We start from the raw sequence: 57,671 nt of genomic DNA, 5'->3' as shown, positions 1-57,671 counted from the left end.
ACTGGCCCAATCTACAACCCTATACAAACCTCAGGAATGTGCTTCATTATTACGGGTCTATCGCCGGGGTCCGGGCTGTCTTATGGCACCAGGGGGAGGTTGAAGGGGATATTGCGGTGTCAACTATTCCAAATTATGCGAATCTGCTGCGGGCTGTCATTGCTAAATCGCGACAGGATTTTGGCGGTCGAAATGTTCCCTGGATGGTAGCCCGTGCGTCGTTCAATGGCCGAACCTCCGCGCCCGATGTGGTGGCCCAACAGGAGGCCGTCATTGCCACGTCCGGTTTAAGTGTATTTCAGGGGCCGTTGAATGATACGATCCTGAACCGGGGGGCGGGTGTTGTCGATGTTCACTTTCGAAACATCTCCCGTTTGGCCACCCATCCGCAATATTATCTGGGCAACAAACCCATTCCGGCCGACATGGGACTATCGCGGTTTGCCCGGAATTGGAACAATAGTATGAATGCGGCCTTTTTTCAGAATGCCCGGCCGGTTACACCAACGCAGTTCGCCGTAACCGGCAATCTGGCGGCCAACGTATCCCCCGGTGCCAGCTTATCCGTCACCTTCAGCACTTTGGGGACTTTCGGTGCTGATAACCAATGGCAGGTGCAGCTGCTGGATTCCCTCGGCCAGTTTATCACAACATTGGGAAGTGGCACTGCCAGCCCCATACTGGTAGCGCTGCCGGTTTCGCTGCAAAAGGGAAGCTTTCAAGTTCGGGTGATGGCGACCTCGCCAGCCATGCCCGCCGTTCCATCGAATCTGTTTCGGATAAACCGTCAGGCCGATGTAAGTCTGGCTATGAGCATCAATCAGCGGGTGCCTGCCGTAAACAGCCCCGTTACGGTTAGCCTCCTCGTTTATAACAGCGGGCCGGGCGTGGCCAGAGACGTCGTTGTTCGGAATCGGCTGCCCGCCAATCTGGCGTTTATGGCATCGGCTGACCTGTCTGTTTCCGGAACGGTATTGACCAGTAGCGCCTTCGACGTTCTTGCGGGGAGCACCCGTACACTTACCTATCAGGCACAGCCAACAGCAGCGGGCACCTATCAGAACGCGGCTGAGATTGCGCAGCTAACCACCATTGACCCCGATAGCCAGCCCAACTCGGGTACCGGCGATGGGCAGGACGACGCAGCCCAACTGGATTTTCGGACGTTTCCGACGAGTGCATCGGTGTTCACATCGCCCAATCCCAACCAGGTGCCTTTGCCTGCCGTTAGTAGCAATCAACCAACTCCCGACCCGACAAAGGCCGATGTGAGTCTGACAATGCGGACGAATACGCGTACACCGGCCGTTGGTGATATACTGTCGTACACGGTAACATTGACCAACAAAGGAGGCTTACCTGTAACGGGGTTGAGTACTGCGGTCTATTTGCCTGCTGGACAAACGTTTGTGCCGGGCGACGATTTTGCCTCATTGGGCGGAACGCTGATTGGCACTATAAACAGCCTGGCGGCTGGGAGCAGCTTTTCATTGCGGTTTCGTAGCCGGGCAACGGCTAGCGGACGAGGCATCTGCTACGCACAGGTAATAGCCGCTACCGAGCCCGATCCTGATTCAACGCCCAACAACGGCACGACAAACGGCGAAGATGATACCGCCCAAGCCGATGTACGTGTTCGCTAATTAGTGTTGCAGTTATCCATTCATAATGAATCGGTTAAAGCGTATCTTCGTTAAAAAATCAGCAACCTGAAAATAGTATAGTGACAAAATTCAAGGTTGTTGCTTTTAGTGGCAGGTAATGTCTTTGTGTCTGTGTTTTATGAAAATCAGGTGGATTCTGCTTAGTTCGGTGGGCATTGCGGTGGCTTTGGTGCTATCGTCGTTTCTCGGGTTTTTCGAGAAACGGGTGGATTATAATACCCAGATCAAACCGCTGCTCAACAAGAATTGCATTGTTTGTCATGGCGGGGTTAAAAAAGCGGCCAACTTCTCATTGCTTTTCAAACACGAAGCGCTGGCCCCGGCCAAGTCCGGCAAACTCGCTATCATTCCCGGCGATGCCGATGGCAGTGAGATGATTCGTCGCCTGACCCTCTCAGACCCCGACGAGCGCATGCCGTTGGACCACCCGGCCCTGAAACCCGACGAGATTGACCTGCTTCGAAAATGGATCGACCAGGGCGCTGAGTGGGGCGACCATTGGGCGTATTTGCCCGTTGAGAAACCCGATGTACCCCAGATTGGAACGTTCCTGAGCCGACTGGGCATTGCCGAAAATGACGAAACGAACTGGGCCAAAAATGAGATCGACCATTTTATTCTGGATAAACTCAAACAGGACGGCCTCAAACCCTCTCCCGAAGCCGATCGGGCCACGCTTATCCGGCGCGTATCCCTCGACCTGACGGGCTTGCCCCCAACGGAAAAAGAAGCCGCTGATTTTGTGGCGGATAAATCAGAAAATGCCTACGAAAAAGTCGTGGACCGGCTGCTGAAATCACCCGCCTATGGCGAGCGCTGGACGGGTATGTGGCTCGATCTGGCCCGCTATGCCGATACCAAAGGCTACGAACGCGACCCCGGCCGTAAAATATGGCGTTACCGCGACTGGCTGATCAAGGCATTTAACGAAGATAAACCCTTCGATCAGTTTACGGTGGAGCAACTGGCGGGTGATCTGCTGCCGAACCCTACCGACGATCAGCTCATCGCCACGGGTTTCCACCGCAACACCATGACCAACGACGAGGGCGGTACGCAGGACGAAGAGTTCCGGACGGCCGCCGTGATCGACCGGGTCAACACCACCTGGGATGTGTTTCAGGGAACGACCTTCGCCTGTATCCAATGCCATAGCCATCCCTACGACCCCTTCACGCACGACGAATATTACAAGTACCTCGCCTTCTTCAACAACACCCGCGATGAAGACGTAACGAGCGATACGCCAACGCTCCGGTTCTACAAACCTGCCGATTCGCTTAAGCTTGTCGATTTACAACGATACATCGCATCGGCTGTTCCCTCGCCCAAACAGGCACAGGCCACCGCGGCACAGGTTACGCATTTGCTGCGAACCGTCGAGCCCAAAATCAACTCGCACGATTTCGACCAGTATGTCAACGCGTCGCTGCTGGATGCCAAATATTTTGGTTTTCAGGACAAGGGAGCCTGCCGGATCAAGAACGTAACCCTCACCGGTCGCCCCCGTTTGTTGATCAGGTGGGGCACCAAAGCGACGAACGCCACGGTTACGCTGCGTCAGGACAAGCCGGACGGCCCGATTCTGGCCCAGATTCCGACACCTAAGCCGGGTAAAGATACCGTGCAGATGATTGCGCTGCCCGCCGTTCAGGGACGACATAATCTGTACTTATCGCTGAACAGCCCTGAAAAGCCTAAAGACTGGGTGCAGATAAAATGGGTGGCTTTTACGCCCGTTCTGCCCGGCCAACCGCAGAATGCCATCGGCGAAAAAGACAAACTGTTGCTGGAGTTGCTCAACGCCGATGCTGAACAAACGCCCATCATGCTCGACGGTTCGGGAGATTTAGTGCGTGAGACACACGTTTTCGAGCGGGGCAACTGGATGGTGAAAGGCAAGCGTGTTTTGCCGGATGTGCCGAAGTCATTTCCGGCTATGGACCCCAAACTACCCAAAAACCGGCTGGGCCTCGCCCGCTGGATGGTCAGTCGGGAGCATCCGCTAACGGCCCGGGTAGCAGTAAATCGCTTCTGGGAACAGTTGTTCGGTACGGGCATTGTCGAAACGGTAGAGGACATGGGTACGCAGGGTATTCAGCCAACGCACCGGGAATTGCTGGATTATCTGGCGGTTGACTTTATGGAATCCGACCAGTGGAGTGTTAAAAAACTTCTGAAGAAAATGGTGATGTCGGCTACCTATCGGCAGCAGTCCAGCGCGACGCCCGAGATGCTGGCGAAAGATCCGTTCAACAAACTTATGGCGCGCGGCCCACGCGTTCGGCTATCGGCCGAGGCTGTGCACGATCAGGCGCTGGCGGTAAGCAAGCTGCTGAGCCAGAAAATGTACGGCCCCAGCGTGATGCCCGTTCAGCCCGAGGGTATCTGGCAGTCGCCCTACGATGGCGAATCCTGGAAGCAAAGTACGGGTGAAGACCTGCACCGGCGTGCGCTGTACACCTACTGGAAACGAACCGCCCCCTATCCATCAATGGTTACTTTCGACAGTCCGAGCCGGGAGTTCTGCCAGCTCCGGCGATTGCGTACCAACACGCCCCTGCAGGCGCTGGTAACGCTCAACGACCCGGTGTATGTAGAGGCCGCCGAACACTTGGCCAGTTACATGCGTTCGCAGGGCCAAACGCCGGAGAAACAGATACAAGCCGGTTTTCGGCAGGTTATGTTGCGCGATTTGCCGTCTAAAAAGCTGGCCGTACTGGTGCGGCTGTACCAAACCGCCGAACAGTATTACCGGCAGAAGCCCGGCGAAGTGGACAAACTGCTGGACCGCCCCGGCGCTGATTGTTCCGCCGTTTCGCCCCAACTGGCCGCGTTGACCGTAACGGCCAACACGATGCTGAATCTGGATGAGGTGATCACGAAGGAGTAAAATTTTACCCCACGGCAGTGGCCGACCCCACCCCAACCCCTCCCGGAATGCCGGACCACCTTGAAAAAAGGGGAGGGGCTTTGCAGAGTGAGAAGGGTACCTTTTTCAGTTATACAGGCTTAAGAAAGCCATTGTAAGGAGAAGTTCTTTATGGGTCAGATTACACACAATCGTAAGGGGATGGAGGAGTACCGGCGGGAGCTGAGAAAGACGCCTACACCTGCAGAGGTATTGCTATGGGAACGGTTGCGGAGTAGTCAGTTGGACGGTCGGAAATTTCGGCGACAGCATAGTATCGGCGTGTATATTCTTGACTTCTATTGCCCAACTGAACGCCTTTGTGTTAAAGTGGATGGAAGCGTCCATAAAACAGCGGGGGCAACGGTCCATGACGAGATACGCGACGCTACCTTGGCGCAGTTGGATATAAAAACGCTGCGCATCAGTAACCGTGAGGTTGAGGAAGATATTGTAGCGGTGCTTCAAAGGATCAGAAACTGTTTTCAACGTTAACACAGTATTCAATAATGCTATTGTGAGTAAAGGTTGTAATGATTGATGACATAAGAGTCATCAATTGAAAAAACAGCAAAGCTCGTTTTAATAACCAAAACCCGCACATTCCCCCCTCCCCTTAAAAAAAGGGGAGGGGCCGGGGGTGGGGTAGCAACACAACATGAACAAACTCATTCAGGAACTCCGGCACGCTGCCGCTGAGCGCGAAACCCGGCGTCACTTTCTGCATACCTGCTCAACGGGGCTGGGTGCCATGGCCCTCAGTTCGGTGTTGGGGAGCTGCGGCTTTTTTGGGAAAGAGGACCCGCAGGCGAATGCCGTTGGGGCTGCGTCGCTGTCCGGTGAGCCGACGGCCCCGCACCCGTCGCAGTTTGTTCCCAAAGCCAAACGGATCATCTACATTCACATGGCGGGTTCGCCGAGCCAGCTGGAGTTGTTCGACTACAAGCCCGAACTGGCCAAATACAACGGAAAAGACTGTCCGCAGGCCTTGCTCGAAGGGAAGAAATTCGCCTTTATCCGGGGCACTCCCAAGATGCTGGGGCCGCAGGGGAAATTTGCCCAGCGAGGTCAATCGGGGGCGTGGGTGTCGGACTACCTACCCCATTTGCAGGGCGTAGTCGATGATATTTCGTTCCTGAAAGCCATGCATACCGACCAGTTCAACCACGCTCCGGCGCAGTTGCTCATGCATACCGGCAGCGCCCGATTGGGACGGCCCAGCCTGGGCTCGTGGGTAACCTACGGACTGGGAACGGAGAACGACAACTTACCCGGCTATATCGTGCTGGCATCGGGCGGTAAGCAGCCCGATGCGGGGAAATCGGTCTGGGGAAGTGGATTCCTGCCAACAGTTTATCAGGGCGTTCAGTGCCGCACCGATGGTGACCCGGTGCTGTATGCGTCCGACCCGTCGGGCATTAGCCGCGACATTCGGAAGCAGACTATCGACGCTATCAGTCAGATCAATCAGCAACAGTACGACGAGGTCAAAGACCCCGAAATTCTCACGCGCATTGCCCAGTATGAACTGGCTTTCCGTATGCAGATGTCGGTGCCCGATGCCATGGACATCAAGAGTGAGCCGCAGTATATGCTGGATAGTTACGGTGTCGACCCCAACAAGGGGTCTTTTGCCCGAAACTGCCTGCTGGCTCGGCGGCTGGTGGAACGTGGGGTTCGGTTTGTGCAACTCTTCGACTGGGGCTGGGATACCCACGGAACCAGCGCCGACGGTTCTGTCGATATTGGCCTGAAAGCCAAATGTAAAGAGTCAGATCAGGCCGTAGCCGCCTTGCTGAACGATTTAAAGCAGCGCGGTTTGCTGGACGATACGCTGGTGGTTTGGGGTGGGGAGTTTGGTCGGACGCCCATGCAGGAAAACCGCGACGGGCAAACGCTGCCGTTCATGGGCCGCGATCACCACCTCGAAGCATTCACGGTCTGGATGGCCGGGGGCGGGGTGAAAAAAGGATTCTCATTCGGCGAAACCGACGATATTGGGTATTATGGTGTGAAAGACAAAGTACATATTCACGACCTGCAGGCTACCATTTTGCATCTGCTCGGCTTCGACCATACCAAGCTGACCTATCAGTTTCAGGGTCGGCCATTCCGACTGACCGATGTGGCCGGAAAGGTTGTTAAACCGATTCTGGCGTAGCCGCTTAGACGTCTAATCGCTGGCGTAAACCGACTCGTAACAATTTCTTAATCATCTTGTTACAGGGAAAGGTTGCATTGGCGGGCGAAGACCCGCTTCCTTTGCGGCTGTAATCGCTGGGCCATATGAAAGGAACAATACTGTCCTGGGTGTATCTAACGGGTGCGGCCGCCTGCCAGATGGCATGGCTGTACGCGCTTAAATACATACAGTGGGATGGATTGAAAACCCTTCGCTGGACGACGTTCTACAAACCCGACGCCGGGCTTCCTATTTTGATTCCCTGGCTGGCATACATCGTCTTTGGCATCGTCAATACCGTCCTGCTGGCTATTTCCATGCGTACCATTCCTACCACGACAGCTTTTGCCGTCTGGATGGCGCTATCTCTGGTGTTTTTGAAAACGACGGATGTGCTCTGGCTAAAGACGAACTGGTCGTGGGCCGAACTTTTCTTCATTCTGCTTATTACCGTCGGCGTCATCGGCCTGAAAGTTGTCGGGCCGGTAGATTAATATTGGGTGGAGTGGTGGGGTTTTTGTGGTGTCGGGTCCTCAGACCCGACACCAATTGCTGACGCGAGCGTATCGGGTCTGAGGACCCGACACCACGATACAAACCGCGCCATAATTACCACTACTCCAACACTTTTGGCACTTCGAAGAATTGCTCGTCGTGTTGAGGAGCGTTGGACAGTGCCTTTTCGCGGGGGAGGTGATTGCCTGCTATATCCTCCCGCAACACGTTGGTTTCTGTCGACATATGTGTTAACGGCTCAATACCCGTGGTGTCAACTTCATTGAGCTGCTCCATCCAGGTCAGCACGCCGTTGAGGCTGTTCAGTAAAGCCGCTTCTTCGTCGGGTTGTACCTCCAGCCGGGCCAGGTGGGCAATTTTATGTAAAGTTTCGTGGTCTACTTTCATGAGCGAACGAGTAAAAGGGTGAATGAGCGAAAGCGTGAATGCCCTAAGCGGGTACTCTGGTCTTGCTCATCAACTCCGCATTTATGATTCGATAGGTTTCTTCTTTCAGCTGCTTCACATCGGCCTGCGTCATGCCGGTCGTTTCGATGGGGGAGTGAACAACGGCCCGCAGCGGATGCCAGTGAAAACGAACGGGGCTCCGATCCGGCAATATCAGATAGTTATCCAGCAGCGTCACCGGCACAATCGGTACCTGCTGTTGAATCGCCATCGTGAACGCGCCATCCTTAAATGGTACCATCAGGGGTGGTTCCTGCGCCCGAATACCGCCCTCGGGGAAGATCATAATGCTACGGCCCGATGCCAGCGTCCGGATGGACTTCGCCAGTGAATACGCCCGGCTATTGGGCTGGTCCCGGTCGACCTGCACGTGCAGCTTCGCGAACATATAGCCCAACAGGGGGATGTTTTTTACGTCGCTTTTGCCGACAAAGGCGTAATAGTTGTTCAGAATGACGCCCATGACGGCTATGTCCAGATACGAAAAGTGATTGGCACAAAACACATACGTCTGGCTGGGATCGGGGTGAAAGCGACGGTCCACGCGAACCGGCATCCCGATGCCCCAAAAAAACAGCCTGCCCCAGATCGCGTTGATCTTGTGGGCCAGCGGTTTCCAGCTCTCGCGTTGCAGAAACACAAACTGGATCGGAAACAGCACCAGGTATAACGTAACAAGATACGTAGCGCACCAGATTGTGTAGAGCATATCTGAACTCGGATTTATGTGATTTTTCTGACTGACTGTGATTCAAATCTGCCACTTTTAGTGAAAGTTTAAAAAATCATAGTCGGTCAAATAAATCACATAAATCCCGGTTAAGGTTAGTGTTTAAAATGCCTCACCCCCGTCGTTACCATGGCCAGACCGTGCTGGTTGCAGTAGTCGATAGAATCCTGGTCGCGGATGGAGCCGCCGGGCTGAACGACCGCCGTAATGCCCGCATTGCCGGCGATTTCAACGCAGTCGGGGAAGGGGAAAAACGCGTCAGACGCCATTACCGACCCGTTCAGATCAAAGCCGAACGAATGGGCTTTCTCAATGGCCTGCCGAAGCGCATCCACGCGCGACGTTTGCCCCACGCCACTGGCCAGTAACTGGCCTTCTTTAGCCAGAACAATGGTGTTTGACTTCGTGTGCTTACACACCTTCAGGGCAAACTCCAGGGCCCGGACTTCACTATCGGTCGGCGCTTTGTCGGTAACTGTTTTGAACTGGCTGGCGGTTTCCGTCTGGTTGTCTTTATCCTGTTCCAGAACGCCGTTCAGGATGGTCTTGAACATGACCGAAGGCAGTTCTACCGCGTTGCGCTTCAATAAAATCCGGTTCTTCTTTGACTTCAGCAGCGTCAGGGCTTCCGGCGTATAGTCGGGTGCGATCAGGATTTCCATGAACAGCTTGTTCAGCTCTTCGGCGGTTTCCAGATCGACGGTGGCCGTTGTGATGACGACCCCGCCAAACGCCGAGACCGGATCGCAGGCGAGGGCGTTCAGGTACGCTTCTTTAGCGGTCGGGGCGGTGGCAATACCGCAGGCGTTGGTGTGCTTGATGATGGCAAACGCTTTCTCCTCCGTATCCGTAAACTCATCAATCAGGCTCACGCAGGCATCTACATCGACCAGGTTGTTGTACGACAGTTCTTTCCCATGCAGCTTATCGAACATGGCTTCCAGATCACCGTAGAACGTTGCCTGCTGGTGCGGGTTTTCGCCATACCGAAGGTGACTGGCGGGCATTGTTCTAAAATCATAAACCGTACCGGTGGCATCGGCTTTAGGCGCTTGTTCCCCGGCAAAATAGGCCTGAATAGCCGTATCGTATTGCGAGGTGACGGCGAAGGCTTTACCGGCATACTGACGGCGGTCGGCCAGATCGGTCGTGCCGTTTTTCTCGGTCAGCAGCTTCACCACATCGCCATATTGGCTCCGCGAGGAAACGATCAGCACGTCGTTGTAATTTTTGGCAGCTGCCCGAATGAGCGAAATGCCGCCGATGTCGATTTTCTCGATGATGTCTTCATCCGACGCACCCGACGCCACCGTTTCTTCAAAGGGATACAGATCAACCACCACCAGATCGATGGGTGGGATGCGATGCCGCTCCGCCTGCGCCAAATCTTCGGGCATTTCCCGACGGTACAGAATACCGCCCATCACGGCCGGGTGCAGCGTTTTAACCCGTCCGCCAAAAATGGATGGATAACCCGTGAGGTCTTCAACGGCCGTAACCGGAATACCCAGTTGTTCGATAAATGCCTGAGTGCCGCCCGTCGAATATAGCTTGACGTTCTGTTCGTGTAAGCGTCGGACCAGGGGTTCGAGACCGTCTTTATAAAAAACGGAAATCAGCGCGGAGGAGATTTTAAGAGACATGGACATGGCCGGAAGCAACCCCGGCTGTTTCATTGGATAAGTAGCAATTTTCGCGAAACCGCCGGAAGCCTGTTTCGACCTAAGGTGCAAAGATAACCAAAGGTCTTAACTTTGTCAGCCCGGTGGCCTGAAAGCCGAAACCAGAAGGTGGGTATTTCTACATGAGTACGTTCAAAAAATTAGCGAGTGATACCGCACTGTATGGTGTCAGTACAATTCTGGGTCGTTTACTCAACTACGCCCTGCTCCCCATCCAGACCTACGCCTTCGTCAAACCGGCCGCTATGGCATCCAACGTCGAGTTTTACAGCTGGATTGGCGTTCTGCTGGTTGTTTATACCCTCGGGCTCGAAACGGCATTTTTTCGGTTTATGGCCCGCTCCAAAGACCAGCCTGCTGCCGAAAAGAGCCGGATTTTTAATCAGTCGCTCAGCATTGTCGTTACCATTAGTGTTCTCTCAACGATTTTACTGTTCAGTCTGGCCACTGAGATAACCCAGTGGCTCAATTACCCCGGTCAGGAGCGGTTTGTGCAGTGGTCTGCATTGCTGGTCGCAATCGACTCCATCGTGGCGATTCCGTTTGCGCGGCTTCGGGTCGAAAACCGGGCGAAAGAGTTTGTCTGGGCTAAAATTTCGAATATTCTGATCGTCGTTGCCCTGAACGTCTTTTTCATCGTACTGGCCAAAGACATTTACGAAGGCAAGTATCTGGCCGCCCTGCAACCCATCGCCAACTTTATTTACAAACCATCCATCGGACCGGGCTACATCTTTCTGTCGAACCTGATCGGCAACGCGCTGTATTTTATCATCATCCGAAAAGCCTTTGCCGGGTTCCGGTTTCAGTGGGACAGTACGCAGAGCCGGGCGCTTATCGTGTATGCCTTCCCCATCATGCTCACCAACCTGGCGAGTGTGCTGAATACCCTCACAGACCGGCTGTTTCTCCGCCATTTCCTGCCGCCCGATTTTTACCCGGGTCTTTCACCCGAAGCGGTGCTGGGTATTTACGGCAGCTGTCTGAAGCTATCGGTGTTTATGGCGCTGGCGATTCAGTCGTTCAAATTTGCCGCCGATCCTTTCTTTTTCTCCCAGGCTGAAGATAAAAATGCCCCCGGTTTACTGGCAACGGTTACAAAGTGGTTTATTATCGTCTGCGTGGTGATTTGGGTCGGCGTCAGCCTGAATCTGGATGTACTGGGCCAGTTGTTTCTGCGGTCGAAAGCCTATCGGGTGGGGCTCGACATTGTGCCGCTGCTGTTGCTGGGAAACTTATTTTTAGGTGTTTACTACAACATTTCGTTCTGGTTCAAACTGAGCGACAAAACCTATTATGGTACGCTGATCACGGTGGTCGGCGTGGTCGTTACCATTGTCCTGAACCTGGTGCTGATTCCGATGATCGGCTATATGGGTTGCGCCGTTGCTTTCCTCCTGTCAAGTTTTGTGATGATGGCGATGTGCTACCTGCTGGGCGAGAAATACTATCCCGTTCCTTATCATGTCGGATCGGCAATGGGGTATATTGTAGGGGCCGGGCTGCTCATCTGGGCATGCTGGCAGTTTCCCATTGCCAATCTGTGGGTGGCTGTACCCGTTCATATGGCGTTGTTTGTCTTATTTGTCGCCGTCATGTTGTTCGCCGAGCGGAATACCCTTCAGCCAATGGTGGCCCGATTTCGAAAACGGAAATAGGCGGGGTATTTCTGTGATGTCAGGTTCTTAAGCCTGACACGTTAGGTTTCTTAAAACCTAGTGATTGTTGTTACCGAGGTTTTGAGAATCGCAGCCGGTACGCCGGGGCGGGCGCACCGTCCTCACTCGTCAGGTTTGAGAATCTGACGTCACAGCAAATACTAAAGCCACAGAAATTAGCCTCCCCCTTCATTAAAAACGCTCCTTTTGTAATTTTGGGGATTATTTATAGGTAAATTTGGGGATAAACTGGATAGTCTGCCACCGTAAAACGGCACATTAGTATTCATGAAATCATCTCTTCGAAACAGCGGTTGGATAGTGCCCGTCGCGTTTCTGTTTTTACTGACTGGCTGCCGCGAGAAGCCTCTTTTTGAGCGGCTCAATTCCTCAGATACCGGAATCACCTTCGCCAATAACATCACCGACAGCGATACGCTTAATATTCTGAATTACCAGTACATCTACAACGGTGGGGGTGTGGGCGTTGGGGATTTTAACGGCGATCAGAAACCGGACGTCTTTTTCGCGGGAAATCAGGTATCGAACCGGTTGTATATCAATGAGACCGACACGGGCGAGAGCCTTCATTTTAAAGATGTTACCCAGGCTGCTGGCGTTGGCGGCAATGGCCGCTGGTGTTCGGGTGTGTCGGTTGTGGATATAAATGCCGACGGAAAACTGGACGTGTACATCTCGACGACGCTCCACAAAAAAGCGGCTAACCGAACGAACCTGCTGTATGTCAACCAGGGAAATGACAGCGATGGGGCACCGAAATTCCGGGAAATGGCGGCTGATTATGGCGTTGCCGATACGACCTATACGACTCATTCTGCCTTTTTTGACTACGACAACGACGGCGACCTGGACCTGTTTGTGCTGGTCGATCAGATTGACGACCCCAGGAACCCGACTAACCTGCGGACGCGGGTCAACGACGGAACATCGCCCAACATCGACCACCTGTACCGGAACGATTTCGATTCCACCCGTGGGCATGCCTACTTCACCGATGTGACCCTAAAAGCGGGTATACTGGCCGAAGGCTACGGCCTGGGCGTGAACATCTGCGACATTAACCGCGATGGCTGGAAGGACATTTACGTCACCAACGACTTCGCCAGTAGTGATGTGCTGTATGTGAACAACCACGATGGAACGTTTACGAACCGGGCGCGCGAGTCATTCAAGCACACCAGCTCGTCGGCGATGGGGAACGATGTGGCGGATATCAATGGCGATGGGCTGGCCGATATTATTGTGATGGATATGCTGCCCGAAGACAACCTCCGTAAAAAAAGCCTGATGGGCCCCAGCAACTATTTCTCCTATCAGGAATGGGATCGGATGGGGTACGAACACCAGTACGCCCGCAATACCCTGCAGCTGAATCAGGGAGTACGGCCCGTAGACACATCGAAAGTCGGCATGCCGGTTTTCAGCGAGGTAAGTATGCTGTCGGGTGTGGCCGAAACGGAATGGAGCTGGTCGCCGTTGCTGGCCGATTTCGATCAGGATGGCTACCGGGATTTGCTGGTGACCAACGGTTTCCCCCGCGACATTACCGACCGCGACTTCACAAACTACTATAGTTCGGTGAACACTTACCTGACCGACGCACTTCGGAAAGAGCTGACAGAGAAGATGCCGAGGGTGAAAGTAAGTGATTACGCTTACCGTAACCGGGGCGACGCTACCTTCGAGAACGTCACCGACCTCTGGGGCATGGGTGAGCCGAATTTTGCCAATGGTGCCGCCTATGCTGATTTCGACGGCGATGGCGACCTCGATTATGTCGTCAACAACATCGACGATGAAGCGTTCGTGTACCGGAATACGCTGGTCGATAAAAATTCTGAAAAGCACTATCTGCGGATTCAGTTTCAGGGCGATGGCGCCAACCCCATGGGCCTTGGCGCAACCGTCGAGTACGACTTGCCCGATGGCCGTAAAGAGTTTTACGAACATACGCTGTACCGTGGTTTCCTGTCGAGTGTTGACCCCGTGGCGCACTTTGGGTTAGGGAAGAACAAGACCATCAAAAACCTGAAAGTGAACTGGCCCGGCGGTCGGGTGCAGATCCTGCCCAACGTCAACGCCGACCAGACGCTCACGCTCAAAGCGACCGAGGCAAAACCCGGCGAAGCCAACGAAATAGTTGCTGCTCCTGCCCGGCTGCTGAAAGATATTACCGCCGATCTGGGCCTGACCTACAAGCACGAGGAGAATGACATTATTGATTTCAACGCCCAGAAAACGCTGCTGCATAAACTCACCGAATATGGTCCGGCGCTGGCCGTGGGTGATGTAAATGGCGATGGGCTGGCCGATATGGTAGTGGGCGGTAGCTCTAAATACGCAACGGAATTGCTGCTGCAACAACCCTCGGGCCGCTTCGTGCTGAAACCGATGCCCACCAAACTCTCGGAAGATGCCGGGTTGCTGCTGTTCGATGCTGATGCCGATGGCGACCTCGATTTGTATGCCGCCAGCGGAAGCCCGGAATTTGCGCCTGAGCAGATGAAAGAGACCATGCGCCACCGGCTTTACGTGAACGATGGGAAAGGCAACTTTACCCTCGCGCCCAATGCGTTGCCCGACTTCCGGGTAAACGGCTCCTGCGTAAAAGCCGGCGATTTCGACAAAGACGGCGACCTCGATCTGTTCGTTGGTGGGCGGGTTGAACCGTATAAATATCCGAAGGGCGTGCCGAGTTATATCCTGCGGAATGATCGGTCTGCCGTCGCGGGTCAGAAGGGAGGTCCGAAATTTACGGATGTCACAGCGCAGGTAGCGCCAACGCTGACGAAAGAAGGTTTGACCTGCGATGCGCTCTGGACCGACTACGATAACGATGGCTATGTTGACCTGATGCTGGCCAGCGAGTGGGCACCCGTGACCATGCTTCACAACGTGAAAGGCACCTTGCAGCCCCTCGAAAAAAGTGGTCTGAACGATAAACTTGGCTTTTGGAACTCGATAACCCCCGGCGATTTCGACAACGATGGCGACATTGATTATCTGGCCGGCAACATGGGTATGAACACCTTGCTACGCGCCACGACCGAACGCCCGGTGCGCATCTATGCCGGGGACTTCGATAACAACGGCTTCTATGATGCCTTTCCAACGGTCTATTTCAAAAATGCCAAAGGGCAGTTTGAAGAGTACCCGTATTTCGGATGGGACGATATGGTGAAGCAGATGATTGGCATCAAAAAACGGTATGTAAAGTACGCGCCCTTTGGCGAAGCCACCATTAGCCAGATTCTGACCGACGAGGAACGCGCTCAGGCCCTGAAGCTTACGGCTAACTACATGATGAGCAGTTACATCGAAAACAAAGGCAATGGGAAGTTTGCCGTGCGGCCCCTTCCGGTCATGGCCCAAACGGCCCCACTTTTCGGTATGCTGGCGCAGGATGTTGACGGCGATGGGAATCTGGATGCCGTGCTGGTCGGTAATGAACACGGCAGTGATCTGGTCGCCGGGCGCATGGATGCTTTCAACGGCCTTGTGCTCAAAGGCGATGGGAAAGGGAATTTCAAGCCACTTCCCCTTGCCCAGTCCGGGTTCTTCGCGCCGGGCAACGCCAAAGCTCTGGTTAGCCTGCCCGATGCAAACGGTCATCCGCTTCTGGCCGTCACCGAAAATCGGGGACCGCTGCGTCTGTTCGCCGTGCAGCAACCGCAGACGTTCACGCCGGTCGATGCCGCCACAACAATGGTTATGGTACGGTTGAAAAACGGTCAGACCCGTCGGCAGGAGGTGCCGTTCGGTACGTCGTTCTACGGGCAGTCAGCACGGGGCGTGTGGTTGCTGCCGGGTGAGCAGATTGTGAAGAAATAAGCTTTTTTATCCGGGCCAAGCTCCAGCCTGGCCCGGGTTCTTCATTCTGGTATATAAGGCCAGGCTGGAGCTTGGCCCGGACAGGTATGAGATCATTCTTACCCCTTATTCTTTTCCTGACAATCATTGGTTGTTCACCCGCCCGGCGTATCAGTCGTGAACTGCGGACCCGTCCCACCTATACCGACCATTTTACGGGTGTAGCCCTGTATGACCCCGGTCAAAAGCGGACGTTGATTCAGCATAATGCCGATCAACCGTTTACGCCCGCGTCGAATACCAAACTGTTCAGCTTTTATGCGGGTCTGCTTTCCCTTCGCGACTCGCTGCCCGCTCTGCGCTACATCGTTCGAAATGATTCGCTGATTTTCTGGGGAACGGGTAACCCATTGCTCCTGCACCCGGATCTACCCGATACGACGGCGCTGGCTTTCCTGCGGAATCGGCCGGAGCGGTTGTTTTTCTCTCCTGCCAACTATACCGGTCCCCGTTTTGGTCCGGGTTGGGCCTGGGATGACTACAATGACGACTACTCGCCCGAACTGGCCCCGCTGCCCATTTACGGCAACGTCGCGCGCTTTTCGGCTGGTAAAGTAAGCCCCGCCCGCTTTGCCGACAGTACACGCACCCTGGCTGATGGGCCGAGTGGTGTGCATCGAAGTGAATTTGGAAACCAGTTTGTTCAATTGAAAAATGACAAAGCCAAACGACAGGATGTACCCTTTCGATGGTCGGGTGAGTTGGCCGCTCAGTTGCTGGCTGATACGCTTCATCGGCCGGTTGGCGTTGTGAACATACCCCCTGCTGCAAACGCCCGGCTGTTGCGGGGCTCGCCGACCGATTCGCTTTACAAACGGATGCTCTACGTGAGCGATAATCAGTTTGCCGAGCAAGTCCTGTTCATGGCCTCCGCCGAACACATTGCCGGGCCGCTTACGCCACTGACCGAACTTCGCCGAACGGCCGATAGCCTTCTGCATACAACTACGTTCGCAGGTTCAGCCCGTTGGGTCGATGGGTCGGGGTTGTCGCGCTATAACCTGTTTACGCCCAATGTGCTGATTGATTTACTTGGCCGGATTTATGCCAAAGTGCCTCAGCAACGGTTATTCGCCCTGCTGCCAGCCGCCGGGCAGTCGGGTACGCTAAAGAGCCTGGATATGAACGGGAAGCCGTACGTATTCGCTAAGTCCGGCTCCATGACCGGCGTGTATAACCTGAGCGGCTATGTGCTCACGAAACGGAACAAGCTGATGTACTTCAGTATCATGCACAACAATTTTACACAATCCGTGAGCGAAATGCGCCGACGAACCGCTGAGTTGCTGAAGGAAATTCATGAGCGATTTTGACTTATAACTGTTGGATGCGCTGATTAGCTGGTTTAATCTCCGCAAAATATGCGGAGATTAAGATTGATTCTACTGTATATTCTTTATATTCACCGCATAATATGCGGTGAATAGGTATGTATATTTATAAACGAAAAGGCTGGCCTGCGTTCAAATGGGATCAGGACAGACTGATCAATCTGTTGGCAAGGGTTCGTCATAAGCAGGGAAAACTGATTGGTCGGATGATCGGGCTGGGTTTTTCCTTACAGGAAGAAGCCAGCTTTCAAAACTTAACGCTCGACGTACTAAAAACCAGCGAAATTGAAGGGGAGATATTGAATCCGGACCAGGTCCGCTCATCCATTGCCCGCCGATTGGGGATTGATATCGTTGGCCTTATTCCTGTCGACCGTGAGGTCGAAGGCATCGTAGACATGCTTCTCGATGCCACTCAAAATTATGTAGCTCCATTAACGAAAGACCGTTTATTCAACTGGCACGCGGCTTTATTTCCAACAGGTCGCAGCGGTATGCACCCGATTACTGTAGCGAATTGGCGTACGCCATCGGCAGGCCCAATGCAGGTCGTATCTGGAGCGATGGGCCGGGAGCAGATTCATTTTCAGGCACCTGATGCGGATGAACTTGAGCGCGAAATGAGCCTCTTCCTGGACTGGTTCAATCGTGAAGTCGTTATCGACCCAGTAATGAAAGCGGCCATAGCTCATCTGTGGTTCGTTACAATTCACCCATTTGACGATGGAAATGGCCGGATAGCCCGTACTATCGCTGATATGCAATTGACCCGGGCTGATGGAAGCCCGCAGCGATTCTACAGTATGTCGGCGCAAATCCGTAAAGAGCGAAACGCTTACTACTCCATACTTGAACGAACCCAAAAAGGCGATCTGGACATTACCGACTGGCTGGAGTGGTTTCTCAACTGTCTGGATCGAGCGTTGTCGGAAACAGAAAACATATTGGTTGGCGTTCTGAGAAAAACGCGCTATTGGGAGTGGTTTGCCACGAAAACCATCAATGAACGCCAACGGCTTCTGCTCAATAAATTGCTGGATGGATTTGATGGGAAACTGACCTCTTCCAAGTGGGCAAAAATTGCAAAATGCTCACAGGATACGGCTCTGCGCGATATTCAGCAGCTAATAGACCAGTCTATACTGATCAAAGAAGAATCTGGCGGACGGAGTACCAGTTATGTACTGACTGAGGTTTAAGTACAGTGGTTTACAAGGAAATAAAATACGTCAATGAACCTCTGTGCGCTTGGCTGTAATACCGGGTCTTCATGGTTAAAATTTCCGGTTGTTCGCAAAGTCGACAGCGTTGTACAGATCTGATCTTACTCACGGCTCAGCTATTATCAAGTTATACATAGCTAAATGCGGTGATTAGCGTAGTTATTCTCCGCAAAATATGCGGAGAATAAGGCCTAATTCGTCTCTTTCTTCTTTTCCAGTTCCATCGAATACGACTTTTGATCGCACGGCATCACCGCGCCCGTTGCCACGTCGATACCCCAGCTCAGAATGTCAAACAGGTTGAGTACACTGACGGCGTTAAACCCTTTAGTCAAATCGAAGGGGCTCAGTTGGTATCCGTCGAATTACTTTTTTATGAACAAGTACACCGGGTAACTAACGGCAATAAAGCCCAGCGCATACATGCTGCTCGAGAAATCGCCGATGACTACGCCAAACAGAAAGGCCAGCGAGGCAATAAGCAGTGTCCAGGTTGAAAAAGGGTAGCCCCAGGCGTGGACGGGACGGGCAAGTTCTGGCTCAGTCTGGCGCAGGCGAATCAGAGCCGCAAAAGCCGACGCGTAACAGAGCACGAAAAAGAAGGTGGCAATGTCGGAGAGTTTGCTGTAGGTGTTGGTCAGAATCATTACGATAGAGGCACCCGCCGTCAGCAGCGTTGCGTTTAGCGGGGTACCGCCCGAATTGACCTGGGTGACAAAACGAAAGAAGAGTCCGTCGCGGCCCATCGCAAAAATAACGCGTGGGTTAAACATGATCTGGGCATTGATAATGCCCATGATGGAAATCATCAGCAGGAAGGTAACGACCTGTGCACTGCCCGGCCCGAACAGCACCTGTACGGCATCGGCTGCCGGAAGCTTTGTTCCCGCCAGTGCCGATACGGGTAGCACGTAAAGCAGGGCCAGATTGACAAGTACGTAAATGCCGATGATCAGCAGCACCCCGCTAATCATGGAGCGGGGGAGGTTCCGGCTTGGGTCAACGTCCTCTTCGGTAAAATAAGCGGCTGTGTGCCAGCCATCGTAGGTATAAAAAACGGCTTGCAACGCTGCCAGCACACCCAGCCAAACGCCCCCTTCGGCCAGCGGTCGTATGGTTTCGGCAGTGGCGGCAACCGGCTGGTCGGGTTTGACGACGAAGCAAACAACGACGAACACCAGTAAACCAACGCCCTTCAGCACACTCATAACTTCCTGCGCCCGGCTCGCCAGTCGTACGCCAATCGAGTGAAACGCCACAAAAGCGGCCAGAATACTAATGGCGATACTCTTTTGATAATCGACCATCGAAGGCGCCATGAGGCTGATGTATTCGCTCATAACAGCGGCCCCGAACGCCATAGCCGACACGCTGCCAAGCCAGCTGCTGATGCCGATGATGAAACCCGCATAATTACCGAACGCCCGCCGGGCATATACATACCAGCCTCCCGCCTTGGGCAGCATCGTGCCCAGTTCCATGACCGAGAGCGACCCCGCCAGCGCATACACACCCACAATCAACCAGACGACAATGATCAGAACCGGGTTGCCGATGTCCTGCGCAATGGGGCCGGGCTTTCGCAAAATGCCGGTACCGATGGTGCCGCCAATCGTAACGGCCACGCCGAAACCGACGCCTAATAATTTTTTGAGTTGATTTTGGGCCATAGTCGGGCGGTGGGAGCAGGGTTTCTGACTGGGGTATTTTACAATGATAGCGAAAAAAACGGCCCATCTGTGATTCTAATGGCCGTTCCGCCGTTCGGCATTGCCGTTTTTCGTAAGTTTGGTTTTTGGTCCTTAATGCCGGCCGTCCCGGTCGGGCGGCTACTTGTCTACTTTAATCGTTTGCCTGTTGGGTCCGGGCCAGGCGCTGGCTTGGCCGTCGAATGGAGAAGTCAAGGGCAAAGCCAGCGCCTGGCCCGAACAAAATCCTGAATTTTTGCTCAGGTTTTAATTTGGAAGAGTACTAGTTGCCAATTGCTTTACACCCGACCGTCCCGGTCGGTACTACATGAGATCTTTGCTAATGCATCCGTACGTACTGGTTTTTGTGGGCGGTGGGGCCGGGAGCCTGCTTCGGTACGCTACCGGCAAGCTCATTCCGGCCACGCTGCTGGGGGCGTCTTTCCCAACGGCTATTCTGGCCGTTAATGTAATCGCCAGTTTTGTGCTGGGTGCGGTGATGGGCTGGGTCCTGAGCCGGGCCACGGGCGAAGATATGCGGCTGCTGATTGGCGTTGGCTTTTGCGGAGGGCTCAGCACCTTTTCCAGTTTTAGTAATGATACCGTTGTGCTCCTGCAAAGTAACCGGCCGGGAGCCGCTCTTATGAATATCGGTCTTAATGTAACCCTGTGTTTACTGGCTTCGGCTGGCGGGCTCTGGCTTGGACAAAAAACAGCATGAAGCTACCCGTCTTTCTCCCTTTATTTCTAATGATCTCAACTCACTTGCTCGCTCAGGAAGATGCCCGCCGGCTGCACGACGCTCACGATACGTACAAGGAAAAAGCCTTTACCCACCGGCGATTCAAACATGCCGAGATGGTCCCCGTCATACAGGCCGTTGGGCAACCCCTGTCGGTGAGCCAGGTGGGCGAGTCGCTGGAGAAACGGGCTATTTACCAGGTCAAAGCCGGAACGGGCGTAACGAAGGTGTTGCTCTGGAGCCAGATGCACGGCGACGAAGCCACGGCGACAATGGCGTTGTTCGATATTTTCAATTTCTTTCAGGCAAAAGACGATGGGTTCGACGCCTTTCGTCAGACCATTCTGGAGAAAACAACTCTCTATTTTGTTCCGATGCTCAATCCCGACGGGGCTGAGCGTTTTCAGCGCCGGACAGCCACGGATATCGACATGAACCGGGATGCGCTGCGGCTGCAAACGCCCGAAGGCGTCCTGCTGAAACAGATGCAGCAGACGCTCAAGCCACTTGTCGGGTTTAACCTCCACGACCAGAATCCGCGCTATGGGGTGGGCAAAACCGGTAAACAGGCGGTGGTGTCATTTCTGGCCACAGCCTACGACCAGGACCGCAACATCAACGATGTACGCCAGCGATCCATGCAGCTCATTACGGGCATGAACCGCGTGTTGCAGCAGTTTATACCGGGCCAGGTGGCGCGTTACGACGACGAGTTTGAACCCAGAGCGTTCGGTGATAACATCCAGAAATGGGGCACCACGCTGATTCTGATCGAATCGGGCGGGTTTAAGGGTGATTCGGAGAAGATGACGATACGGCGGTTGAATTTCGTCGCGATTCTGTCGGCGTTGAAATCCATTGCCGACGGGTCGTACCGGCAGGAGGGTGTTGCCGAATATCAGGCCATTCCCGAAAATGGTCGGGCCCTGTTCGATGTGCTTGTTCGCAACGCGACCATTGTGCGTAAAGGCCGACCGGTGATGGTCGATGTGGGTATTAATTACAGCGAGGTGAGTGATAAGGACGCCAGAGTATTTCAGTACAAAAGCAGCATCGAAGACATTGGCGATTTGTCTACCTTTCATGGGCTGGACGAAATTGACGCCACCGGCCTGACCCTCGTTCCGGCGAAAACCTATGCGGATGTACTCGACTCAGCAGCCGATCTGGATAAACTTGATTTGCCCGCCCTCCGGCGCGACGGCATTGTGCTGTTCCGGGTCAGACAGAAAAACGGGGATCGTTTTCCCGACCAGCCGGTTCATTTGCTCCGTGAGGGCGACGCTCCGGCGCAGCCGCTCAAACTGGAACAGATTCCAACCTTTCTCTTGATGAAGGGCAAGCAGATAAAGTACACGTTTGTCAATGGATTCTGGCAGGAGAAGCGCGAAGGCATCAACAGCCCACAAAATGGGGTGGTCGACTAAACTTGTTGGCTGCTGTAAACGCAGGGTTTTCTTTTCGAAAAGAAGGGGATCGCGGATGATGCCGATTGGACGGATTTCTACCGATAAAAAGGTCGAGCACATGTTTTGTCCGTGAAAATCCGTTCCATCTGTGTCATCCGCGATCCCCTTTCAGTCATCATTGAATGAATCCCTTTTTATAAAGAGCCCGGCTGCTGGATACCAGATATAACGTTAGCGTAATCATGACATAATATTGATATAATACGGAGCGGCTACCTTTACAAGGTATTTGATCGCCTGCAAGCGGCAAGTAAAGTTCTTATATTGGTGTCGCCGGAAAGGCCAGTGCATTGCGCTGGCTTTTTTCTTTTCCAGGCAAGCTACTCATCGGCTTATCTTAAAATGTTCTGGTTGAACATGTGTCGATTCTTGTTCTATATTGCTTCAAATAACGGTTCCGTTGAATGGTAAGCCTGTTGTGAACGTTAAAACGGGTGATTGCGGGCTACTAAACCGTTTGATTATATAATCAGAGCCATAACGTTATGTCATTAAAATCTGAAGAGGATTTGATAGGAATGCAGCAGATCAGCCAAATTGTTGGCTTGACTCTAAAGCGCATGCAGCAATATGCCCGGCCGGGGATGTCGACGTTTGAACTGGATCAATACGGTCGACAACTGCTGGAAGAGCAGGGCGCCCGTTCGGCACCGAAGTTAACGTATGGCTTTCCGGGCTGGACCTGTATCAGTTTGAATGAGGAAGTCTGCCACGGCATACCGTCGGCAAACCGGCTTCTGCAGGAAGGAGATTTGGTCAATATTGATGTGTCGGCCGAACTGAATGGCTACTGGTCAGACAATGGAGGCTCCTTCGTACTGGGGCAGGATATTCATCAGCATGGTGCTTTAGTGGACGCTTCGAAGCGAATTCTGGCCAAAGCGATCAGTCATATCCGAGGGGGTGTGCAACTGGCTGAAATTGGCCGCTTGATCGAAACGGAAGCCCGGCGAAGTGGCTATCGAGTCATTAAAAATCTTGCCGGACACGGAATAGGCCGGAGCCTGCATGAAGAACCCCATGAAATTTTATGCTACTATGATCGGTTCAATAAAACCCGTTTCAAAAAGCATTCGGTTGTGGCGATCGAAACATTTTTATCCACCAAAGCCACGTATGCTCACGAAAAAGGAGACGGCTGGACATTGATTGCCAAAGACAGCTTTGCCGTACAGCATGAGCAAACGATTATCGTTACCGATAAGCAGCCGATCATTTTGACAGCCGCGAACCAGTTATGGAATTGACATCTCGGAGGTTGCCATCGAGTTCTTTCGGTTCATCCGTCAGAGCTTTCCTGAGATGATAATTTTGCAATAGGTAAAGCTTATTGTGTAAAAAAAAAGGTGGATGCGGTTGTAGATTTGTATTGCAGGAAGCAGCCATTTACAGCTTCCTGTGTTCACGTCTTTTCACATTTTAGACTGTCTCTGTTATGACTACGAATGAAAACGTTGTTCAATGTGCTGAGACCTGCACATGTACGCCTGACTGTTGTGCTAGTGGGCAATGCACCTGTGATTGCTGCAAGGATAATTGCTGCGGAACCAGGTAAATGCCGACATTGATTTTTATATAGTAAAGCCAGTCCCTTTATTGGGGCTGGCTTTTTTATGCTATGTTCGGTTGGTATCTGCTGAGGTATTAACTCGTGATTAATAGCTGGCTAATCAGGCCCAATACGGTTGAAAAGTAATTCTGGTGATAGATAAACAACCGCCCGTTAAGGTAATTCGACATCGGATGATTGATCTGCGGGTGATACTGGACTTGAGTCAATGGTACTTTAGCGTGTCAAGCGATCACGATAAATGCCCATAAATAAATGCTCATCCACCAGCACGGAATCTGATTGGAAAAGGATGGTGAAACAGTAAATAATACAATATTTGATGTCGTAACAGTAAATAGGAAAAATATGGATTCCTTTCAGAAGAAACTTTACTCCTGATTGGCCGCGGATTGTTAAGCCAATATTACGGAACAACCGCTAGGGGGGTAATTTTACTTGAAGCTCTACACTATTGCGCGATTGTATTATATTGTTGATTGTCAATAAGTTAACTTTATTGCCTGGGTTTTTGATAAAAACTGCATATGTTTTATATAAAACCAGGTCAGGGTTTAATCGGGCTTTATATAGAACAATAACACAAAATTTAAATGGCTAATTTTTTGATAATTCAATAGTATATTTTGGCATTACGCGTGTATTTGACGTGAGAAACGGCTAATCGTATTTTAAACATAACTTTGGTTGTCAGTAGGTTGTGTTATTAACGAAGAGCCAAAAGTTAATATTCGTGTAATATTGAGGTAATACTGGACGGGTAGTTTTGCAGCGCTTAAAAGCGATACCAAACTAAAAATGAACCGGAACGTATTACTTATCATCTTCTCCCTGTTGTCCACGGCGGTATTTGCGCAGACGGGTACCATTCGGGGAACCGTTAAAGACGGAAAAACAAAAGAATCACTCATTGGCTGTACCGTGCGTGTAGACGGTACCCAACTCGGTAGTACCACCGACATTGAAGGCAACTTCACCCTGGCCAATGTACCGGCCGGAACCCAAAAAGTTGTTATCTCTTACGTTTCCTACAAAACCCGTGAAATTCCCAATGTCCGGGTTGAGTCAGGTAACACCACCGCCATCGAAACCGAATTGGATGAAGAAGGCACGTCACTTCAGGAAGTAGTTGTTCGGGCCAACAAGGCAACCAACACCGAAATCGCCGTTATCACCGAAATTAAGCAGCTGAAGCCCATTGCCGTTGGTATTTCGGCCCAGCAGATTCAGAAATCACAGGACCGTGATGCTGCAGCGGCCATTCGCCGGGTGCCGGGCGTTAGTATTGTCGACAATCGCTTTGTCCTGATCCGTGGATTAGCCGCCCGCTATAACTCGGTACTGATCAACGATGTAATTACCCCATCTACCGAAGTCGATACCCGTTCGTTCTCGTTCGACCTTGTTCCCAGCAACATCATCGACCGGATGATCGTCTATAAATCGGGTTCGGCTGACCTGCCCGGCGACTTTGCCGGTGGTATCGTTAAAATATATACGAAGCGCCGTCCCGACCAGAACTTCATGGATGCCGGGTTGACCTTCGGTTATCGCGGTAACACGACCTTCCAGACAGTACAATCGCAAACCCGCTCGGGTTTGAATGCGCTGGGCCTTTGGGATGCCAGTCAGCAACTGCCAACAAGCTTTCCGAATCGTTCCGCCGACTTCAATGCGCTGAATCCCTTACAACGGGCAGCTTATGCCCGGTTACTACCGAACACCTGGGCGTTAAAAGACTTATCTATATCACCTGATATTCGTTTCGCCCTCAACCTGGGTCGTCGGTTCGACGTTGGCGATGTCCGGGTTAGTAACCTGACGAGCATCAACTACTCGATGACGAACCAGTTTTCGAACATCGATCTCAAATTATACGATAACGGCACCATTGCCAATGCCGTTACCCAGCAATATAACGATGCCAACTACGCTCGCCAGACTCGTCTGGGTATTCTGCACAACTGGTCGGCCCGGTTCTCGCCTGGCTTCACGCTGGAATGGAAAACACTGTTCAACCAGCTGAGCACCACCGAGACGGTTGTTCGGACGGGGGCGCAGGTGGCTGAGGGCTACGACGTTCGTAGTTTTTCGGAGCGCTTCGAAAACCGGAGTATCCTGACCACACAGCTGGCCGGTGAGCATGCCATCAGTCCGTTGACGAAAATCAGCTGGGTAGGTAGCTTTGGCTACACGGGCCGCTGGGAGCCGGATTGGAAACGCGCCCGGTATCTGCGTCCAACCGGTACAACGGGCAGCGATGGCCAGCCGGCTCCTTTCCTGATCGCTACGCCAAACGACCCTACGCCAACGGAAGTGGGCCGGTTCAACTCGAAACTGCACGAATTTGTCATCTCAGCCATTGGCAACGGTGAGCATACGTTCGGCAACCCGACGGATCGCGAACCTAACAAAATCCGGTTTGGCGTGTATGCTGAACAGAAAAACCGCGATTATGCCGCCCGTTTCTACGGGTATCAGGCCATTGGCAGTGCATCGGCCGCCAAGCAACGCGACATTGCCACCGCTTTTGCTCCACAAAACGTAACGGGTTCGGAAGGAGGCTTCTCCATGCTCGACGGCACCCGCGACCGCGATGCCTATAAAGGTCTGAATACCTACCTGGCTGGTTATGTTAGTGGCGACGTATACTTCGGACCAAAAGCAAACCTGACGCTGGGTTTCCGGGGTGAATACAACGATCAGGGTATCACCTCCCGGCTGAACGGCGTTGATACCCGTCTGGTAACCAACAGGATTTTCAGTCCACTGCCATCGCTCAATTTTACATATAAGCTGAGCGACCGCACAAACCTGCGTTTTGCTTACTCCTCGTCGGTAAACCGGCCGGAGTTCCGGGAGCTGGCTCCGTTTAACTATTATGACTTCAACCTGTTAGCTGATATTCAGGGCAACACGACCCTCACGACGGCAAAGATTCAGAACCTCGATGCCAAATGGGAGTTTTATCCAAGCCAGAACGAGCTGATTTCGGTAACGGGTTTCTACAAACACTTTACGAACCCGATTGAGTCGTACCTGTTGTTCCAGGGTAATGGCTTGGCCTACACCTTCACCAACGCCCAATCGGCGCAGAACTACGGCGTAGAACTGGAGTTTCGCAAAGGTTTCCAGAACTCGGCCAGCGCATTCCTGCAAAACCTGTCGGTAGTGGGTAACGTGTCGCTCATTAAGAGTCAGGTGAACGTGGGCGACATCGTCACTGCTCCCGATCTGAGCGGTACCATCCAGCAGTACGACATTCGGGGCATTGCCGATACCAAGCGCGCTTTGGCAGGTCAGTCGCCTTACCTGATTAACGCGGGGGTATACTATGCCGCGCCTAACTCAGGCTGGCAGTGGAACGTGCTTTATAACGTATTCGGTCAGCGGATTTTCACGGTGGGAAACAGCCAGAACCCAACCGTTTATGAAATGCCCCGGAATGTCATTGACCTTAACCTGACCAAGCAATTCAATAAAAAGCTTGAACTACGGTTCGGTGTGCAGGATCTTCTGAACCAGTATGTACGGTTCGCGCAGGATTTCAACCGCGACGGAAAAATCGGCAGCGACGTAACCTCGCAAACCGCTGGTGCCGATCAGATGATTCGCAAGTTTAAGCGCGGAAGCTATTATACCGTCAGTGCAATCTATACGTTCGGTCGCCGAACGGTTATCCCGTAATTACCATCGTTTATACAATTCAAATCAATGTTTATGCAATTTTCTCAATCACGTCGTCGGACCTGGTTACAGATGCTGGCTCTCGTAGTGGGCTTGTTTGCGGCTGTCGCTGCCTGTAAAAATGAAGATACGCCCGCTCCTGTTCTGAGCATTACGAGCTTTTCTCCATCCTCTGCTCCGGTTGGCTCAACTGTCGTTATTACCGGTACAGCCTTCAATGCAACACCCGCCAGCAACACCGTTACCTTTGGTGGCGTACCTGCTACTGTAACGGGCGCATCGACAAGTTCCTTAACCGTTGTGGTACCTACAGGTGCCGGTACACCGATTGCGGTAACGTCAGGAGGAGCGACGGTAACCAGTACAACGGCGTTTCAATTGGGAAACAAGCCCGTCGTGGAAGTAACGGGCGATATTTCGGCCGACACAAAATGGACGGCTGGGAATATTTATTATTTGAAGGGCTTTGTGCAGGTGAAAGCACCGGCTACCCTGACCATTGAACCGGGAACCATCATTAAAGGGGGAGGCAAAGACGTTGATCCGGCTGGTAAGCAGCAGGGGGCTACGTTGATTATTCTGCCCGGTGCCAAGATCAATGCCGTCGGTACAGCTTCGGCACCCATCGTGTTTACCTCCAGCAAAGCGGCTGGTTCACGTAGCTACGGCGACTGGGGTGGTATCGTAATCTTTGGTAAAGCACCGGTCAACCAGCCAAGTGCTACGGGTTTCGAAGGGGGCTTGCCCGGTACAGTAGGTTCTTTTTCGGATGTAAATGACAATTCAGGGGCATTGCAATATGTACGCATCGAGTTTGGCGGTATTGCCCTGCTGGCCAATAGCGAAGTCAACGGCTTGTCGTTGTATGGAGTAGGGACTGGCACCACGCTGGACCATATTCAGGTATCGTACAGCGGTGACGACTCATACGAGTGGTTTGGGGGAACGGTCAATGCCAAGTACCTGATTGCTTTCCGCGGCTGGGACGACGATTGGGATACCGACTGGGGCTGGTCCGGTAAAGTGCAGTATGGTCTTTCTTTGCGCGATACGGATGTCGCTGACCAATCGGCTTCGAACGGCTTTGAGTCAGACAACTTCAATCCGGGTTTACCTGCAACGGGTGCTAATGCCGGTTTGCCCCTAACCGCTGGTGTATTTGCCAACATGAGCAACTTCGCCTTCAGCGGCACGCCTTCCAGCACACCATCTGCCAAGGGGAGCGGACCTTACCAATCGGCTATGCACCTGCGTCGGAATACCTCGCTCAGTATTTTTAACTCACTAATGGTTGGGTATCCGGAAGGGCTTCGCCTGGATGCGCCCACAGGAACAACCGGTACGCTGGACAATGCAACCAGTGGTGCCTTACAACTGCGGGGTATCGTGCTGGCCAACATGACCACGCCGGTCCGTGGCGCGGGTGCGATCACAAATGATCAGGCCCTTGCCTTCTTCAACACGGCGGCTTTCAAGAATCAGATTATTCCGAGCACCGGTGTAGCTGCGCTGCTGCTCAACTCGGCCAGCTTCAACCTGACGGCTCCCAACTTCCTCCCACAAACGGGATCGCCCTTGTTGACGGGTGCGATCTGGGATGGCAAAGGGGCTGATGCCTTCTTCACGAAAGAACCATTTATTGGTGCATTCGGAACAACCGACTGGACCAAAGGCTGGGCCAACTGGGATCCGCAGAATGCCAATTACGACAAATAATTTACTGAGTTAATATTTTTTATATTGGTGTCGCAATAAAAAGCCGGGGCTTTGCTCCGGCTTTTTTTATGCTGTAAATGAGTCTATTTAGCTAGGAAACCGGCTTTGGAAATAAAAGGATGAGTAACAAATGCGAAACGCTAGTTTATACACTGTAGAATAATAAGTGTATTTGTTACTTTTTAAAAATATACACGTCTAATACCCAACTAAGTCCATGAACTTTTAGATTATTTCTTAATGTTTGGCAATAAATTTGTTTAGATAATTGAGGAATGGTGTTACAAATGATATCAGTCCTTTTTTTCTCGGAAAAGGGCATAGCTTTTGGCTGAGAGACAAGCACTTATTAATTTGCCGTTTATATGGAGTAAATTCTGTGTAAGCCATCATTTCACTCTAATACCTTAATCACCGTAACAATGATCTCTAAGAAAGCTAAGTATGCCATCAAAGCCCTCAAGGTTTTGACTGAAGAGTACGGCAAAGGCCCTGTACTGATTTCCTATATTTCGGCAAAGGAAAATATTCCCAAAAAATTCTTAGAGGCTATTCTTCTTGAACTACGCAACCACGGAATTCTACAGAGTCAAAAAGGAAAAGGTGGCGGTTATCTGTTACGCGTTGATCCGGGCCGGGTTAATCTGGCGCAGGTGTTGCGGGTAATTGACGGCCCTATTGCGCCAACGCCTTGTGTATCCTTCAACTTTTACGTCAAATGTGACGACTGTAACGACGAAGTAACCTGTGCCCTGCGCCCAATTATGGAGCGCGTTCGGGATGCGAACTTAGGCGTTTACGAAAACACTACCCTGCTGTCATTCCAGAACCTGGGTTCGATCGAAACGAAAGAAGTCGCGATCGGCGTCAATTCCCCCGAACTAGCCGACGCTTCCGCCAACCGGTTGTCAGCTTAAAATAGTCAGTAAGCGGCTAACGCCTAAGTTGGTAAGTCGGTAAGTGGCTAACGCCTAAGTTAGTAAGCGGCTACGCCTAAGTTAGTAAGTTGGTAAGTCAGTAAGTGGCTGACGCGAAAGCAACACTCGCGCGTCAGCCACTTACTGACTTAGGCGTAGCCGCTTACCAACTTAGGCGTAGCCGCTTACCAACTTATAAACTATTCCTCCCCGGGCTGATGCTCCTTTCGTAAAAGGTCGTTCACTGTTTTGACCGGGTTGAATGTAATGAGCGGCACTTCCACAAAAATTGTGTTCCAGTCGGCCATGGCGCCGTTCCACAGGCCGGGAAGCTCCTGTGCTTTAAGGTCTTTCCCATCTTTCGATTTTGCCGTGATGAATCCCGTAAGCGGGTCGCGGTAGGCGGGCAGATCGTATTTCTTACCGTTACGGTCTTTCAGGCCGCACACCAGATCGACGGGGTTGAAGTGAGTCGCTTCATCGAAAATCGCTTTCTGACCGGCATCTGTCAAATCAATCTGTGCCGATTCAACCACTTGCAGGGATACCGATCCATCCTGGTTTTTAGCCCAGAAAGGCCCGCCACCCGGCTCGCCCACGTTTTTAACCATACCGCAGGCCCGGACGGGGCGATCCAGTTTCCGACGTATATAGTCCAGCTTCTCGGCTTTCGACAGATTATTGAACCCCGCCGGGGGCAACGTATATAACGTCCGTTGGAGCAACTCATCGGCTTCGGCCAGGTAGCCATCGCTTACTTCCTCCGAATCCAGCAGGCCCTGCAAACGGTTGATCTGTTGCTGTGCGTCGAGCAGAACCGTAGCCAGTACTTTTTTATACGTGATGGTCGGCTCTTTGATCTCATCGGGCACCACGTTGTCGATATTCTTGATAAAGACAATATCAGCGTCGATGTCATTGAGGTTCTCGATCAGCGCGCCATGCCCCGCCGGACGGAATAACAGGGAACCATCAGCATTGCGGAAAGGTGAATTATCCGTATTGACAGAGATGGTATCGGTCGATTTTTTCTGCTCTGAAAAGCTAATGTCGAACGTTACGCCAAGCCAGGCTTCGTAGTCGGCTTTCTGCTCCTCGATTAGTTTCTCGAAGCGGCTGCGGTGCTCGGGTGAAACGGTGAAATGGATTTTCACCAGCCCGTCGGAGTTGGCGTAGGCGGCACCTTCTACCAGATGCTCTTCTACCGGTGTGCGGGCTCCATCGGGGTAATTATGGAATTTCAACAGGCCTTTCGGCAGGCTGCCATAGTCCAGTCCGTCTTCGGTCAAGATAAACTTGAGTACGGTGATCCGGTCGTTTTCGGCAACGGCCTTGTCCAGGTCCTGCCCTTTGGCGGCCATAGCCGCTTTCAGGTCTTCGTAGAAGGCGAAATCGGTCAGGCGGGAAAATACCTCATCAACAGACTTGTCGAATTTGCCATCCAGACCCGCAAACAGGGATTTGAACATCCGTGTAGCCGCTCCCGACGCCGGAACGAACTTCACCAGTGTCCGTTCGTGGGCCGCCTGGTCGAACCGGTGGATGTAAGCGGATAGCTGGTCTTCATCCACGCGAACGATGCCATCGCCAATGGTTGCGGCTTTAATGACGTTTAGATAAGGAAAGCCGTGAACGAAATAATTTATTTGCTGATCAATGTGGTCGAGTGAAACGCCCTGAACCAAAATCTGGTCCTGATCCTGCTCTGTGAACTGCATAGGGTTAACGGAAAATATAGCGTTAAGAACAGGGGGCAAATTGCGGATTTCGGCAATGGTACGCAAATCAAATTAATGGAACGGTGGGGTAACAAAATAAGATTATGGTTACGGCGCTATCTTTGTTTATACTTATCCCTAAACCTTACGCTGATGAAACTGATTGCTTTCGATGCCGACGATACGCTATGGGCCAATGAGCCGAACTATATAGATGTCAAACTAAAATTGTGCGAAATGCTCTCACATCACGTTGACGAAGAGACGCTGTCGACGCGATTTTACGATGCTCAAATTCGTAGTTTACAGGTATTTGGCTACGGAGCCAAGAGCTTTATCCTCTCCATGATCGAAACGGCGATCGAGCTTACCAACGGAGCCGTCACAGGAAGCGAGATTCAGCAGATCATCGACACGGGGCGAAAACTGCTTGATTTTCCGATCGAGGTACTCGACGGCGTAGGGGAGGTACTGGAAACACTATCGAAACACTTTGACCTGATGGTATTGACCAAAGGCGATCTGTTTGATCAGGAGAGCAAAATTGCCCGGTCGGGACTAGGGCACTACTTTAAGCACGTCGAGATCGTGACTGAAAAGAATGAGCAGTCATATCTGCGTATCCTGCAAAAATACAACGTGCAACCCGCCGACTTTTTAATGATCGGCAACTCACTGAAGTCTGATATACTGCCCGTGGTTCACATCGGCGGCCGCGCCATTCACATTCCCTACGCCACGACCTGGGCGCATGAGATGGTAACTGATGAACAGCTAACCGGCAAAACGTTTACCACACTGGGTAGTGCCAGAGAACTGCTGGAGTTGTTCGACACGATCAGGGAAGCAGCGTAAATGAATCGGCATCCAGATTCGCCGGGAATTTGGTGCGAAAAGCGCGTAACTCGTCCAGCGACAGTGTTTGCTGATGAATCGTTTCGATGTCTGATTCCCGGAACAGCACGTCGCCTTTGAAGTCAATAACGGCGGAGTCGCCGGAGTAGGGGTGGTTGTTGCCATCTTCGCCTACGCGGTTCACGCCCGCCACATAGCTCAGGTTCTCAATGGCGCGGGCCTGCAGCAGGGTGTTCCAGGCATTGCGCCGGGCGGCCGGCCAGTTGGCGACATACAGGAGCAGGTCGTAGTCGAAGCTGGTGGGTGCAGGTAACGGACTGAAGTCCGCCGGTACGGGGACATTGCGGCTCCAGACGGGAAAGCGCAGGTCGTAGCAGATTAGGGGGCAAATACGCCAGCCTTTCCATTCTTTCACCATCCGGCGGCTACCAGCGGTATAAACCGTTTCTTCGCCCGCCATCCTGAACAGGTGACGCTTGTCGTAGGTGTCGAACTGGCCGTCGGGCTGCATCCAGACGAGTCGGTTGAAAAATCGACCGTTCTCTTTAACCACATAGCTCCCGGTAACCACCGCGCCCGTTTGGGCGGCCATTTGCTTCATCCAGCGAAAGGTGGTCAGGTTCATGGGCTCCGCTACGGCCTGGGCGTCCATGGTGAACCCCGTTGTGAACATCTCGGGCAGAACAATAAGGTCCGTTGGCTCTGCCAGATTGAAGATGCGCTCCTCCAGCATTGCCCGGTTCGCCACCGGATCATGCCAGTACAGATTGGTTTGGAGGAGAGTGATGTTCATGGTAAATTTGTGAAGTGCGTGTAAGTAAGTAAACTGAGTGGAGTGGATGAAAATAGCAGAGTCATGAAAACTGGATTGACTCAATGTACTTATTTCACCTACTTCACTCCACTTACTTCGGAAATTTCATTTTATACTCCGCGTCCGTCTTTCCTTTCGAAATGTCGGACAGTTTTTTCTTGATGAGTGTCCGGCGGAGAGAGGGGAGGTAATCGGTAAACAGCTTCCCGTCGAGGTGGTCGTACTCGTGCTGGATGATCCGGGCGGCCATTCCTTCGTATTCTTCTTCGTGCTCAACCCAGTCGGTATCGAAGTAGCGGATCACGATAATTTCGGGCCGGAACACTTCGCCCCGGATACCGGGAATGCTCAGGCAGCCTTCTTCAAAGCCCCAGTCGTCGCCTGCTTCTTCAATGATTTCGGGGTTGATGAACACCTTTTTGAAGCCGATGAGACTTTGGTCAATGTCTTCCTCGGGCTCATCTTCATTCAGCGGCTCGCCATCCACGACAAACATACGAATGCTCTGCCCGATCTGCGGAGCTGCCAGACCAACGCCCGAAGCCGCATACATCGTTTCGAACATGTTCTCGCTCAGCTTCTTCACGTCGAGGCTACCTTGTTCAATATCTTTGGCCCGTTTTCGTAAAACCGGATCACCGTAGGCAATAATTGGGAGAATCATAATCTTAAATTGTCCGAACCTGGATTTGCAGGATTAAGCTGATTTGCCTGATTCATGTATTAGTCAGAACGTAATCGAAACCATGGCAATCAATAAAATCCTATAAATCACGGTTCAGGCGGTTGCTTTCCATGTATGATTGGAGAATAATGGCAGCACTGACCTTGTCGATGTTGCCTTTTTCCCGTCTGTCTTTTTTCGTACTGCCGCCCGCGATCATCGCCTTAAGGGCCATCACCGACGTAAATCGTTCATCATGCCAATAAACCGGAATGTCGGGCAGTGCGTTCTGCAGGTGGGTAACGAACTTCCTGACTCTCGGGGTATTGTCGGTATCGTTGCCATCCAGCCCCTTCGGCAGGCCGACGATAAATGCGTCGACAGGCTCCCGTACGATGTAGGCTTTCAAAAACTTCAGCACTTCGTGAGAAGGAACCGTTTCCAGCGCCGACGCAATGAGCTGCAAAGGGTCTGTAACGGCTATGCCCGTACGCTTCATTCCGTAATCGATTGCCAGGAGTCGTGCCATGTCAGGCGCAAAGGTACGAAGGGCGTTGGCAAGGGGCAAGGGGGGGATGGTAAAGGGAGGAGGGGGAGTAAAGGGAGGAGGGGGAGTAAAGGGAAGAAAGGGAGGAGGGGAGTAAGGCAAACAGGAATTGTGTAGGCTGTTATCCTCCCCCTACTCCCTTTACTCCCCCTACTCCCCTTCTTTCCCCTCCTCCTTTTTTCTCCAGTTTTCCACATCCTGCCAGGTATCGAGGTCGATAACCGCCAGCGGGAATAAAATTTCAGCGCAGTCGTTGGCGTAGGTTTGAATAAGCTTGCGGGCACCCATATCGCCGGACAAACGCATAAATTCGGATTGATAGCGGATGTCGAACAGAGCCGGTACGCCCAGATGACCAGCTTCCCCATACTGACAGGCGGCTATGCCCCGGCTTTGCTGTTGCTGGGTGGCTATGAGTTGGCGTAACAGCTCGACCGTAACGTGCGGCTGGTCGGTCAGCATAACCAGAAAAGCGTCGAGCGGCTCGTCAGACAGCGTTTTGAGCCCTGCTTGCAGGGACGATGCCATCCCGTCGCGCCAATTTGTATTGACAGGCAGATGGACGGGCAGGTCGACTACTTCCCGACGGATGCGGTCTTCATTCGCGCCGAGAACCACCACCACGGGGCCCGTTTGCAGGGAAAGCGCAGCCTCGGCCATTCGTCGTACCAGCGTTGTTCCGCCCTGTGTAAGCAGTTGCTTAGGTTCGCCCCCCAGTCGGGACGAGGCACCAGCCGCTAAAATGATTGTGGCAATTCTCATGTATATTGTTTCGGGTTCAGTCGTTCAGATCGCCCATAATATGTTTTGATCATGAACCACTGAACCCGAAACTTGAATCATTAAACTTTTTCCAGATCGAACGGCAGTCTGCGGATGCGTTTACCGGTAGCGGCAAAAACCGCATTGGCCAGGGCAGGGGCTAGCGGAGGCAGACCCGGCTCGCCAACGCCTTTAATGGTAGGCCCGCCTTCGGTCAGAATATGGACTTCCACCGTTGGCATCTCGTTGATTCGAAGCATTCGGTTCGCATCGAAATTTTTCTGAACAACCTGGCCTTTCTCGAAGGTAATGCCATCTTTAGTGGCTGCGGTCAACGCCATGGCAATTGATCCCTCCATCTGGGCTTTCACCGTATCGGGGTTGACAACGGTGCCCAGGTCGATGACGCAGTACACTTTGTCGACTTTGACGCCCCCGTTCTTGTCTTTCGAGACTTCGACAACCTGACCGGCCAGCCCGGCGAAAAACTCCCATTGCGCCACCCCGCGACCTTTGCCCGCCGGTAAGGGAGTATCCCAGCCCGACACCTCTTTCAGCTTCGTCAGCAGCCGTTTCGCGTCGGTATCTTTAGTGAGCATCGCCAGCCGGAACGCCATTGGATCCTGCCCCGCTTTGTGGGCCATTTCGTCGATGAAGCATTCGTGCGAGAACGCCAGCGTCGAACTCGTCACCGACCGCCAGTAAGTAAGCGGCACGTGCGTTTCGGCGAAGACATAGCGGGTGTTGAGGTTCGGGATTTCATATTTTTGATCGCCCGTACCTTCGAGCATGGTATCGTCGGCTTTGGTCTTGTCGTACGTCTCGTTCATCGTCGCGTCGATAGACGGCGAGATGACCTTGTGCTGAAGCGCAACGGCTTTCCCATCGGCCGACAACGCTCCGCGCATGGCCGAGAATGTCATCGGCCGGAAGGGGCCAAGCTGGGTGTCGTCTTCCCGTGTCCAGATCACTTTAACGGGTTTGCCGACCAGTTTAGACAGGGTAGCGGCTTCAGTCGCAAAATCCTGCGTAATCCGCCGACCGAAACCACCGCCGTTGAACAGGATATGCACAGTAATGTCATCGGGCTTCACGTTCAGCACTTTGGCTACGTCATTCCGGGCCAGGTCGCCCCCTTGCGAAGATACCCAAAGCTCGACTTTGCCATCTGGCTTGTAATGGGCCAGCGCATTCATCGGCTCCATGGTCGAGTGGCTCACGACGGGTGTTTCATACAGCGCTTCAAGCTTGTTGGGTGCATCGGCAAACGTCTTGTCGAAATCGCCGGTGTTATGGCCCTGCACGCCATCTGTCTTGGCGAGTTCGCGCAGGTTCTTCTCGAACGCAGTCGAATTGAACGTGTCGAAGCCGTTATGGTCCCAGGTCACCTTGAGCGCCTTGCGGCCCTGTAAGGCAGCCCAGTAATTGTCGGCAATGATGGCTACGCCTTCATAACGATTCTTTCCGACAACACGCTCCACTTTTACGGCCTTCTGAACGCCTTTTACTTTCAGAGCCTGACTGGCATCGAAGCTGACCAGCTTACTGCCCAGCACCGGGCAGCGTTCAACAGACGCATACACCATACCCGGCACTTTGGCATCGATGCCAAACATCGCCTGTCCCGATACTTTCATCGGTACATCGGGCCGGGCTGTCGATTTACCAAGAATAGTAAACTGCTTGGGGTCTTTCAGCGTCGGCTCTTTCGGAACCGGCAGTTTGGCCGCTACTTCGGCCAACTGTCCATAGGTCAGCTTTTTGCCGGTTGGCTTGTGTATGATGGTCGCGTTTTCGGCGTAACATTCTGCCGTCGGCACGTTCCATTGCTGGCTGGCAGCCTGCCGGAGCATCTCACGGGCAGAGGCTCCTACTTTGCGCATCTGCATGTAGCCACCCCGAACGGAGCCACTACCGCCTACGGCCTGCGACCACATGCCGCCGTATTTATTTTCGCCACCCGTTTGCCGGATGGTCACTTTGTCGAGGGCTACTTCCAGCTCTTCGGCAATGAGGGCCGGAATAGACTGGAACGTTCCCTGGCCAATTTCGGGCCGGGGGTTCATCAGGGTAATATGCCCCGATTTGTCGATCAGGATATAAGGCGTCAGTTCAACGGACTCGGCTAACGGTAGTGCTGCCGTGCCGCTGAGGTTTAGAATAGGGCTGGCAAAGGTATCTGCCGCCCCGAAGCCCAGGGCAAAGGCGGCTCCGCTAAGGCCCGCAGCTTTGAGGAAGCCCCGGCGGCTCGTGCCGGTATCCGTTCCGGTGGGGGTAGGTTTCTTGCTCATCGCTTGCCGATTTTAGGAGTTGATTTAGGCATTTTGGGGGCGTTGGCCATCTCGGCCGAAGCCGAATGAATGGCTTTCCGGACGCGCTCGTAGGTGCCGCACCGGCAGATATTACCCTGCATGGCCGCATCGATATCTTCATCGGACGGTTTTGGGTTTTGTTTCAGCAGGGCCACCGCCGACATGATCTGGCCGGACTGGCAATAGCCGCACTGAGGCACCTGATGTTCGATCCAGGCTTTCTGAACCGGGTGATCGACATTTTTCGACAGCCCTTCAATGGTGGTGATCTTATGTCCTGTTGCCGCCGATGTCGGGTAGCTGCATGAACGGATCGGGGCACCGTCGAGGTGAACGGTACAGGCTCCGCACTGGGCAATACCGCAGCCGAATTTGGTGCCGGTTAGCCCAACTACATCACGGATAGCCCAAAGCAGGGGCATCTCAGGGTCTACGTCTACCGTATGTAGTTGATTATTAATGGTCAATTTTACTAAAGCCATAGCCTGGATGGATAAGGAATTAACAGTTGCTGCTGTGTATGAGGATCATCAGAGGAGAAATCGGGACTAAAATTAACGGTTTTTGCCGATATATGACGACGCAAAAGAACCGCAAAGATGTAAAGCAGAAAAAGCATTTAATCAGGGCCTTTACGGCACGAATAGAAAAGCGATCAATGACGATATGAAGGGTAACGGGTGACATAAAGAGACCCCACTAATCGTAAAATCGATACCTTGCCTTGAAAAGGGCATGCGATTTGATTGATTAAACCAGAAAAATCCAGTAATTATACAGGATTTCGCCCATTATGTCTTATTTACACAAAGATAATTAATGCCAGGTACATCCTATTCTGAACAGCTGGTTGCTTATTTCCAAACCGTAACCAATGAGTGCCTGCTGGGGGTGTCCCTTGACTGCGTGATTTTTGGGTTTCATGACACACGGCTCAAGGTTTTACTAGCCCGCTGGCGGGATACGAACGAATGGTGTTTGCCCGGCGGCTTCATCTACAAAACCGAATCGGTCGATGCGGCAGCAGAACGGGTGTTGTGTGAGCGGACAGGGCTGACGCATTTGTTTTTGCAGCAATTTCATTTGTTTGGCGATGCTGTTCGATATGATACGGCCGATACCTGGCGCCGACAGAAGTTACCCATAGCGTTCGATGGGAAATGGCCGGAGCGTACAATCTCGATGGGCTATTACGCTTTGGTGGATTATACCAAAGTAACGCCCACCGCCGATTTTCTATCCGACGAATGTGACTGGTATGACGTAACGACTTTACCGTCGCTGCTGTACGACCACCGCCAGATCATTGATGTTGCGCTGCAAACGCTTCGGCTGCAACTGAACTGGCAACCCATCGGGCTGAACCTGATGCCCGAAAAATTTACCATTCCCGAACTCCAGCGGCTATATGAAACCGTGCTGGGAAGGCCGCTGGATGCCCGGAATTTTCACAAAAAAATAACAGGATTAAGCATCCTGACCCGCCTGAACGAACGCCGAACGGGCGGGGCCCATAAATCCCCCTACCTCTACCAGTTCGATTTGGTCAACTACCAGAAAGCCCTGGTCAATGGCAATTTGATTTTTGTTTAGTATCGGGTGCATGAGCCCTGCCGTTTGGGTCGCTCTTTGGCGCCTTGGACCTGCCAACTTTATGCGTCTACGGGCAATAAATTTGGCTGAAGCCTTATATTTGCCCGATAAATATCTCTGAAATACTCCGGTAAAAACGCTTTTCATGACTGCTTTCGATACTGCTTCTCACTACTACGATGCCTTTAACCGGAAAGACTGGCAGGGGATGCTTGACCTTGTTCATCAGGACGTTCGCCACGACAGTAACCAGGGTGCTACCCATATCGGCAAAGAAGCCTTTACCCGCTTTCTTCAGCATATGGACGATTGCTACGACGAAACCCTGACTGATATGGTGATTATGTCGGAGCCAACCGGCACCCGAATTGCCTGTGAGTTTGTGGTTAATGGCGTCTATAAAAATACAGATGGCGACTTGCCTGCCGCTACCGGTCAAACGTATGTGCTGCCTGCGGGGTCGTTTCTGGAGGTTACCGATGGGAAGATTACCCGGGTTACTACGTATTACAATCTGCCGCTCTGGGAGTCGCTCGTTCTGGGGAACCAATAAATCAACTGTGTTTTGTCGGTTATAGATCCTTCTTTACTTACGTTTCGGCGGCTACAGGGGCCAGCGTTTCGGACTGTTTTCAGGGACCTGGCAGCCTTGCGCATTACGGTCTTTCATGATTTTCCATATCTATACGAAGGGACGGTTAGCTACGAGAAGAACTACCTGGAAACATACGCCCGGTCCGAACGATCACTGCTCTTTACCGTTTACGATGGAGACCGGATGGTTGGCGCTACAACCGCAATACCCCTGCGTGACGAAACGTCCGAAGTCCGGGAGCCTTTTCTGACGGCTGGATACGATATTGACGCGCTTTTCTATTTCGGCGAGAGTATCCTGTTACCCGCTTATCGGGGTCTTGGCTTAGGGAATCGCTTCTTTGATGAACGGGAAGCCCATGCCCGGCAATTCGGGCACTATAAAATGGCCTGTTTCTGCTCCGTACAGCGTCCTGAAAACCACCCGCTCCGTCCGGCCGATTACCGCCCGCTCGACGAATTCTGGATCAAACGCGGTTACACGCGGGACGACCAGCTGCAAAGTTCTTTCTTCTGGCTGGACCGGGGCGAATCCGTTGAAACAGCTAAACCAATGGTCTATTGGACTAGAAAGCTGGATTAGTCAACCCCCTTATCAGCTGGTCCCGACAAGTTTCTTTCAACATTAAGCCTGTATAGGCGGTTGTTTTTATGAATACAACCGAATCTATATGGAAGCAAATGCGCCCAAAGAGCGAGAAATAGGCATTGGAGTGATTGGTATGGGAGGATTCGGCTTGTTTGCCGTTCAGCAGTTTGTTCAACACCCAAATGCCAGACTGGTCGCCATTGCCGGTTCAAAACGGGAAGAAGCCATCCGAACCGCCCAGCGATTCGGAGCCGAGCAACTGGGTAGTCTGGAGGAACTGGTCAGTCATCCCGACGTTGATATTGTCTACATTGCCACCCCCCCGTTTCTTCATTACGAGCAGGCCATGCTGGCGCTTAATGGCGGTAAACACGTCATTTGCGAGAAACCACTGGCCATGAACCCCGAGCAGGGGGCTGAAATGCTGGCCCTGGCAAAGGAAAAAGGACTGCTGATGGTAACCAACCTGATGCAGCGCTATAACCCCATGTTTGCCCGAATCAAACACCTGATCGATAAGAACCTCCTGGGCGATTTCCTTCACGGCTATTTTGAGAATTATGCGGGCGACGAAGGCTTGTCTCCCGAACACTGGTTCTGGGACCGGAGCAAAAGTGGTGGTATCTTCATTGAGCATGGCGTCCACTTCTTCGATATGTTTGACGGTTGGTTCGGACACGGGACGGTGAAAGCGGCTCAGGTAATGAAGCGGCCCAATAGTAACGACATTGAGGACCAGGTTCAGGCCGTCGTTGAATACGGCGACGATGAATCCGGTCGTAAGCTGGTCAATTTTTATCACGGCTTTACCCAAACCGGGCGCATGGACCGCCAGGAAATGCGGCTGGTATTTGAGCGGGGCGATGTCACGCTGTTTGAATGGGTACCGACCCGAATGATCCTTCGCTGCGTGGCTGACGAAGAAACAACCCGATCGTTGATGGATCTCTTTCCGGGTGCTCAGCTCAATGTAACGGCCAATGTGAGTGGTAACGATCTACCCCTGCGCGGACGGCATAAAGAATTTAACGCTTACCAGCAGATCGAGCTTCGGTTTGGCTTCGGTGAAGAGAAGCAGCATTTGTACAGCGAACTGCTCCGGCTGATGTTTCGGGATCAGGTCAATGCTATCCATTACCCTGGAACGCACCGGCTTATCAACGAAAACAACGGACTCGACTCGCTGAAAACGGCTACTGTTGCCGACCAGATGGCCCGATAATAGCTGTCAGAGCAACCATTCGGAATGAATTAATAAAATATTTTAAAAATATTACTCTTCGGTCTCTCATTCGCTAAAAACTACCTGATTTTTTTCGACCTTTGTGCTGTCTCATCTTAATTCCTCCGCACAGCGCATCATGATTACGGAGTCTACTTTACTCGACAACCCGGACGGGCAATTACCGGGCGCAGCAAAAACGGGTGGTCCTATTCAGGCGGCCATTACCTACGAAAAAATTCCTACCCACATCTACGCCGATGCGAAAGACGCATCGCGGGCGGTGGCTCAGGAAATTGCGGATCTGATTCGTCAGAAACAAAGCGAGGGAGCGCCCTGCGTATTGGGTCTGGCAACGGGCTCATCGCCCAAAACGGTGTATGCCGAACTGATCCGGATGCACCGCGAAGAGGGGCTGAGCTTCAAAAACGTTGTTTCGTTCAATTTGGACGAGTATTACCCTATGGAGCCGGACTCGTTGCAGAGCTACTGGCGATTTATGCGGGAGCAGCTGTTCGACCATGTCGATATTCCGAAAGGGAACTACCACGTTCCCGACGGTACGATTCGGACGGATAAAGTAGGCGAGTTCTCCAAACAGTACGAGGCTGCTATCGAAGCGGCTGGTGGTCTGGATTTCCAGCTGCTGGGTATTGGCGGAAACGGGCACATCGGCTTTAACGAACCGGGTTCGCTCATCAACTCGCACACCCGCCTGATGATGCTCGACAACTCGACGCGGGCTGCCGCATCGGTAGATTTTGGTGGTTTGCCAAAAACACCGCGCAAGGCAATTACCATGGGCGTTTCCAGCATTCTGAACGCCCGTCGGGTGGTGTTGCTGGCCTGGGGTGAGCGCAAAGCACCCGTAATCCGGAGTGCCGTTGAGGGACTGGTAACGGAACTGAACCCCGCATCGTACCTCCAAACGCACCCAAATGCCCTTTTCGTGATCGACGAAGCGGCTGCCTCGGAGTTAACCCGCATGAAAACACCCTGGCTGGTGGATTCAGTAGAGTGGGATAACAAGATGAAGAAAAAAGCCGTCACGTACCTGTCGCTGACGCTCGGTAAGCCCATTCTGAAATTAACCGACCGCGACTATAACGACAACGGGATGAGCGACCTGCTGGCTCAGTATGGCCAGTCGTACGATATTAACATCGACGTTTTCAATCAACTTCAGCATACCATTACGGGCTGGCCGGGGGGTAAACCCAACGCCGACGATACCAATCGACCCGAACGTGCACTGCCTGCCCACAAACGCTGCCTGATCTTCAGCCCGCACCCCGACGATGACATCATCTCGATGGGCGGTACATTCCAGCGCCTGCGCGATCAGGGACATGAGGTACACGTTGGTTATCAAACATCGGGCAACATTGCCGTGGCTGATGACGAAGCCCTGCGGTTTGCTGATTATGTGGTCGATTTTAACACCAAATTTGGAATCAACAGTCCCGAAGCCACCCGCATTTTCCAGGATGCGGCCCAATCATTACGGGACAAGAAAGATTCCGAAATGGATACCGACGAAGTTCGATACGTGAAGGGCCTGATTCGGATGGGTGAAGCAAAATCGACCTGCCGGTTTGTTGGTATTCCGGTCGAGAATGCGCACTTCCTGAACATGCCTTTCTACGAAACCGGAAAAGTGGCCAAAAAGCCGCTGAGCGAAGACGATATCCAGATTACAATGAAGTTGATCGAAGAGATCAAACCGCATCAGATTTACGCAGCCGGTGACCTCGCCGATCCGCACGGAACCCACAAAGTTTGTCTGGATGCGGTGCTGGAATCGGTTCGTCGGTTAAAGCATAAGAACTTCATGAAAGACTGCTGGGTGTGGCTCTACCGCGGAGCCTGGGCCGAGTGGGATATTCACGAAATCGAAATGGCCGTTCCCATGTCGCCCGACCAGGTGATGAAAAAACGGTTAGGCATCTTCAAGCACCAGTCGCAGAAAGATGGTGTGGTGTACCAGGGTACCGACTCCCGCGAGTTCTGGCAGCGGGCCGAAGAGCGCAACGGCGCTACGGCAGGCCTGTATAACAAACTCGGCCTGGCCGAATACGAAGCCATGGAAGCGTTTGTCCGGTGGCGGTTTTAGGAACCCTCATGTATAGAAAAAGCCCTGTATACTGCATACAGGGCTTTTTTATGATTTGGCTATGTGAAAAGTTTGTAGTTTTAGGCAATGCAGCTACTCAACGACAACCAACAGGTACCGGTTTACGCTTTAGAGCCCGACGAAGCGACCGGTAATAGACAGTTCAGGGTATATAATTTTGAAGGAACTCTCCCCAATCAGTCAGAGCTTCTTATTCCGCACCGGAAGGATCATTATCTGATCGTTTTTATTAGACGGGCGGGTAGCCGTCAGTGGATCGACATGACGCCCTACGTCCTGAAAGACAATACAGTTTACTTTACGGGCCCCGGTCAGATTATTGTGAAGGAAGGCTTTAGTCAGTTGTGGAGTACAGGAATTGCCTTTACGAAGGAGTTTCTGGCCTTTCAGGAGAATGCGTCATTGAGTAAACTGCCGCTTATTCAAAATCCCCGAAACGGCCATGAGTTACGGCTGACGGAGGCCGACGTGGCGTTTGTGGAGGATATACTGGCGAAGATCAGCGCCGAGTATGAACGACCCAACGAATGGCAGCAACGCATGCTGACGGCCTACCTGACGGTACTGCTTACGTACTTGAGCCGATTGTATACCGAGCAGTACACCAGCAAGCCTGTTTTGACCGATAACCTGCTGCTAAAAAAATATCAGTCCAAAATCGACGAACACTTTCGCCAGCTGCACCTGGTGAGTGAATATGCTTCGTTGCTCAACGTATCGGCCGGGTATTTGAGTGAAGTAATAAAGTCCCAAAGCGGTAAGCCTGCCATCACGCACATTCATGACCGCCTGGTACTCGAAGCCCGGCGCTTGCTGTTCCATACGCAGCAGTCGCTCAAGGAAATCGCCTTCGATCTCGGCTTTTCGGACGCATCGTACTTCAATCGCTTCTTCAAGCGCGAAACAGCGTTGACCCCGGCCGAGTACCGGGCCAGTATCCGCGAAATGTACCAGTAATACCGTAATATGTGTTTCAGTTGCCAGCAGGGGGCGCCGTAGCTTTGCCCCATAAACAACTGAAACATGAAAACAGTACTGATAACAGGTGCCAACAAAAGCATTGGCTTCGAAACCGCCCGACAATTACTACAACAAGGGTATTACGTATATCTGGGCAGCCGGGACATCCGGAAAGGGCAGGAGGCCGTTCGCCAGCTACAGGCCGAGGGATTAACTCAGGCAGAGCCTATTGAAATCAATGTGGATGACCTTGCCTCGATACAGGCGGCCCGCGCCGTGCTAGGTCAAAAAACGAATGTGCTGGATGTGCTGATCAATAATGCCGGTATCCACGGCTCGATGCCGAATACCGCACTCGAAACGGACATTGACGTATTCAAACAGGTATTTGATACCAATGTTTTCGGCGTAATCAGCGTCACCCAATCATTCATAGACCTCCTGAGGCAGTCGCCCGAACCCCGCATCGTTAACGTGACTTCAGGCCTGGGTTCGCTCACCCTGCATAGTGACCCTGCCTGGAAATACTACCCGGTCAAGCCCACGGCGTATGTTATGTCCAAAGCGGCCCTCAATGCCTACACCATCGTGCTGGCTCATGACCTGCGCGACACCGCCTTTAAGGTAAATGCGGTTGACCCCGGCTACACGGCCACCGATTTCAACAATCACTCTGGCCCCGGAACCGTGCCCGATGCCGCTGCCAGAGTGGTAAAAGCCGCTGTGTTTGGCCCGGACGGCCCTACAGGTCAGTTTTTTAGTGATGACAATGTGCCCGAAACAGGTATTAGCCCCTGGTGATCAATTGTCCCGGCCCGGCTACCCGTCTCCCTGATCGCTGCCGATTCACTGCCACCGTTTATAACCGGGTGCCTATAATCAGATGAGCGTAGGCGCCACCCGGATTTATTGACGGACCACCGCTGAGGGTAGTCGCGTTACTGGTCTTCCACTTCGCCTGGTTGAAGGGGGTCAGGTAGCCTGCTCTAAGGCCGACCATGAGTTTCTGCGCCAACCCGCTCTGGCCAAAGCCGGGTTTGGCGATGTGAAGGCCGATATTGAATAAAAACTGCTCCTTTCCGATGTACTGTTGATCGGATGGGCCGTTGAGGTACCCGTCAACCGTCGAACTGCCCGAGGCCTGCTTCGACACGCGCGTACCAAACCAGGAATAAACCACCCCGGCGTTCGGAATCAGTTGCAGCCGGTCGGTGTTGCGGATCACAAAACCCAGCGACGTACCGGCTGTACTGCCCCGAACCCAGCTACTGCGGTTTGCTTCGGTGTTGGTGCCGCTGTAGGAGACAAAGCTAAAGAGGGTGGCCAGCCGGGCCTTCGGGAAAATAGTGTAGAACCCCGCCCCGCGCGAAAACTGGAGACCCGACAAAGGCAAAAAACCAGATTGCTTCAATTGGGTATTCAGGTCTGATAAGCCAGGAGCCGCTATGCCCAGAACGCTGTTCAGGTACACACTTTTTTTGTTTGTCTCGCTCGTTGGGCTCTGGCCATGCGCTAAAAGGGGGAGCAGAAACAAGCTTAGCCCAACTAGAGTTTTTCCATTCATTGTGTCGTGTAAGCTGACCGTAGCGGGGTCGCTTGTTTAAGTATTTGTGTAGTAGTAAGTAGGTAAGCTGGTAAGCAACGCGGTCAGGCGATCTCTTTGGGACGAACCACCGTTGGGTTAGCCCGAAGCACATCCCGGATCTCGGTCAAAAGGACTTCTTCCTTAGTCGGTGCGGGGGGCACATCAGGAGACGCTGCTTTCGCACGCATAAGCCGGTTCATGCCTCTGACAAGCAGAAAGATGATGAAGGCCAGAATCAGAAAGTCGATGACGATGGTCAGGAAGCTGCCATACGCAAAGACGGGTCCCAATTTTCGGGCTTCGGCCAGCGAGAGCCCCATCGTAACGGCATCCGTCAGGGGTAGGTATAGGTTACTGAAGTCAACGTTGCCGATGGCCCGGCCTACCAGGGGCATGATCAGGTCGTTGACCACAGAATCGACGATCTTACTGAAGGCCGCACCAATGATGACCCCGACGGCCAGATCCATCACGTTGCCTCTCAGGGCAAACTCTTTAAATTCCTTAAGCATGATTTTAGCGCGTTAGCTATGTGTTTGGTATGAGAAAAAGTTGATTGTTATTTGGCCTCTGGCTTATCCACAAAGTTTTGGATGGAGTAAAGAAAGCCCAGCGCAAGCCCCTGGCTATACTGAACATTGGTGTCCTGGTCGCGGTCGTAGAGCAGCATGCCCGTCAGGTTTACACTGATGCGCCGGTTGACTTTAGCGGTCAACATGACATTGAGCCGATGGTCGATCGTGTTGAAAGCCAGCGTTTCGTAATTGGCGTAGGTTAGATAGCTCACCTGTAGGTTCATATTGGGGGCAATGTCTTTCTGTAGCTCAAGTTGTATTTGAGCCGCCAGCCATTCGGTGCGCGTACTTCGGCCCAGGGGAACGCCGTATCGCTCATTCAGGCCCACCGCTTCGTCGGCCAGAAAGGTAAAGCGCGGGGCAAAGGGGCTCAGGCGGAGTGAAAACCAGGGTTGGGGCTTGTATTCAAAGCCCAGCCCGAATGTTAGAAAACCGGGCGACAGGAGGTTAGAGATCAGCCGGTTGTTGCCAGTTCCGTTCACGTCGTATTGGAAGCCCTGCGCAAACTGAGAGATGAAGTTGGCGGAGACGAACGCATTCCATACCGGGCTCAGCTTGTAGCCATATTTCGAATCCAGAAAAATACGGTCTACACTTTTGCGCATTCCCTGTCCGGCATTGCGGAGGATACCGTACTGCAGATCGACCTGATTATCCCAGGAGATTTTTTCCCGGGCGTAGTTGGAGCGGGCGTTTAGAAACAGGCTCAACGCAATCGAGCTCACGCCCCCCGCCCGCCAGTTTGAACTAAAGGCTGCCTGGTTGATATTAGCCCCGGCAGAAAACGATTTGCGCCAGTAAGTTGTATCGGCCGGGGTGAGCTGGAGGCTGTCGACCTGAGCATGAATCGTTGGTGTTGCCGCCAATAAGAAGAAGAGCGTAGTGATTTGTTTCATATACGTTGTTTAAATGGAAATGCGAACGAAGCCACATGAACAACACGGTGGCTTTAAGTGATACGGTCAAAGTCTTCAGTTGAAAAAATCATCGAGGTTAATCTGATCGACATAGGGTAGTAATCCCACCGGGTTAGCAAAGGCGCGCATAAAGTGGCAGTGGTCTGGATCGAAAAAACGGATCTCCACAAAGAACTCGTCTACCTGATAAAGCTGAATCAAATCTCTGGCACCTTCGGGGCGGCTGGCCAGGTGTAAGCAGTGCTCCCAAACGTAAGCCAGTTGCTGATCAGAAGGTAGCCGGTTAAACCCATCGAGTGTAAGCATAGCCGTTCCGGTGTCGCAATTGATGAAGCGAAACTATGGGTTAACTAGGATGCCCGCAATGGTCATCGGCCGATCTTTGTTGCAATTTATAAAGTTGTAACACCCTGAGCGGGCGGCCTAACTTATTGCTTCCCATTGAGTTGGGTTAGGTACGTTGACGGGCTGGTACCGGTGATTTTGGTGAAGGCCCGGAAAAAGGTAATCCGGTTCGTGAAGCCTGCTTCCAGGGCGATTCCTTCCAGGGTCATTCGGCGCCACTGGGGTTCTTCCAGCTTTTGCTTGACATACTCCACCCGGTACCGGTTGACAAAGTCGCTGAAGTTGGTGCCAAACTCCTGGTTTATAACGGCCGAAACCTGGTGTTGGGGTAACTGAACCTTCTCGCACAGATGGCGAATACTGTACCCACTCTGGAGGTAAGGCCGCTGGTACATCATGTGCTCTTCGATAAGTGTCCGGTACATTTGCCGCTTTTCGGTACTTAGCATATAACCCCTAACTGTATCCTCATCAGGAGCGGCCGGGACCGGGGGCTCCGGCCTGACAATGCCGGTTAACCCATAAAGAATTTGCGGGTTAAACAAGAGTAGGGTGGCGCAAGCCACCAGGTAACTACCCAACACAAACAGGCCCAGAAGCGTGTTGGCATCCGCCGACATTGGCAGGAGTAGCAGCGCCAACAGCGGCAAATAAAGGAAGCCATTGAGGAGCGTAAACAGGGTCAGCCAGTTGAGTAATACCTGGTTTTGTTCCCGCTGTTGCCCTGACAATTGCTGCTTGAACCGACTCAGCAACTGCCATTGAAAAATAAAGTAAACGCTGCCCTGAATGCACTTCAACGCGGTGTGGTAGTAGGCCGGTAACCACCCTTCCTGCTGCTTAATGATAGTTTGGAGTCCTGTTAAAAGAACCTCCAGGTATCGTGTTTTTTCGGCCGTACCCATGGCGTAGAAGGGGATCAGTTCCAGCAGGTGCAGAGCCGCAGGTACGAAGTGGAGCCAGTCGTAACGGCCAAAGCGGGTTTGCTGCCGAATAACGGCCCGTAGATAAAGGTAAGCACAAGGGGCAATGAGGTATTGAACCGGAGCCGACGAGCGAAATAGGTGAGGAAACTGAAAAATGGCATGATTGAGCAGCAAGGCCGACACCAGTGTGAACCAGGCCATACTGAACAGCGTCGTGGCCAGGAGCCGACTGGCATGGGGTTGTTGCCGGTTGAAGACAACAATGACCAAGCTGACCAGTAAGCCCAGGACGGTACTTAAGGCCATCATGAAAAAAAGCAACTCAGCGTATGGCATGGTGAATGGTTTTGTGTCTGTAGCCTGTCACCAATCGCTCCTTCTGTTCCAGCCGCAGCTACTTAACGGCTTTTTTTAACCAGCCCTATAACTACAGGTTCAATCAGCAGGTTTTAAATTATTGATTATAGAAAATACATAGGGCCGCCGGCAAACTGGCTGATTCTACTACAGCAGTAGATTTTGATAAAAACCCCGAAGCTGTCAACTGCCAGGCGTTCGTTGAAATGACCACTAACGTGCACAAAAAAGACGCTACCGCAGCGGACAACGGTTGTTACCCGGTTATTATTCCCGTTGAATACTTGTTTGTTATGATATAGATTTTGGATATACTTGCATCAATATATAATAGTTGTATTATAGCTTGACGTTTTCTAACTCTATGACCAGACAGAACAAGCAGCGAACGCTTCGGTTATTTGCGCTTCATGAATTCATTCAGGACCACTTTACAAAGTCCGACTGGATCAAGGTAGCGTACCTGACCGATAGCCTTGACTTAATCGAAGATCATCCGCGGTTGTTGCGGAGTCTCGACTTTAAAGACGATGATTATGAGGGTAACAGCTTGCAGGTTCTGTCGAAACTGATTAGCGAGAGTGCGAGCAATCTATATGAGATCGAGCATTTTATCGAAGCAAAAAAAGCCACTATGCATCGGCCGTTGCGCGAAGTGCCCGACTTCATTTCGACGGTTCAAAACCGAGTGCCCGAACGGGTCATTACGTTTGCGCCCGACGTTTTTCGTATTCCTGACAAACCGGTTGAGTCGAACGTATTGTCGGTCATGATGCCATTCGAAAGCCGGTTCTCGGGCACTTATACCGCCATTCGAAACGTGTGCGACCGGCTTAATATTGAGTGCAAGCGGGCCGACGACATCTGGGACAATAGTATTTTGATTCAGGATGTGTTCGATCTGATCTTCACGTCCCGCGCCGTCATTACGGATTTCACCGATCGAAACCCGAATGTCTTTTACGAAACGGGTGTCGCGCATACGTTGGGTAAGCTCGTGATTCCCATTACGCAATCCACAAATGACATTCCGTTCGATCTGCGCCACCACCGCGCCCTAACCTACCTCCCAAATGCCGAAGGGCTGCTGAAGCTGGAAGCTGATCTGGAGAAAAAACTGGTCAAGGTGTTTAGTTAACTGTACCCACGGGTTTCAACCCGTGATTCCGGAGATGTAGTTACCAGAATCGGCGATACAGGGTATTTTGGAAAGGGAATTGGATTTTAAATTGTGATGATAGAATTAGGCGTTTCGTGATCACGGGTTGAAACCCGTGGGTACATCCTTGGTTACTTATTCTTCATATTCCGTCTGAGGCAGGCATAAACGATGGCTTGATGAAGATAGAATACGCGCGTAACCTGCCCCATCTTCAATACGTTGGGGCTACTTTTTTTGTGACGTTCTGCCTGAAGGGCTCACTCCCGGCGGCTGTAGTGCAGGAGCTAATTGCCGAACGAGAGCGAGCCATTAAGCACTTGAAAGAAAAGGGAGAAGGCGGTACGGCAGATGCCGTTTACCGGGAGCACAAACGGTATTTTGCCCGCATCGAACGGACGCTGGATGCGGGGCGATACGGCCACGACTGGCTTAAGAGCCCGGCTGTTGCCGAGGTAGTCGCCCGGCGAATCCGGGAGGCTGATTGGGTTGGGTATGCGCTGCTGGCTTATTGCATTATGCCGAATCATGTACATCTGGTCGTGGATACCGCCATGCAACTGGATACGTTACAACCGGACGAGGAGATTTCATCCACGAATTATCGCCAGTTATACCAGACTCTTAAAGTAATCAAGGGAAGCTCGGCGTTTGAGGCTAATCAGCTGCTGGGTCGTACAGGTGCCTTCTGGCAGCCGGAGAGTTATGATCATTATGTGCGTGATCCCGGTGAATTGAAACGTATTTTGAACTACACTGTACAAAATCCTGTGAAAGCGGGATTGGTAGATGACTGGCAGGACTGGCCTTATACGTATCTTAGCGAACGAGTTTGATTCGGTGGTTCTGTATGGAAGCGAAGGAATATACTTTAGAGGATAAACACGGGTCAAAACCCGTGGGTACATCCCGTTTGCTCTCTCTTGATTTTTTTCGGGGGCTAACGGTAGCCGCTATGATTCTGGTCAATAACCCCGGCGACTGGGGGCATATCTATGCACCCCTCGAACACGCGCCCTGGCATGGCTGGACACCTACCGATCTGATCTTTCCATTCTTCCTGTTTATCGTCGGCGTGTCGATTACGTTTGCGCTGGAGGGTGGAAAGGATAAAAAAGGCGTTGTCGGGAAGATTGTGAAACGAAGCGTGACACTGTTTCTGCTGGGCCTGTTCCTGAATTTCTTTCCCAAGTTCGACATCACGCTCGTGCGTATTCCGGGCGTTTTGCAGCGTATTGCGGTGGTTTATCTCGTCTGCTCACTCATTTTCCTGAAAACAACATCCCGGCAGCAATGGTACATCCTTGTCAGCGTGCTGATCGGGTATTGGCTGCTCATGACGGTGGTGCCGGTGCCGGGTGTCGGCTATGCCAACCTTGAACCGGCTACCAATCTGGCGGCCTGGCTCGATTATACCATTCTGACGCCCGCGCACGTCTACAAACCCGCTAAAACCTGGGACCCTGAGGGGCTATTGAGCACCTTGCCCGCCCTGGGCACCGGTATCATTGGTATGTTGGTGGGAACGTGGTTGCGCAGCAGTCGACCCGCAACCGACAAAGTCGCCTGGCTGTTTGCCATCGGTTGCCTGACCACGCTGGGCGGGTTGGTTTGGGACGGTTTCTTCCCCATCAACAAAGCGCTCTGGACCAGCTCCTATGTGCTGCTGGCCGGTGGGCTGGCTATGCTTGGACTTGCCTTGTGCTACTGGCTGATCGATGTGCAGTACTACCGGCGGGGCGTGTTGCCGTTTGTCGCGTTCGGTGTCAATGCCATCACGGTGTTCTTTTTGTCGGGATTAGTTCCCCGAATTATGAACCTGATTCACGTCACCCAACCCGACGGTACTGAAATCGGGTCGAAGGAATACCTTTATCGAAACTTCATTGCTGCACCGTTCGCCGACCCAAAAAATGCCTCGCTGGCGGGGGCGCTGACCTTCGTGCTGATCTGGTTCGGGATCTTGTGGTGGATGTACCGGAAGAATGTGATTATTAAGGTGTGAAATAGAACACAGGTCTTTATGATTATTAAGATTGATTATGAGTTTCTTTTTAACATCATAATCAATCTTAATAATCATAAAGACCTGTGTTCTATCGTGTTCTACCGTTTCTCCTCCAGCGCCAGTCGTATCAGATCGACGGTATTTTTAACGCCCGCTTTCCGGATGATGCTGGCCCGTTGGTTGGCTACCGTGTTGGGGCTAATCCCAAATTTGTCGGCGATTTCGGGGCTGCTCATGCCATCGATCAGGCAAGTCAGCACCTGGGCCTCGCGGGATGTAATGCGGTTCCAGACCGATTGGGCGACGTTTGTTGTCGATTTTATGGGTTCTCTAAACTGGCCGGTGCTGGGCAGAACCAAACTTCGGATGATGACCGATGAGGCATTGGGAGGGTAGTATAAATCACCGCTAACGACCGTTCGCACGGCCCGTAGAATTTCTTCCAGACCCGTATCCTTTAACAGATAACCGGCGGCTCCGTGCTGTACGGCCTTCACGATATAATCCGGGTTGTTGTGCATGCTGAACATCAGCGTCCGGACGGCCGGGTATTTCTGGGAAATAACTTTCAGCGCTTCGATACCCGACATGCGGGGCATGGTTATATCTAACAGCAGCACATCCGTGTTGATGCTGGCCAGCAGGTCGATGGCTTCGTCTCCGTCGGACGCTTCGCCTACGATCTGGATATCGGTTTCATCTTCCAGCAGCATCCGAATGCCTTTTCTCACTACAGAATGGTCATCGGCAATAAGAATTCGTATCGACATAACTAGTTCAGGTTATCAGATAAGTTGAAACTCACTCGGACCTTCGTTCCTTTTTTGGGCTTCGATGTGATTGTAAATTCCCCGTTCAGCAAACGGGTTCGGGTTCGCATGTTCTGAAGGCCTTTTATAGAAGGTAATGGCTTCTCATCTTTGAGGGGAGCTTTCATGACAAACCCTTTGCCATCATCTTCAACCGTAAGCACCAGCTTTTGCGCATTCTGTTGCAAGATAATTTTAATAGTTTGTGCTTCAGCATATTTCACGGCATTATGCAAGGCTTCCTGTGCAATACGATATAAACCGATCTCCATGGCCGGACTTAGTCGTTTGCCATCTGTGGGGCCACTGAAAACCACCTGCACACCCGTCGACCGGCTGGTTTGTTCGGTTAATAGCTGGAGCGTGGAGCCCAGGCCGAAGTCGCTCAGCGTAGAAGGCATCAGGTTATAAGACACCTGCCGGGTAGTTTGGATGGTGTCGGCAATCAAGTCGCAGAGTTCGGCGAACCGCTGCTTTTGCTTCTCGTCGGTGAACGAAGTCGCCTTCAGTTTCTCGGCGTGTAGCTTCAGGCCGGTGAGCATCTGGCCGATCCCATCGTGAAGTTCGCGCGCAAAGCGCCGTCGTTCTTCTTCCTGCCCTTCCAGCAAAGCCGCCGACCGGATGTTGTCTTCGGCCAGTTGAAGCTGGTATTTTTCTTCGGTGGTTCGGAGAAGGTCCTGCTGGGTTTGAACCAGTTTCTTATTCGAATAGGCCAGATGCTGGTTGGTGGCTTCCAGTTCGTGGTTGGCAATTTCCATGTGGCTGTTTGCTACCTGTAACGCCTTTTCAGACCGCGCTAACCGCCGAATCACGTTTTTGGTATGATTGACGACGGGTCTGAAAATAAATCCGCCTTCAATTAACAGGGTTAGCAGCGTGGCAAACGTCAACAGCCACTCGATCCGCTCAAGGGAGCGAACCCGCTCAAAACTTTCCGTATCTACCTGAAAGACAATGTCGTTCATCTGCTGCAGGTACGGAAATTCATCCCGTAAAATAACTCGAAGGGCTGCCTTTTTAGTTGGCTGGGTTACCTGCGGATCGTTGATCTGCGTAAAGCTCTTGTAGATAGACTGAAAAAATGGCTCTATCCGGGTAAACATACTATCCAGCTGCGCACTCTTCCGAACAGTGTATACCTTCTCCATGTTCAACGTGCCGTTGCGTAACTGAATATGGCTCTGGCTCCAGGAGTTTAATAGGGAATCGAACGAAACAGAGTCGGCAGTAGCCAGGCCTTCGGTGCGTAATAACGCCAGTTTGGTTAGTCGCTGGCTCAGCATCCGCTGCCGCCCGGCTACATTTACCACCCGGCTGTCGTCATAGTGATTGCTGATGGTACGCTTGATAAACAGGAGCCCGCTTAAGGACAATACGGCAATAACCGTAAGGGCTATCATGTAAAACCGGGTTAATCGGCGGGCTACCTGTTCGTCGAGTTGCGTCATAAAACGTTGGAAGGCATTTTATATTCCAATATACACCATATCATCTACTATCTTGATCGGGAACGTCGTAATCTTGTAGGCGTCGTCGTTCAGGCATTCGCCGGATTGCAGCGAGAACGTTTTTTTGTGAAAGGGGCAGGCGACTTTGGGCTCGTCGCCCTGGCTGCCGATCATCCCCCTCGACAGGGCCATTTGCTGCCGATGGGGGCACTCGTTGCTGGTGGCGTACCACTCGCCCCGTCGGGCAAAGTTAAAAATGGCGATCTGATGGCCTCCCAGCAGCACACACGCGCCACCATTTTCAGGAATATGGCTTGTTGGGCAAGCTAGTTGCCAGGTGATTTCCTCTTTATAAATTGTGAGTGTTTCCATTTGATTGATTCGTTTTGTGCTGGCGCGGGTATTTACCCGTGCCTTTACATAAAGCCAGTATTCACTGGCAGTTGAGTGCGTCAGCGAATGCTGACTTCATGAACGGCACGGGTAAATACCCGCGCCAGCAACGCATATTGCCTACGCCCACTCCTTTGCCCGCTTCTGGTCGCGAAGGGCGTCGAACTGAACGGTTGGGTCTTTCTGCTCGGGGGCGTTGACAAAGTGGGCGAAGCGGGCACGCAGGGCCGGGTTTTCGACGGCTTCTTTCCACTCACATTTGAAGGTGTCGACAAGAAGCTGCATTTCGCGTTCCAGTTCGTCGGCAATGTTTAACACATCGTCGACGACTACTGCGCGGAGGTAGTTCATGCCGCCGTCCATCTTGTTGAGCCAGGTGGCGGTGCGGGTGAGCGGGTCGGCCGTTTTGATGTAGAACATCAGGAACCGGTCGATGTAGCGGATGCAGGTTTCCTTGTCTACGTCCGATGCCAATAGCTGGGCGTGCTGGGGTTTGGAGCCGCCGTTGCCGCCTACGTATAAATTCCAGCCTTTCTCCGTGGCAATAATGCCGAAGTCTTTACTCTGAGCTTCGGCACATTCGCGGATACAGCCCGAAACGCCCGACTTCAGCTTGTGCGGAGACCGGATGCCTTTGTAGCGTTCTTCGACCTCGATGGCAAACGACACCGAATCCTGCACGCCGAACCGGCACCAGGTGCTGCCCACGCAGCTTTTTACCGTTCGCAGCGATTTTCCATACGCGTGCCCACTTTCAAAACCAGCGGCTATCAGTTCTTCCCAGATGACGGGTAGATCGCCCACGTGCGCGCCGAACAAGTCAATCCGCTGGCCACCCGTAATCTTGGTGTACAGACCGTATTTCTTAGCCACCTGGCCAATGACGATCAATTTATCGGGCGTGATTTCGCCACCCGGAATGCGGGGCACGACCGAATACGTTCCGCCTTTCTGGATATTTGCCAGAAACCGGTCGTTGGAGTCCTGAATGGTGGCCCGGCCCTGCTCCAGGATATTCTCGTTCCACAAACTGGCGAGTATCGAGGCAACGGCAGGTTTACACACTTCGCAGCCGTCGCCTTTGCCGATGTGATCCAGCACCGTGTCGAAGGTTTTCAGGCTGTTGATCTTTACCAGGTCTAATAGTTCCTGCCGGGTGTAGTCGAAGTGTTCGCAGAGGGTGTTACGGACATAAACGCCTTTTTGCTTCAATACACCCTGAATAATATCTTTCACCATAGGCGTGCAGCCTCCGCAGCCGGTGCAGGCCTTGGTGGCTTTCTTGAGCGCATCGACGGTTGTATGGCCGTTCTCGCCAATTTCGTGGCAGAGCATGGCTTTCGTGATGGCTTCGCAGGAGCAAATGAGGGCATCATCGGGTAAACTCATGACACCGGCTCCTGCTTCCTCGCCACCTCTAGAGCCCAGAATCAGATCTTCGGGGTCGGGGGGGAGGATGGTTTTGTTCTTACAGGTTTGCAGCAGCATATTATACTGTTCCGCATCGCCCACCAGAATGCCGCCCAGCAGCTCTTTGCCATCAGCCGAAATATTGATCCGTTTGTAAACCCCTTTCGCTTTGTTTTCGTAGACGATGGTTTTGCAGTCCGACGCAAATGGATCGCCGAACGAGCCTACATCTGTCCCGATTAGTTTGAGCTTCGTAGACATATCGTAAGGCTTGAAGGCCTTTTCTTCCCCCATCAATCGGGAGGCAACTACCTCGGCCATTTCGTAGCCGGGGGCCACCAGCCCATAAATCATGTGGTGCGCCACGGCACACTCGCCAATGGCGAAGATGGACGGGTCGGAGGTTTGCAGGAAGTTATCGACCAGGATACCGCCACGTGGGTGCGTCTCAATACCCGCGGCTTTGGCCAGTTCATCGCGCGGACGAATACCGGCCGAAATAACCAGCATGTCGACGTCTATACGTGAGCCATCGGCAAACAGCATGCCTGTAATAGCCTCGTCGCCGGTAATCTCCTGCGTGCTTTTCGACAGATGAATGTTCAGGCCGAGCGATTCGAGTTGCCGTTGTAGAACACCCGACCCTGCATCGTCAATTTGACGGGGCATCAGGCGGGGAGCAAACTCGACCACGTGGGCTTCATCCAGACCCAGGTCGAGCAGGGCTTTGGCAGCTTCGAGACCCAGCAAGCCACCACCTAATACGGCACCTTTGCGTGCTTTCCGTGCATACGACTGAATGAGGTCTAGGTCTTCGATGGTCCGATAGACAAAGACGCCGTCTTTCTCGACACCCGCCACCGGCGGCACAAACGCACCGGAGCCAGTGGCTAGTACGAGGTAGTCATAAGGTACTACAACGCCGTGGTGCGACCGAACCTCTTTTCGTTC

At 52.5% G+C, this 57,671-nt stretch carries 47 protein-coding genes (2 of these 47 cut by a window edge); 26 read left to right on the top strand and 21 right to left on the bottom strand.

All coding sequences use genetic code 11. From position 1 onward, the window contains the following. The 5 genes from ACYVK4_RS06285 to ACYVK4_RS06265 all read left to right on the top strand — a co-directional run. Window positions 1–1,643, top strand: the 3' portion of a protein-coding gene (locus tag ACYVK4_RS06285; protein WP_461126621.1) for a DUF11 domain-containing protein. Its footprint begins 739 nt before the window's first position; the window shows 1,643 of its 2,382 coding nt (coding positions 740–2,382); the start codon falls outside the window, past its left edge; it ends in the stop codon at window positions 1,641–1,643. Between the two features lie 139 nt (window positions 1,644–1,782). Continuing rightward, window positions 1,783–4,557 carry a DUF1553 domain-containing protein gene (locus tag ACYVK4_RS06280; protein ID WP_461126620.1) on the top strand — a complete coding sequence of 925 codons (2,775 nt, stop codon included), beginning with the start codon at window positions 1,783–1,785 and terminating at the stop codon, window positions 4,555–4,557. A 150-nt stretch (window positions 4,558–4,707) separates the two neighbouring features. After that, window positions 4,708–5,070 (top strand): endonuclease domain-containing protein, encoded by a 363-nt coding sequence (locus tag ACYVK4_RS06275; protein ID WP_461126619.1) that lies wholly within the window; start codon window positions 4,708–4,710, stop codon window positions 5,068–5,070. A gap of 163 nt (window positions 5,071–5,233) precedes the next feature. Further along, the gene (locus ACYVK4_RS06270; protein WP_461126618.1) at window positions 5,234–6,736 is read left to right on the top strand and encodes a DUF1501 domain-containing protein; all 1,503 of its coding nucleotides are present in this window, start codon (window positions 5,234–5,236) and stop codon (window positions 6,734–6,736) included. Window positions 6,737–6,861: 125 nt separating this feature from the next. Then, the gene (locus ACYVK4_RS06265; RefSeq protein WP_461126617.1) at window positions 6,862–7,251 is read left to right on the top strand and encodes a DMT family transporter; all 390 of its coding nucleotides are present in this window, start codon (window positions 6,862–6,864) and stop codon (window positions 7,249–7,251) included. 121 nt (window positions 7,252–7,372) lie between these two features. Here the strand turns inward: ACYVK4_RS06265 and gatC are convergent, their stop codons facing one another. The 3 genes from gatC to purH all read right to left on the bottom strand — a co-directional run bounded on the left by gatC (window position 7,373) and on the right by purH (window position 10,093). Further along, a complete protein-coding gene (gatC, locus tag ACYVK4_RS06260; RefSeq protein WP_461126616.1) occupies window positions 7,373–7,660 on the bottom strand; it encodes an Asp-tRNA(Asn)/Glu-tRNA(Gln) amidotransferase subunit GatC in 288 nt (95 codons plus the stop codon). A gap of 43 nt (window positions 7,661–7,703) precedes the next feature. Next, window positions 7,704–8,429: a lysophospholipid acyltransferase family protein gene (locus ACYVK4_RS06255; RefSeq protein ID WP_461126615.1), complete on the bottom strand. Its 726-nt coding sequence runs from the start codon at window positions 8,427–8,429 to the stop codon at window positions 7,704–7,706. A gap of 116 nt (window positions 8,430–8,545) precedes the next feature. After that, complete coding sequence (purH, locus tag ACYVK4_RS06250) at window positions 8,546–10,093, bottom strand: bifunctional phosphoribosylaminoimidazolecarboxamide formyltransferase/IMP cyclohydrolase (RefSeq protein ID WP_461126666.1); 1,548 nt, start codon at window positions 10,091–10,093, stop codon at window positions 8,546–8,548. A gap of 161 nt (window positions 10,094–10,254) precedes the next feature. Here purH and ACYVK4_RS06245 point away from each other — a divergent pair, with 161 nt between their 5' ends. The 4 genes from ACYVK4_RS06245 (at window position 10,255) to ACYVK4_RS06230 (ending at window position 18,211) form a co-directional block, all read left to right on the top strand. Beyond that, entirely contained in the window at window positions 10,255–11,790 is a 1,536-nt protein-coding gene (locus ACYVK4_RS06245; RefSeq protein WP_461126614.1) for a lipopolysaccharide biosynthesis protein, read from the top strand. A gap of 288 nt (window positions 11,791–12,078) precedes the next feature. Continuing rightward, window positions 12,079–15,642, top strand: a complete 3,564-nt coding sequence (locus ACYVK4_RS06240; RefSeq protein ID WP_461126613.1) for a CRTAC1 family protein — start codon at window positions 12,079–12,081, stop codon at window positions 15,640–15,642. Between the two features lie 86 nt (window positions 15,643–15,728). Continuing rightward, window positions 15,729–16,994, top strand: coding sequence for a D-alanyl-D-alanine carboxypeptidase (locus ACYVK4_RS06235; RefSeq protein ID WP_461126612.1), 1,266 nt, complete (start codon window positions 15,729–15,731; stop codon window positions 16,992–16,994). 116 nt (window positions 16,995–17,110) lie between these two features. Then, the gene (locus ACYVK4_RS06230) at window positions 17,111–18,211 is read left to right on the top strand and encodes a Fic family protein (protein WP_461126611.1); all 1,101 of its coding nucleotides are present in this window, start codon (window positions 17,111–17,113) and stop codon (window positions 18,209–18,211) included. Window positions 18,212–18,426: 215 nt separating this feature from the next. Here ACYVK4_RS06230 and ACYVK4_RS06225 read toward each other — a convergent pair whose 3' ends face one another. Further along, window positions 18,427–18,570 carry a hypothetical protein gene (locus ACYVK4_RS06225; RefSeq protein ID WP_461126610.1) on the bottom strand — a complete coding sequence of 48 codons (144 nt, stop codon included), beginning with the start codon at window positions 18,568–18,570 and terminating at the stop codon, window positions 18,427–18,429. Window positions 18,571–18,600: 30 nt separating this feature from the next. Continuing rightward, entirely contained in the window at window positions 18,601–19,905 is a 1,305-nt protein-coding gene (locus ACYVK4_RS06220; RefSeq protein ID WP_461126609.1) for an APC family permease, read from the bottom strand. Window positions 19,906–20,266: 361 nt separating this feature from the next. Between ACYVK4_RS06220 and crcB the strand changes: the two genes are divergently transcribed. From crcB to ACYVK4_RS06190, 6 genes are all read left to right on the top strand, one after another. Further along, on the top strand, window positions 20,267–20,644 hold the full coding sequence (gene crcB, locus ACYVK4_RS06215; RefSeq protein ID WP_461126608.1) for a fluoride efflux transporter CrcB: 378 nt from the start codon (window positions 20,267–20,269) through the stop codon (window positions 20,642–20,644). 29 nt (window positions 20,645–20,673) lie between these two features. After that, complete coding sequence (locus ACYVK4_RS06210; protein WP_461126607.1) at window positions 20,674–22,092, top strand: M14 family zinc carboxypeptidase; 1,419 nt, start codon at window positions 20,674–20,676, stop codon at window positions 22,090–22,092. 527 nt (window positions 22,093–22,619) lie between these two features. Further along, on the top strand, window positions 22,620–23,381 hold the full coding sequence (map, locus tag ACYVK4_RS06205; protein WP_461126606.1) for a type I methionyl aminopeptidase: 762 nt from the start codon (window positions 22,620–22,622) through the stop codon (window positions 23,379–23,381). Window positions 23,382–24,502: 1,121 nt separating this feature from the next. Continuing rightward, complete coding sequence (locus tag ACYVK4_RS06200) at window positions 24,503–27,391, top strand: TonB-dependent receptor (protein ID WP_461126605.1); 2,889 nt, start codon at window positions 24,503–24,505, stop codon at window positions 27,389–27,391. Window positions 27,392–27,418: 27 nt separating this feature from the next. After that, window positions 27,419–29,107: an IPT/TIG domain-containing protein gene (locus ACYVK4_RS06195; RefSeq protein ID WP_461126604.1), complete on the top strand. Its 1,689-nt coding sequence runs from the start codon at window positions 27,419–27,421 to the stop codon at window positions 29,105–29,107. 422 nt (window positions 29,108–29,529) lie between these two features. Further along, the gene (locus tag ACYVK4_RS06190; protein ID WP_461126603.1) at window positions 29,530–30,024 is read left to right on the top strand and encodes an RrF2 family transcriptional regulator; all 495 of its coding nucleotides are present in this window, start codon (window positions 29,530–29,532) and stop codon (window positions 30,022–30,024) included. 200 nt (window positions 30,025–30,224) lie between these two features. Here ACYVK4_RS06190 and ACYVK4_RS06185 read toward each other — a convergent pair whose 3' ends face one another. Next, window positions 30,225–31,742, bottom strand: a complete 1,518-nt coding sequence (locus ACYVK4_RS06185; RefSeq protein WP_461126602.1) for a DUF4301 family protein — start codon at window positions 31,740–31,742, stop codon at window positions 30,225–30,227. 153 nt (window positions 31,743–31,895) lie between these two features. Between ACYVK4_RS06185 and ACYVK4_RS06180 the strand changes: the two genes are divergently transcribed. Beyond that, complete coding sequence (locus tag ACYVK4_RS06180) at window positions 31,896–32,597, top strand: HAD family hydrolase (RefSeq protein ID WP_461126601.1); 702 nt, start codon at window positions 31,896–31,898, stop codon at window positions 32,595–32,597. Here ACYVK4_RS06180 and ACYVK4_RS06175 read toward each other — a convergent pair. The 6 genes from ACYVK4_RS06175 to ACYVK4_RS06150 all read right to left on the bottom strand — a co-directional run bounded on the left by ACYVK4_RS06175 (window position 32,581) and on the right by ACYVK4_RS06150 (window position 38,178). After that, complete coding sequence (locus ACYVK4_RS06175) at window positions 32,581–33,390, bottom strand: amidohydrolase (protein WP_461126600.1); 810 nt, start codon at window positions 33,388–33,390, stop codon at window positions 32,581–32,583. The genes ACYVK4_RS06180 and ACYVK4_RS06175 overlap by 17 nt on opposite strands. Before the next feature lie 112 nt (window positions 33,391–33,502). After that, window positions 33,503–34,075: a peptide deformylase gene (gene def, locus ACYVK4_RS06170; RefSeq protein ID WP_461126599.1), complete on the bottom strand. Its 573-nt coding sequence runs from the start codon at window positions 34,073–34,075 to the stop codon at window positions 33,503–33,505. 100 nt (window positions 34,076–34,175) lie between these two features. After that, window positions 34,176–34,604 (bottom strand): Holliday junction resolvase RuvX, encoded by a 429-nt coding sequence (gene ruvX, locus ACYVK4_RS06165; protein WP_461126665.1) that lies wholly within the window; start codon window positions 34,602–34,604, stop codon window positions 34,176–34,178. A gap of 168 nt (window positions 34,605–34,772) precedes the next feature. Then, entirely contained in the window at window positions 34,773–35,384 is a 612-nt protein-coding gene (locus tag ACYVK4_RS06160; protein WP_461126598.1) for a nucleotidyltransferase family protein, read from the bottom strand. An 80-nt stretch (window positions 35,385–35,464) separates the two neighbouring features. Then, window positions 35,465–37,675, bottom strand: a complete 2,211-nt coding sequence (locus tag ACYVK4_RS06155; protein ID WP_461126597.1) for a xanthine dehydrogenase family protein molybdopterin-binding subunit — start codon at window positions 37,673–37,675, stop codon at window positions 35,465–35,467. Continuing rightward, a complete protein-coding gene (locus tag ACYVK4_RS06150) occupies window positions 37,672–38,178 on the bottom strand; it encodes a (2Fe-2S)-binding protein (RefSeq protein ID WP_461126596.1) in 507 nt (168 codons plus the stop codon). The genes ACYVK4_RS06155 and ACYVK4_RS06150 overlap by 4 nt, the downstream gene beginning before the upstream one ends. A gap of 337 nt (window positions 38,179–38,515) precedes the next feature. Here ACYVK4_RS06150 and ACYVK4_RS06145 point away from each other — a divergent pair, with 337 nt between their 5' ends. The 7 genes from ACYVK4_RS06145 to ACYVK4_RS06115 all read left to right on the top strand — a co-directional run bounded on the left by ACYVK4_RS06145 (window position 38,516) and on the right by ACYVK4_RS06115 (window position 45,589). Further along, window positions 38,516–39,289 (top strand): NUDIX hydrolase, encoded by a 774-nt coding sequence (locus tag ACYVK4_RS06145; protein WP_461126595.1) that lies wholly within the window; start codon window positions 38,516–38,518, stop codon window positions 39,287–39,289. A gap of 145 nt (window positions 39,290–39,434) precedes the next feature. After that, entirely contained in the window at window positions 39,435–39,842 is a 408-nt protein-coding gene (locus ACYVK4_RS06140; protein ID WP_461126594.1) for a ketosteroid isomerase-related protein, read from the top strand. A 12-nt stretch (window positions 39,843–39,854) separates the two neighbouring features. Then, window positions 39,855–40,466: a GNAT family N-acetyltransferase gene (locus ACYVK4_RS06135; RefSeq protein ID WP_461126593.1), complete on the top strand. Its 612-nt coding sequence runs from the start codon at window positions 39,855–39,857 to the stop codon at window positions 40,464–40,466. An 88-nt stretch (window positions 40,467–40,554) separates the two neighbouring features. Beyond that, window positions 40,555–41,694 (top strand): Gfo/Idh/MocA family protein, encoded by a 1,140-nt coding sequence (locus ACYVK4_RS06130; protein ID WP_461126592.1) that lies wholly within the window; start codon window positions 40,555–40,557, stop codon window positions 41,692–41,694. A 139-nt stretch (window positions 41,695–41,833) separates the two neighbouring features. Further along, window positions 41,834–43,807 (top strand): glucosamine-6-phosphate deaminase, encoded by a 1,974-nt coding sequence (gene nagB, locus ACYVK4_RS06125; RefSeq protein WP_461126591.1) that lies wholly within the window; start codon window positions 41,834–41,836, stop codon window positions 43,805–43,807. 87 nt (window positions 43,808–43,894) lie between these two features. After that, a complete protein-coding gene (locus tag ACYVK4_RS06120; RefSeq protein ID WP_461126590.1) occupies window positions 43,895–44,785 on the top strand; it encodes a helix-turn-helix transcriptional regulator in 891 nt (296 codons plus the stop codon). A 66-nt stretch (window positions 44,786–44,851) separates the two neighbouring features. After that, complete coding sequence (locus ACYVK4_RS06115; protein ID WP_461126589.1) at window positions 44,852–45,589, top strand: SDR family oxidoreductase; 738 nt, start codon at window positions 44,852–44,854, stop codon at window positions 45,587–45,589. A gap of 58 nt (window positions 45,590–45,647) precedes the next feature. Here the strand turns inward: ACYVK4_RS06115 and ACYVK4_RS06110 are convergent, their stop codons facing one another. From ACYVK4_RS06110 to ACYVK4_RS06090, 5 genes are all read right to left on the bottom strand, one after another. Then, complete coding sequence (locus tag ACYVK4_RS06110) at window positions 45,648–46,352, bottom strand: hypothetical protein (RefSeq protein ID WP_461126588.1); 705 nt, start codon at window positions 46,350–46,352, stop codon at window positions 45,648–45,650. 83 nt (window positions 46,353–46,435) lie between these two features. Next, window positions 46,436–46,885: a large conductance mechanosensitive channel protein MscL gene (mscL, locus tag ACYVK4_RS06105; RefSeq protein WP_461126587.1), complete on the bottom strand. Its 450-nt coding sequence runs from the start codon at window positions 46,883–46,885 to the stop codon at window positions 46,436–46,438. Window positions 46,886–46,932: 47 nt separating this feature from the next. Beyond that, window positions 46,933–47,844 (bottom strand): DUF3078 domain-containing protein, encoded by a 912-nt coding sequence (locus ACYVK4_RS06100; protein ID WP_461126586.1) that lies wholly within the window; start codon window positions 47,842–47,844, stop codon window positions 46,933–46,935. A gap of 75 nt (window positions 47,845–47,919) precedes the next feature. Continuing rightward, on the bottom strand, window positions 47,920–48,171 hold the full coding sequence (locus ACYVK4_RS06095) for a hypothetical protein (RefSeq protein WP_461126585.1): 252 nt from the start codon (window positions 48,169–48,171) through the stop codon (window positions 47,920–47,922). Window positions 48,172–48,293: 122 nt separating this feature from the next. Further along, window positions 48,294–49,472 carry a helix-turn-helix domain-containing protein gene (locus tag ACYVK4_RS06090; protein WP_461126584.1) on the bottom strand — a complete coding sequence of 393 codons (1,179 nt, stop codon included), beginning with the start codon at window positions 49,470–49,472 and terminating at the stop codon, window positions 48,294–48,296. Window positions 49,473–49,857: 385 nt separating this feature from the next. Here ACYVK4_RS06090 and ACYVK4_RS06085 point away from each other — a divergent pair, with 385 nt between their 5' ends. The 3 genes from ACYVK4_RS06085 to ACYVK4_RS06075 all read left to right on the top strand — a co-directional run bounded on the left by ACYVK4_RS06085 (window position 49,858) and on the right by ACYVK4_RS06075 (window position 52,657). Then, window positions 49,858–50,631 (top strand): hypothetical protein, encoded by a 774-nt coding sequence (locus tag ACYVK4_RS06085; RefSeq protein ID WP_461126583.1) that lies wholly within the window; start codon window positions 49,858–49,860, stop codon window positions 50,629–50,631. A 200-nt stretch (window positions 50,632–50,831) separates the two neighbouring features. Then, entirely contained in the window at window positions 50,832–51,488 is a 657-nt protein-coding gene (locus ACYVK4_RS06080) for a transposase (protein ID WP_461126582.1), read from the top strand. A gap of 14 nt (window positions 51,489–51,502) precedes the next feature. Then, window positions 51,503–52,657, top strand: a complete 1,155-nt coding sequence (locus ACYVK4_RS06075; protein WP_461126581.1) for an acyltransferase family protein — start codon at window positions 51,503–51,505, stop codon at window positions 52,655–52,657. Window positions 52,658–52,758: 101 nt separating this feature from the next. On the opposite strand, the gene ACYVK4_RS06070 is transcribed toward ACYVK4_RS06075, so the two are convergent. The 4 genes from ACYVK4_RS06070 to nirB all read right to left on the bottom strand — a co-directional run. Further along, complete coding sequence (locus ACYVK4_RS06070) at window positions 52,759–53,430, bottom strand: response regulator (protein ID WP_461126580.1); 672 nt, start codon at window positions 53,428–53,430, stop codon at window positions 52,759–52,761. A gap of 2 nt (window positions 53,431–53,432) precedes the next feature. Continuing rightward, the gene (locus ACYVK4_RS06065) at window positions 53,433–54,917 is read right to left on the bottom strand and encodes an ATP-binding protein (protein ID WP_461126579.1); all 1,485 of its coding nucleotides are present in this window, start codon (window positions 54,915–54,917) and stop codon (window positions 53,433–53,435) included. 18 nt (window positions 54,918–54,935) lie between these two features. Further along, window positions 54,936–55,289, bottom strand: a complete 354-nt coding sequence (gene nirD, locus ACYVK4_RS06060) for a nitrite reductase small subunit NirD (protein WP_461126578.1) — start codon at window positions 55,287–55,289, stop codon at window positions 54,936–54,938. A 141-nt stretch (window positions 55,290–55,430) separates the two neighbouring features. Next, window positions 55,431–57,671: the 3' portion of a nitrite reductase large subunit NirB gene (nirB, locus tag ACYVK4_RS06055; RefSeq protein WP_461126577.1), read on the bottom strand. It continues 273 nt past the right edge of the window; 2,241 of the gene's 2,514 nt are visible here — the last part of the coding sequence; its start codon lies off the right edge, out of view; the stop codon is at window positions 55,431–55,433.

Source organism: Spirosoma aerophilum (assembly GCF_054782495.1).
The sequence above is the reverse complement of the archived record's forward strand: the minus strand, read 5'-3'. Positions and strand labels throughout refer to the sequence as shown.

Coding starts and splice junctions, on each gene's coding strand:
- map (WP_461126606.1), top strand. CDS start 22,620: ATGTCATTAAAATCTGAAGAGGATTTGATAGGAATGCAGCAGATCAGC.
- ACYVK4_RS06280 (WP_461126620.1), top strand. CDS start 1,783: ATGAAAATCAGGTGGATTCTGCTTAGTTCGGTGGGCATTGCGGTGGCT.
- def (WP_461126599.1), bottom strand. CDS start 34,075: ATGATTCTCCCAATTATTGCCTACGGTGATCCGGTTTTACGAAAACGG.
- ACYVK4_RS06160 (WP_461126598.1), bottom strand. CDS start 35,384: ATGAGAATTGCCACAATCATTTTAGCGGCTGGTGCCTCGTCCCGACTG.
- ACYVK4_RS06095 (WP_461126585.1), bottom strand. CDS start 48,171: ATGCTTACACTCGATGGGTTTAACCGGCTACCTTCTGATCAGCAACTG.
- ACYVK4_RS06200 (WP_461126605.1), top strand. CDS start 24,503: ATGAACCGGAACGTATTACTTATCATCTTCTCCCTGTTGTCCACGGCG.
- ACYVK4_RS06070 (WP_461126580.1), bottom strand. CDS start 53,430: ATGTCGATACGAATTCTTATTGCCGATGACCATTCTGTAGTGAGAAAA.
- ruvX (WP_461126665.1), bottom strand. CDS start 34,604: ATGGCACGACTCCTGGCAATCGATTACGGAATGAAGCGTACGGGCATA.
- nagB (WP_461126591.1), top strand. CDS start 41,834: ATGATTACGGAGTCTACTTTACTCGACAACCCGGACGGGCAATTACCG.
- ACYVK4_RS06065 (WP_461126579.1), bottom strand. CDS start 54,917: ATGACGCAACTCGACGAACAGGTAGCCCGCCGATTAACCCGGTTTTAC.
- ACYVK4_RS06245 (WP_461126614.1), top strand. CDS start 10,255: ATGAGTACGTTCAAAAAATTAGCGAGTGATACCGCACTGTATGGTGTC.
- ACYVK4_RS06180 (WP_461126601.1), top strand. CDS start 31,896: ATGAAACTGATTGCTTTCGATGCCGACGATACGCTATGGGCCAATGAG.
- ACYVK4_RS06120 (WP_461126590.1), top strand. CDS start 43,895: ATGCAGCTACTCAACGACAACCAACAGGTACCGGTTTACGCTTTAGAG.
- mscL (WP_461126587.1), bottom strand. CDS start 46,885: ATGCTTAAGGAATTTAAAGAGTTTGCCCTGAGAGGCAACGTGATGGAT.
- ACYVK4_RS06235 (WP_461126612.1), top strand. CDS start 15,729: ATGAGATCATTCTTACCCCTTATTCTTTTCCTGACAATCATTGGTTGT.
- ACYVK4_RS06195 (WP_461126604.1), top strand. CDS start 27,419: ATGTTTATGCAATTTTCTCAATCACGTCGTCGGACCTGGTTACAGATG.
- ACYVK4_RS06265 (WP_461126617.1), top strand. CDS start 6,862: ATGAAAGGAACAATACTGTCCTGGGTGTATCTAACGGGTGCGGCCGCC.
- purH (WP_461126666.1), bottom strand. CDS start 10,093: ATGTCTCTTAAAATCTCCTCCGCGCTGATTTCCGTTTTTTATAAAGAC.
- ACYVK4_RS06150 (WP_461126596.1), bottom strand. CDS start 38,178: ATGGCTTTAGTAAAATTGACCATTAATAATCAACTACATACGGTAGAC.
- ACYVK4_RS06230 (WP_461126611.1), top strand. CDS start 17,111: ATGTATATTTATAAACGAAAAGGCTGGCCTGCGTTCAAATGGGATCAG.
- ACYVK4_RS06240 (WP_461126613.1), top strand. CDS start 12,079: ATGAAATCATCTCTTCGAAACAGCGGTTGGATAGTGCCCGTCGCGTTT.
- ACYVK4_RS06175 (WP_461126600.1), bottom strand. CDS start 33,390: ATGAACATCACTCTCCTCCAAACCAATCTGTACTGGCATGATCCGGTG.
- ACYVK4_RS06130 (WP_461126592.1), top strand. CDS start 40,555: ATGGAAGCAAATGCGCCCAAAGAGCGAGAAATAGGCATTGGAGTGATT.
- ACYVK4_RS06190 (WP_461126603.1), top strand. CDS start 29,530: ATGATCTCTAAGAAAGCTAAGTATGCCATCAAAGCCCTCAAGGTTTTG.
- ACYVK4_RS06275 (WP_461126619.1), top strand. CDS start 4,708: ATGGGTCAGATTACACACAATCGTAAGGGGATGGAGGAGTACCGGCGG.
- gatC (WP_461126616.1), bottom strand. CDS start 7,660: ATGAAAGTAGACCACGAAACTTTACATAAAATTGCCCACCTGGCCCGG.
- ACYVK4_RS06100 (WP_461126586.1), bottom strand. CDS start 47,844: ATGAAACAAATCACTACGCTCTTCTTCTTATTGGCGGCAACACCAACG.
- ACYVK4_RS06270 (WP_461126618.1), top strand. CDS start 5,234: ATGAACAAACTCATTCAGGAACTCCGGCACGCTGCCGCTGAGCGCGAA.
- ACYVK4_RS06075 (WP_461126581.1), top strand. CDS start 51,503: ATGGAAGCGAAGGAATATACTTTAGAGGATAAACACGGGTCAAAACCC.
- ACYVK4_RS06185 (WP_461126602.1), bottom strand. CDS start 31,742: ATGCAGTTCACAGAGCAGGATCAGGACCAGATTTTGGTTCAGGGCGTT.
- ACYVK4_RS06210 (WP_461126607.1), top strand. CDS start 20,674: ATGATCTCAACTCACTTGCTCGCTCAGGAAGATGCCCGCCGGCTGCAC.
- ACYVK4_RS06080 (WP_461126582.1), top strand. CDS start 50,832: ATGAAGATAGAATACGCGCGTAACCTGCCCCATCTTCAATACGTTGGG.
- ACYVK4_RS06110 (WP_461126588.1), bottom strand. CDS start 46,352: ATGAATGGAAAAACTCTAGTTGGGCTAAGCTTGTTTCTGCTCCCCCTT.
- ACYVK4_RS06115 (WP_461126589.1), top strand. CDS start 44,852: ATGAAAACAGTACTGATAACAGGTGCCAACAAAAGCATTGGCTTCGAA.
- crcB (WP_461126608.1), top strand. CDS start 20,267: ATGCATCCGTACGTACTGGTTTTTGTGGGCGGTGGGGCCGGGAGCCTG.
- ACYVK4_RS06145 (WP_461126595.1), top strand. CDS start 38,516: ATGCCAGGTACATCCTATTCTGAACAGCTGGTTGCTTATTTCCAAACC.
- ACYVK4_RS06140 (WP_461126594.1), top strand. CDS start 39,435: ATGACTGCTTTCGATACTGCTTCTCACTACTACGATGCCTTTAACCGG.
- nirD (WP_461126578.1), bottom strand. CDS start 55,289: ATGGAAACACTCACAATTTATAAAGAGGAAATCACCTGGCAACTAGCT.
- ACYVK4_RS06085 (WP_461126583.1), top strand. CDS start 49,858: ATGACCAGACAGAACAAGCAGCGAACGCTTCGGTTATTTGCGCTTCAT.
- ACYVK4_RS06220 (WP_461126609.1), bottom strand. CDS start 19,905: ATGGCCCAAAATCAACTCAAAAAATTATTAGGCGTCGGTTTCGGCGTG.
- ACYVK4_RS06155 (WP_461126597.1), bottom strand. CDS start 37,675: ATGAGCAAGAAACCTACCCCCACCGGAACGGATACCGGCACGAGCCGC.
- ACYVK4_RS06255 (WP_461126615.1), bottom strand. CDS start 8,429: ATGCTCTACACAATCTGGTGCGCTACGTATCTTGTTACGTTATACCTG.
- ACYVK4_RS06090 (WP_461126584.1), bottom strand. CDS start 49,472: ATGCCATACGCTGAGTTGCTTTTTTTCATGATGGCCTTAAGTACCGTC.